73 protein-coding genes, 1 tRNA gene and 1 pseudogene (1 of these 75 only partly in view) are annotated in these 54,561 nt (G+C 37.8%); 44 read left to right on the forward strand and 31 right to left on the reverse strand.

The window, feature by feature from the left end; translation table 11 throughout:
• The first annotated feature begins 440 nt into the window (after positions 1–440).
• The gene (locus ME5_RS00005) at positions 441–2,411 is read left to right on the forward strand and encodes a peptidoglycan DD-metalloendopeptidase family protein (RefSeq protein ID WP_008037204.1); all 1,971 of its coding nucleotides are present in this window, start codon (positions 441–443) and stop codon (positions 2,409–2,411) included.
• Here the strand turns inward: ME5_RS00005 and ME5_RS00010 are convergent.
• The 3 genes from ME5_RS00010 to ME5_RS00020 all read right to left on the reverse strand — a co-directional run bounded on the left by ME5_RS00010 (position 2,408) and on the right by ME5_RS00020 (position 4,831).
• Entirely contained in the window at positions 2,408–3,781 is a 1,374-nt protein-coding gene (locus ME5_RS00010) for a sensor histidine kinase (protein WP_008037205.1), read from the reverse strand. The two genes, ME5_RS00005 and ME5_RS00010, sit on opposite strands and share 4 nt — an antisense overlap.
• A 285-nt stretch (positions 3,782–4,066) precedes the next feature.
• Positions 4,067–4,621 carry an RNA polymerase sigma factor gene (locus tag ME5_RS00015; RefSeq protein WP_008037206.1) on the reverse strand — a complete coding sequence of 185 codons (555 nt, stop codon included), beginning with the start codon at positions 4,619–4,621 and terminating at the stop codon, positions 4,067–4,069.
• A 3-nt stretch (positions 4,622–4,624) separates the two neighbouring features.
• Positions 4,625–4,831 carry a NepR family anti-sigma factor gene (locus ME5_RS00020; RefSeq protein WP_008037208.1) on the reverse strand — a complete coding sequence of 69 codons (207 nt, stop codon included), beginning with the start codon at positions 4,829–4,831 and terminating at the stop codon, positions 4,625–4,627.
• Between the two features lie 175 nt (positions 4,832–5,006).
• On the opposite strand from ME5_RS00020, the gene ME5_RS00025 reads away from it, so the two are divergent.
• The 4 genes from ME5_RS00025 (at position 5,007) to ME5_RS00040 (ending at position 8,167) form a co-directional block, all read left to right on the forward strand.
• A complete protein-coding gene (locus ME5_RS00025) occupies positions 5,007–5,801 on the forward strand; it encodes a response regulator (RefSeq protein WP_008037217.1) in 795 nt (264 codons plus the stop codon).
• 20 nt (positions 5,802–5,821) lie between these two features.
• Positions 5,822–6,838 carry a sensor histidine kinase gene (locus ME5_RS00030; RefSeq protein WP_008037219.1) on the forward strand — a complete coding sequence of 339 codons (1,017 nt, stop codon included), beginning with the start codon at positions 5,822–5,824 and terminating at the stop codon, positions 6,836–6,838.
• A gap of 200 nt (positions 6,839–7,038) precedes the next feature.
• Entirely contained in the window at positions 7,039–7,365 is a 327-nt protein-coding gene (locus ME5_RS00035) for a hypothetical protein (RefSeq protein WP_008037221.1), read from the forward strand.
• A 280-nt stretch (positions 7,366–7,645) separates the two neighbouring features.
• Entirely contained in the window at positions 7,646–8,167 is a 522-nt protein-coding gene (locus ME5_RS00040; protein ID WP_008037223.1) for an AI-2E family transporter, read from the forward strand.
• A 71-nt stretch (positions 8,168–8,238) separates the two neighbouring features.
• Here ME5_RS00040 and clpB read toward each other — a convergent pair whose 3' ends face one another.
• The 10 genes from clpB to ME5_RS10585 all read right to left on the reverse strand — a co-directional run bounded on the left by clpB (position 8,239) and on the right by ME5_RS10585 (position 17,052).
• Complete coding sequence (gene clpB, locus ME5_RS00045; RefSeq protein ID WP_008037225.1) at positions 8,239–10,842, reverse strand: ATP-dependent chaperone ClpB; 2,604 nt, start codon at positions 10,840–10,842, stop codon at positions 8,239–8,241.
• A 408-nt stretch (positions 10,843–11,250) separates the two neighbouring features.
• Complete coding sequence (gene yacG, locus ME5_RS00050) at positions 11,251–11,445, reverse strand: DNA gyrase inhibitor YacG (RefSeq protein ID WP_008037227.1); 195 nt, start codon at positions 11,443–11,445, stop codon at positions 11,251–11,253.
• Positions 11,442–12,095 (reverse strand): Maf family nucleotide pyrophosphatase, encoded by a 654-nt coding sequence (locus ME5_RS00055; RefSeq protein ID WP_008037230.1) that lies wholly within the window; start codon positions 12,093–12,095, stop codon positions 11,442–11,444. The genes yacG and ME5_RS00055 overlap by 4 nt, the downstream gene beginning before the upstream one ends.
• Positions 12,096–12,106: 11 nt before the next feature.
• On the reverse strand, positions 12,107–12,325 hold the full coding sequence (gene infA, locus ME5_RS00060) for a translation initiation factor IF-1 (RefSeq protein WP_008037232.1): 219 nt from the start codon (positions 12,323–12,325) through the stop codon (positions 12,107–12,109).
• 140 nt (positions 12,326–12,465) lie between these two features.
• A complete protein-coding gene (locus tag ME5_RS00065; RefSeq protein ID WP_008037234.1) occupies positions 12,466–12,909 on the reverse strand; it encodes an arsenate-mycothiol transferase ArsC in 444 nt (147 codons plus the stop codon).
• A 1-nt stretch (position 12,910) separates the two neighbouring features.
• A complete protein-coding gene (locus ME5_RS00070; protein ID WP_008037235.1) occupies positions 12,911–13,381 on the reverse strand; it encodes a UPF0262 family protein in 471 nt (156 codons plus the stop codon).
• A gap of 43 nt (positions 13,382–13,424) precedes the next feature.
• Positions 13,425–14,741 carry a histidinol dehydrogenase gene (gene hisD / locus ME5_RS00075; RefSeq protein ID WP_008037241.1) on the reverse strand — a complete coding sequence of 439 codons (1,317 nt, stop codon included), beginning with the start codon at positions 14,739–14,741 and terminating at the stop codon, positions 13,425–13,427.
• Positions 14,742–14,777: 36 nt separating this feature from the next.
• The gene (locus tag ME5_RS00080) at positions 14,778–15,221 is read right to left on the reverse strand and encodes a DUF2948 family protein (protein WP_008037242.1); all 444 of its coding nucleotides are present in this window, start codon (positions 15,219–15,221) and stop codon (positions 14,778–14,780) included.
• A gap of 256 nt (positions 15,222–15,477) precedes the next feature.
• Positions 15,478–16,767 (reverse strand): UDP-N-acetylglucosamine 1-carboxyvinyltransferase, encoded by a 1,290-nt coding sequence (murA, locus tag ME5_RS00085; protein ID WP_035000423.1) that lies wholly within the window; start codon positions 16,765–16,767, stop codon positions 15,478–15,480.
• Positions 16,768–16,902: 135 nt separating this feature from the next.
• Positions 16,903–17,052, reverse strand: coding sequence for a hypothetical protein (locus tag ME5_RS10585; protein WP_008037244.1), 150 nt, complete (start codon positions 17,050–17,052; stop codon positions 16,903–16,905).
• 189 nt (positions 17,053–17,241) lie between these two features.
• Here ME5_RS10585 and ME5_RS00090 point away from each other — a divergent pair.
• Positions 17,242–17,316, forward strand: a tRNA-Thr gene (locus ME5_RS00090).
• Positions 17,317–17,341: 25 nt separating this feature from the next.
• Here the strand turns inward: ME5_RS00090 and ME5_RS00095 are convergent.
• From ME5_RS00095 to ME5_RS00155, 13 genes are all read right to left on the reverse strand, one after another.
• Positions 17,342–18,370, reverse strand: a complete 1,029-nt coding sequence (locus tag ME5_RS00095; RefSeq protein ID WP_008037245.1) for a site-specific integrase — start codon at positions 18,368–18,370, stop codon at positions 17,342–17,344.
• A 156-nt stretch (positions 18,371–18,526) separates the two neighbouring features.
• Positions 18,527–18,892, reverse strand: a complete 366-nt coding sequence (locus ME5_RS00100) for an HNH endonuclease (RefSeq protein ID WP_008037246.1) — start codon at positions 18,890–18,892, stop codon at positions 18,527–18,529.
• Positions 18,892–19,095 (reverse strand): hypothetical protein, encoded by a 204-nt coding sequence (locus ME5_RS00105; protein WP_008037247.1) that lies wholly within the window; start codon positions 19,093–19,095, stop codon positions 18,892–18,894. Before ME5_RS00105 ends, ME5_RS00100 begins: the two co-directional genes overlap by 1 nt.
• Entirely contained in the window at positions 19,092–19,541 is a 450-nt protein-coding gene (locus ME5_RS00110; protein WP_008037249.1) for a hypothetical protein, read from the reverse strand. Before ME5_RS00110 ends, ME5_RS00105 begins: the two co-directional genes overlap by 4 nt.
• The gene (locus ME5_RS10825; RefSeq protein WP_280641506.1) at positions 19,538–19,660 is read right to left on the reverse strand and encodes a hypothetical protein; all 123 of its coding nucleotides are present in this window, start codon (positions 19,658–19,660) and stop codon (positions 19,538–19,540) included. Before ME5_RS10825 ends, ME5_RS00110 begins: the two co-directional genes overlap by 4 nt.
• Before the next feature lie 92 nt (positions 19,661–19,752).
• A complete protein-coding gene (gene ssb / locus ME5_RS00120) occupies positions 19,753–20,223 on the reverse strand; it encodes a single-stranded DNA-binding protein (protein ID WP_008037253.1) in 471 nt (156 codons plus the stop codon).
• A complete protein-coding gene (locus ME5_RS00125; RefSeq protein WP_008037255.1) occupies positions 20,223–20,852 on the reverse strand; it encodes a lambda exonuclease family protein in 630 nt (209 codons plus the stop codon). The genes ssb and ME5_RS00125 overlap by 1 nt, the downstream gene beginning before the upstream one ends.
• Positions 20,845–21,588, reverse strand: a complete 744-nt coding sequence (locus ME5_RS00130; protein WP_008037257.1) for an ERF family protein — start codon at positions 21,586–21,588, stop codon at positions 20,845–20,847. Before ME5_RS00130 ends, ME5_RS00125 begins: the two co-directional genes overlap by 8 nt.
• Before the next feature lie 5 nt (positions 21,589–21,593).
• On the reverse strand, positions 21,594–21,785 hold the full coding sequence (locus tag ME5_RS00135) for a hypothetical protein (protein ID WP_008037259.1): 192 nt from the start codon (positions 21,783–21,785) through the stop codon (positions 21,594–21,596).
• A 23-nt stretch (positions 21,786–21,808) separates the two neighbouring features.
• Complete coding sequence (locus ME5_RS00140; RefSeq protein WP_008037260.1) at positions 21,809–22,141, reverse strand: hypothetical protein; 333 nt, start codon at positions 22,139–22,141, stop codon at positions 21,809–21,811.
• Positions 22,142–22,648: 507 nt separating this feature from the next.
• Positions 22,649–23,587, reverse strand: coding sequence for a HaeIII family restriction endonuclease (locus tag ME5_RS00145; protein WP_039964344.1), 939 nt, complete (start codon positions 23,585–23,587; stop codon positions 22,649–22,651).
• Complete coding sequence (locus ME5_RS00150; RefSeq protein ID WP_008037264.1) at positions 23,556–24,743, reverse strand: DNA cytosine methyltransferase; 1,188 nt, start codon at positions 24,741–24,743, stop codon at positions 23,556–23,558. The genes ME5_RS00145 and ME5_RS00150 overlap by 32 nt, the downstream gene beginning before the upstream one ends.
• Positions 24,744–24,860: 117 nt before the next feature.
• Positions 24,861–25,517, reverse strand: a complete 657-nt coding sequence (locus tag ME5_RS00155; protein WP_008037265.1) for a LexA family transcriptional regulator — start codon at positions 25,515–25,517, stop codon at positions 24,861–24,863.
• A gap of 87 nt (positions 25,518–25,604) precedes the next feature.
• Here ME5_RS00155 and ME5_RS00160 point away from each other — a divergent pair, with 87 nt between their 5' ends.
• From ME5_RS00160 to ME5_RS00190, 6 genes are all read left to right on the forward strand, one after another.
• Positions 25,605–25,856: a hypothetical protein gene (locus ME5_RS00160; protein WP_008037266.1), complete on the forward strand. Its 252-nt coding sequence runs from the start codon at positions 25,605–25,607 to the stop codon at positions 25,854–25,856.
• Positions 25,857–26,548: 692 nt separating this feature from the next.
• Positions 26,549–26,890 (forward strand): hypothetical protein, encoded by a 342-nt coding sequence (locus tag ME5_RS00170; protein WP_245256461.1) that lies wholly within the window; start codon positions 26,549–26,551, stop codon positions 26,888–26,890.
• A complete protein-coding gene (locus ME5_RS00175) occupies positions 26,887–27,792 on the forward strand; it encodes a helix-turn-helix domain-containing protein (protein ID WP_008037270.1) in 906 nt (301 codons plus the stop codon). Before ME5_RS00170 ends, ME5_RS00175 begins: the two co-directional genes overlap by 4 nt.
• On the forward strand, positions 27,734–28,153 hold the full coding sequence (locus tag ME5_RS00180; RefSeq protein WP_008037271.1) for a hypothetical protein: 420 nt from the start codon (positions 27,734–27,736) through the stop codon (positions 28,151–28,153). The genes ME5_RS00175 and ME5_RS00180 overlap by 59 nt, the downstream gene beginning before the upstream one ends.
• Positions 28,150–28,404: a DUF2312 domain-containing protein gene (locus ME5_RS00185; protein WP_008037272.1), complete on the forward strand. Its 255-nt coding sequence runs from the start codon at positions 28,150–28,152 to the stop codon at positions 28,402–28,404. Before ME5_RS00180 ends, ME5_RS00185 begins: the two co-directional genes overlap by 4 nt.
• Positions 28,405–28,409: 5 nt before the next feature.
• Positions 28,410–28,709, forward strand: coding sequence for a hypothetical protein (locus ME5_RS00190; protein WP_008037273.1), 300 nt, complete (start codon positions 28,410–28,412; stop codon positions 28,707–28,709).
• A 5-nt stretch (positions 28,710–28,714) separates the two neighbouring features.
• On the opposite strand, the gene ME5_RS00195 is transcribed toward ME5_RS00190, so the two are convergent.
• A complete protein-coding gene (locus tag ME5_RS00195) occupies positions 28,715–29,110 on the reverse strand; it encodes a type II toxin-antitoxin system HicB family antitoxin (RefSeq protein ID WP_008037275.1) in 396 nt (131 codons plus the stop codon).
• A 38-nt stretch (positions 29,111–29,148) separates the two neighbouring features.
• Complete coding sequence (locus ME5_RS00200; RefSeq protein WP_008037277.1) at positions 29,149–29,331, reverse strand: type II toxin-antitoxin system HicA family toxin; 183 nt, start codon at positions 29,329–29,331, stop codon at positions 29,149–29,151.
• A 108-nt stretch (positions 29,332–29,439) separates the two neighbouring features.
• Between ME5_RS00200 and ME5_RS00205 the strand changes: the two genes are divergently transcribed.
• From ME5_RS00205 to ME5_RS10145, 3 genes are read left to right on the forward strand one after another with little or no spacing between them, the layout of a single operon-like run.
• On the forward strand, positions 29,440–29,730 hold the full coding sequence (locus ME5_RS00205) for a hypothetical protein (protein WP_008037279.1): 291 nt from the start codon (positions 29,440–29,442) through the stop codon (positions 29,728–29,730).
• Positions 29,723–30,082 carry a helix-turn-helix domain-containing protein gene (locus tag ME5_RS00210; RefSeq protein WP_008037281.1) on the forward strand — a complete coding sequence of 120 codons (360 nt, stop codon included), beginning with the start codon at positions 29,723–29,725 and terminating at the stop codon, positions 30,080–30,082. The genes ME5_RS00205 and ME5_RS00210 overlap by 8 nt, the downstream gene beginning before the upstream one ends.
• Positions 30,083–30,130: 48 nt before the next feature.
• Complete coding sequence (locus ME5_RS10145) at positions 30,131–30,757, forward strand: hypothetical protein (RefSeq protein ID WP_008037282.1); 627 nt, start codon at positions 30,131–30,133, stop codon at positions 30,755–30,757.
• Between the two features lie 94 nt (positions 30,758–30,851).
• On the opposite strand, the gene ME5_RS00220 is transcribed toward ME5_RS10145, so the two are convergent.
• Positions 30,852–31,061 (reverse strand): helix-turn-helix domain-containing protein, encoded by a 210-nt coding sequence (locus tag ME5_RS00220; RefSeq protein ID WP_008037285.1) that lies wholly within the window; start codon positions 31,059–31,061, stop codon positions 30,852–30,854.
• 206 nt (positions 31,062–31,267) lie between these two features.
• On the opposite strand from ME5_RS00220, the gene ME5_RS10225 reads away from it, so the two are divergent.
• The 4 genes from ME5_RS10225 (at position 31,268) to ME5_RS10150 (ending at position 33,338) form a co-directional block, all read left to right on the forward strand.
• Entirely contained in the window at positions 31,268–31,444 is a 177-nt protein-coding gene (locus ME5_RS10225) for an HNH endonuclease signature motif containing protein (protein ID WP_081489571.1), read from the forward strand.
• Positions 31,445–31,463: 19 nt separating this feature from the next.
• Positions 31,464–31,694: a glutaredoxin-like protein NrdH gene (nrdH, locus tag ME5_RS00230; RefSeq protein WP_008037286.1), complete on the forward strand. Its 231-nt coding sequence runs from the start codon at positions 31,464–31,466 to the stop codon at positions 31,692–31,694.
• Positions 31,695–31,840: 146 nt separating this feature from the next.
• Positions 31,841–32,725, forward strand: a complete 885-nt coding sequence (locus tag ME5_RS00235) for a DNA-processing protein DprA (RefSeq protein WP_008037288.1) — start codon at positions 31,841–31,843, stop codon at positions 32,723–32,725.
• Positions 32,718–33,338, forward strand: a complete 621-nt coding sequence (locus ME5_RS10150; protein WP_051016479.1) for a hypothetical protein — start codon at positions 32,718–32,720, stop codon at positions 33,336–33,338. The genes ME5_RS00235 and ME5_RS10150 overlap by 8 nt, the downstream gene beginning before the upstream one ends.
• Positions 33,339–33,466: 128 nt before the next feature.
• Here ME5_RS10150 and ME5_RS10155 read toward each other — a convergent pair whose 3' ends face one another.
• On the reverse strand, positions 33,467–33,976 hold the full coding sequence (locus tag ME5_RS10155) for a helix-turn-helix domain-containing protein (RefSeq protein ID WP_008037293.1): 510 nt from the start codon (positions 33,974–33,976) through the stop codon (positions 33,467–33,469).
• 32 nt (positions 33,977–34,008) lie between these two features.
• Here ME5_RS10155 and ME5_RS10705 point away from each other — a divergent pair.
• From ME5_RS10705 to ME5_RS10165, 13 genes and pseudogenes are all read left to right on the forward strand, one after another.
• Positions 34,009–34,320 (forward strand): annotated as a pseudogene (locus ME5_RS10705) (HNH endonuclease); the annotation flags it as partial.
• A 135-nt stretch (positions 34,321–34,455) separates the two neighbouring features.
• Positions 34,456–34,851 carry a hypothetical protein gene (locus ME5_RS10710; RefSeq protein ID WP_245256563.1) on the forward strand — a complete coding sequence of 132 codons (396 nt, stop codon included), beginning with the start codon at positions 34,456–34,458 and terminating at the stop codon, positions 34,849–34,851.
• Between the two features lie 344 nt (positions 34,852–35,195).
• The gene (locus tag ME5_RS00255; RefSeq protein ID WP_039964351.1) at positions 35,196–35,540 is read left to right on the forward strand and encodes a hypothetical protein; all 345 of its coding nucleotides are present in this window, start codon (positions 35,196–35,198) and stop codon (positions 35,538–35,540) included.
• Positions 35,540–37,222 (forward strand): terminase large subunit, encoded by a 1,683-nt coding sequence (locus tag ME5_RS00260; RefSeq protein WP_008037299.1) that lies wholly within the window; start codon positions 35,540–35,542, stop codon positions 37,220–37,222. The genes ME5_RS00255 and ME5_RS00260 overlap by 1 nt, the downstream gene beginning before the upstream one ends.
• Positions 37,219–38,472, forward strand: a complete 1,254-nt coding sequence (locus tag ME5_RS00265) for a phage portal protein (protein WP_245256462.1) — start codon at positions 37,219–37,221, stop codon at positions 38,470–38,472. Before ME5_RS00260 ends, ME5_RS00265 begins: the two co-directional genes overlap by 4 nt.
• Positions 38,469–39,134: an HK97 family phage prohead protease gene (locus tag ME5_RS00270; RefSeq protein ID WP_008037305.1), complete on the forward strand. Its 666-nt coding sequence runs from the start codon at positions 38,469–38,471 to the stop codon at positions 39,132–39,134. Before ME5_RS00265 ends, ME5_RS00270 begins: the two co-directional genes overlap by 4 nt.
• Positions 39,135–39,159: 25 nt before the next feature.
• A complete protein-coding gene (locus ME5_RS00275) occupies positions 39,160–40,392 on the forward strand; it encodes a phage major capsid protein (protein WP_008037312.1) in 1,233 nt (410 codons plus the stop codon).
• Between the two features lie 74 nt (positions 40,393–40,466).
• Complete coding sequence (locus tag ME5_RS00280) at positions 40,467–41,027, forward strand: head-tail connector protein (protein ID WP_008037317.1); 561 nt, start codon at positions 40,467–40,469, stop codon at positions 41,025–41,027.
• A complete protein-coding gene (locus ME5_RS00285; RefSeq protein ID WP_008037318.1) occupies positions 41,024–41,389 on the forward strand; it encodes a head-tail adaptor protein in 366 nt (121 codons plus the stop codon). Before ME5_RS00280 ends, ME5_RS00285 begins: the two co-directional genes overlap by 4 nt.
• 5 nt (positions 41,390–41,394) lie before the next feature.
• Positions 41,395–41,586 (forward strand): hypothetical protein, encoded by a 192-nt coding sequence (locus ME5_RS00290; RefSeq protein ID WP_008037320.1) that lies wholly within the window; start codon positions 41,395–41,397, stop codon positions 41,584–41,586.
• Positions 41,586–41,990: a DUF3168 domain-containing protein gene (locus ME5_RS00295; protein WP_008037327.1), complete on the forward strand. Its 405-nt coding sequence runs from the start codon at positions 41,586–41,588 to the stop codon at positions 41,988–41,990. The genes ME5_RS00290 and ME5_RS00295 overlap by 1 nt, the downstream gene beginning before the upstream one ends.
• Positions 41,991–42,082: 92 nt before the next feature.
• Positions 42,083–42,556, forward strand: coding sequence for a phage tail tube protein (locus ME5_RS00300; protein WP_008037330.1), 474 nt, complete (start codon positions 42,083–42,085; stop codon positions 42,554–42,556).
• A 10-nt stretch (positions 42,557–42,566) separates the two neighbouring features.
• Positions 42,567–43,157, forward strand: a complete 591-nt coding sequence (locus ME5_RS10165; protein WP_008037331.1) for a gene transfer agent family protein — start codon at positions 42,567–42,569, stop codon at positions 43,155–43,157.
• A gap of 23 nt (positions 43,158–43,180) precedes the next feature.
• On the opposite strand, the gene ME5_RS00310 is transcribed toward ME5_RS10165, so the two are convergent.
• The gene (locus ME5_RS00310) at positions 43,181–43,741 is read right to left on the reverse strand and encodes a hypothetical protein (RefSeq protein WP_008037333.1); all 561 of its coding nucleotides are present in this window, start codon (positions 43,739–43,741) and stop codon (positions 43,181–43,183) included.
• Positions 43,742–43,781: 40 nt separating this feature from the next.
• Here ME5_RS00310 and ME5_RS00315 point away from each other — a divergent pair, with 40 nt between their 5' ends.
• The 12 genes from ME5_RS00315 to ME5_RS10715 all read left to right on the forward strand — a co-directional run.
• Positions 43,782–44,120, forward strand: a complete 339-nt coding sequence (locus tag ME5_RS00315) for a GTA-gp10 family protein (RefSeq protein WP_008037335.1) — start codon at positions 43,782–43,784, stop codon at positions 44,118–44,120.
• Between the two features lie 2 nt (positions 44,121–44,122).
• Positions 44,123–44,539, forward strand: a complete 417-nt coding sequence (locus tag ME5_RS00320) for an HK97-gp10 family putative phage morphogenesis protein (RefSeq protein WP_008037337.1) — start codon at positions 44,123–44,125, stop codon at positions 44,537–44,539.
• Positions 44,526–47,120: a tape measure protein gene (locus ME5_RS00325; protein WP_008037339.1), complete on the forward strand. Its 2,595-nt coding sequence runs from the start codon at positions 44,526–44,528 to the stop codon at positions 47,118–47,120. The genes ME5_RS00320 and ME5_RS00325 overlap by 14 nt, the downstream gene beginning before the upstream one ends.
• A gap of 19 nt (positions 47,121–47,139) precedes the next feature.
• Positions 47,140–47,739: a hypothetical protein gene (locus ME5_RS10170; protein ID WP_008037341.1), complete on the forward strand. Its 600-nt coding sequence runs from the start codon at positions 47,140–47,142 to the stop codon at positions 47,737–47,739.
• Positions 47,736–48,311, forward strand: coding sequence for a DUF2163 domain-containing protein (locus ME5_RS00335; RefSeq protein WP_008037342.1), 576 nt, complete (start codon positions 47,736–47,738; stop codon positions 48,309–48,311). The genes ME5_RS10170 and ME5_RS00335 overlap by 4 nt, the downstream gene beginning before the upstream one ends.
• Before the next feature lie 63 nt (positions 48,312–48,374).
• A complete protein-coding gene (locus ME5_RS00340; RefSeq protein WP_008037343.1) occupies positions 48,375–49,139 on the forward strand; it encodes an outer membrane protein in 765 nt (254 codons plus the stop codon).
• A 64-nt stretch (positions 49,140–49,203) separates the two neighbouring features.
• Positions 49,204–49,617: a DUF6950 family protein gene (locus tag ME5_RS00345; protein ID WP_008037346.1), complete on the forward strand. Its 414-nt coding sequence runs from the start codon at positions 49,204–49,206 to the stop codon at positions 49,615–49,617.
• Positions 49,617–52,247 (forward strand): phage tail protein, encoded by a 2,631-nt coding sequence (locus ME5_RS10230; protein ID WP_008037352.1) that lies wholly within the window; start codon positions 49,617–49,619, stop codon positions 52,245–52,247. Before ME5_RS00345 ends, ME5_RS10230 begins: the two co-directional genes overlap by 1 nt.
• Positions 52,247–52,573: a hypothetical protein gene (locus ME5_RS00355; RefSeq protein WP_008037354.1), complete on the forward strand. Its 327-nt coding sequence runs from the start codon at positions 52,247–52,249 to the stop codon at positions 52,571–52,573. Before ME5_RS10230 ends, ME5_RS00355 begins: the two co-directional genes overlap by 1 nt.
• On the forward strand, positions 52,573–53,328 hold the full coding sequence (locus tag ME5_RS00360) for a hypothetical protein (protein WP_008037362.1): 756 nt from the start codon (positions 52,573–52,575) through the stop codon (positions 53,326–53,328). Before ME5_RS00355 ends, ME5_RS00360 begins: the two co-directional genes overlap by 1 nt.
• Before the next feature lie 61 nt (positions 53,329–53,389).
• Entirely contained in the window at positions 53,390–53,569 is a 180-nt protein-coding gene (locus tag ME5_RS00365; protein ID WP_008037363.1) for a hypothetical protein, read from the forward strand.
• Positions 53,556–54,561 carry the 5' portion of a phage tail protein gene (locus ME5_RS10715; protein WP_008037364.1) on the forward strand. It continues 38 nt past the right edge of the window, so 1,006 of the gene's 1,044 nt are visible here — the first part of the coding sequence; its start codon is at positions 53,556–53,558; its stop codon lies beyond the right edge, outside the window. Before ME5_RS00365 ends, ME5_RS10715 begins: the two co-directional genes overlap by 14 nt.

The raw sequence follows: 54,561 nt of genomic DNA on the forward strand, positions 1-54,561 counted from the left end.
AAAAAAATGCAAAAAAATAAACCTTTTTCTTAGTTTCTTATAAAAAAGCCATAAAACCATTACTTACCCAACACTTTTTCTTCAGATAATAACGAGAATATGACAATATATTGCGTTTGATGAAAAGTTTATAAAACTTACTCGTCAGATCTCAGTCTCTAATAGTGGTGGGTGACAGTTTATATTGCGCAATCATATAAAAAGAGATTATTTTTAGTATTGCCCTATTCCTATCATATTTTTCTCTTTTATATACGCTTTCAATAAGCCGTTATAGTAAAGTCCACTTTGCAACCTTTATAAGGATCTGGGTAAACAACGATTTTACTATTTTGTTTTGATATAATAATTTGTATATCTATAGCACAAAATCGAAGCCGCTTTTTAAACTTTCCTGTTTATTTAAACGCGCTTATATTTGAGTTTTTTTTGCGAGAATTATGAAAGAAAATCGACATCTGATTAAAGATCTTGGACAACAACCCGCGCTTGTTGAAAACGGCCGTCGCCAACCTGATCGACGTCAAATATCTGCACGTTGGCTGGCGGGAACAGTCTTAACGGGTCTAACATCTTGCACACTTATGGGCGTGGCACTCTTTGCTGCACTTGATGGGCGCGAGCAACTCTCTTTACCGCAACTGCAATTGGCTCAAATAGAAACACTTTCAATTGAAGCCAAAGAAAGCGATGAGGGCAAAGTTGATCGAATCGCTCAAACCTTGCCGCGTCAAACATTTGATGATCGTCGCCGCTTTGATTTATCTATCATGCAAAAAGACGGTGAAAGAGAAGTGATTCGTACCCAACCATTTGAATTGGTACGTATGGCTTTAGCTGAAGACAGACCCGAAAAATATAAATATCCCGCTTTTAATGCGCTTACAATTTTTGCGAATAAGACATCGAAAGAAGAAATTAAGCCCGAAACAAATTTACAAATTTATGGAGCAAAGATTGAGTCCGAAATTTCACTAAGAAATATTGATTTATCGCAAGACACAATAAAAAATCATGCATCCGACACTCTTTCTTCAGATGAAATTGAAAAAAGCATTCGTGCAAGCGGTTTATTATTAGATAATAATATTTTACGAGTTGCTGCCCTCAACTACATTGATCCTGAACAATTTAACAATTTACAAGGTTCAATCAATCTTTCTGATGTTCCAGATGTGCGCATTATCCAAGAAAATGTGAGCATTTCACCACGTATCGTAAACGAGGAGAGCTCCGAAGGATATTCGGAAGATCTCATTCCTTTTCGTAAAAAACAAACATTTATAGATGCACTCAATGACGCCAATTATAGTGGAGAAGATGTAATAAAAATATCTGAAGCTTTAAGCAAATTTAACGGTTCAGATGCATTAAATGCCGGAAATGTCTTACGCATTGGAATTGAATCCAAACCAAGCGGTGATCATCTTGTTCGTGCCAGCATATATAATGGTATGCATCATGAAATTTCCATTGCACTGAATGATCAAGGACATTTTGTGGAAAGTACTGAGCCAGAAATGTCACAAGCTTTAAAAACTGCTTTTGAGGGAGGCGTGCCTCTTACAAATGTTGCGGCATCGAAATTACTTAAAGTTTATGATGCGATTTACCGAGCTGTTTTAAGTTATGATATGCCCCAAGAAACGGCACAGCAACTTATCAATGTATTGGCAAATGACGTTGATTTACAAAGTACTGTTTCTTCGACCGATATGTTGGAAGTATTTTATGCTGTTCCAGATAAAGACAACAAAAAAGACGCTGAGCCCGAAATACGTTTTGTAAGTGCAACATTTGGCGATGTTACACGCAAATATTATCGCTTCCACTCTCAAGATGGCACTGTTGATTTTTATGATTCTGAAGGGCGCAGCTCTAAACAATTTCTTTTAAGAAAGCCTGTACCCAACGGACGATTTACTTCTCCATTCGGGCCACGTCGACATCCAGTTTTAGGTTATGTAAGGATGCATACAGGTGTTGATTGGGCCGCTCCACGCGGTTCGCCGATCATTGCAGCAGGTGATGGTATTATTACAAAGGCAAGTTATACAAGAGGTTATGGTAACCACACAGAAATTCGCCATGCCAATGGTTATGTCACGTCTTATTCGCACCAAAATGGTTTTGCAGCAAATATAAAACCTGGTGTTAAAGTACGCCAAGGTCAAATCATTGGCTATGTCGGATCAACGGGTCTTTCAACAGGCGCACATTGCCACTTTGAAGTTGTTGTAAATGGAACAAAAGTTGACCCGATGCGTATCCGTCTTCCAGACAATAAATCTCTTAAAGGTCAAGATCTTGTCGCTTTCAAACGAGATCGTGATAGCATTGATTCTTATATTAATGGGCAAGGAGATCAAAAGCTTGTATCTGTTGCCAGCGTGAATGATAAAGATTCTTAATGTGACGAAATAATATTGAGTTTGGGTAATGGAATAACTACGCGTGTTCCGCCTTTTGATGAATGGTTAAAAATTGGTTTTTCACCAAATTGCATGCATAATTGTTGAATAACGAGTTTCCCTAATCCATCATTTGGTTGGCTATTTGATATATCAAATCCTATTCCATCATCTTCCACAATAAGTGCTTTTTGACCTTTATGGTTGTCATCACTTAAATCTGAATTATTGACACATTGAATATCACCAAAAGAAATTTTAATTTTTCCTGTTTTTTGATTCGGAAAAGCATGTTTTATAGAATTGGTAAGCAATTCACCCAAAATGATTCCTAATGTCGTTGCATCTCGGGAAGATAAATGACAGTCTTCAAAATGTGTTTCAATTTGAACTTTTTCACGTAATTCCATAGGAAGTCCAAGCTCCACGTCATTAACGACAGATTGTAAAAACTCAGCCAATGGTGTGGTTTCCATATCATCACCCAAACGCAAACGACGATGTGCCGCAGATATGGTTTGTATGCGATCACGTGCCGCACTTAATGCAGAGCGAACTTCTGGATTTTCACTGCGATTAAATTGCAATCCTAAAAGGGAAGAGACGGTTGCTAAAGAATTCCCAATTCGGTGGCTGGCATCTTGAAGTAATATTTCAACGCGGAGACGCTCTCTTTCGGCATGATTGCGTGCAGCTTCTAATTCTTGCGTGCGCTCCCGAACTCTTTCTTCCAAAGCGATATTTTCACTATGCAATAAAAGTTGATAAGTTTTTAACTTTGTAATATCACGACGAAAACGATTGATCACAGCATAAGCAAGCACAAATGTACTGATAACAGAAACCATAGCCGCTAATGTTAATGCAGCGCGCAACTTTGCAATACCTGCACGGCGGTTTTCACGCGATTCATTGTCACCAGAGAAAAAAGACGTAATCAGTGTATTTAACCGATCAACATTTGGGTGATCATCATTGCTTTCAATCGGTATTTCTGACATATTTTTTTGAAGTGATATGCCTTTTGAATTTATTTTTTGTACTAAAAGATTTTGATTTAAATCAACTTCTTTTTTTAAAGCATCATACCACTTTTCCCAATCAGGATTTGTATGTGCAATCATAGAGATGTAATCCATGACATCATTTAATTTTTGTGAAATTATCTGAAATTGATCATAGTTTTGTCGGCTACCGTTTATCGAAAAAGTCCGTTCTAAACTATTCAGCTCTATAAGATGGATGAGCACCATATCAGACTGTTCACGTAACTGTGAACTCGTTGCAATCCTCGCAATTTCCCTATCAACCGCACTTGAAAGCAAAAAAATCAATACCGATGCAATTAAAACCAACAAAAGAGAAACCATGATTGCTGCTCTTCTCCATTTGGAGGTCGTTGTGTGTTGACGTACACTCTTTGATAAATCTACCGACTCACTCATCTTCTCCCCATCATCCAACATGTTTGCATTGCTTCGTTTGCAATGCTTCCATATGACTTGACCAATCTGTCACCATGTAGAGGCAATAAACATAACTTTTCTTTCGGTTAAGATATGGCGCTTATAAAAAAAGCAAGACTAAGATAAATTTAAATTTCTTTTCTCTAAAAGTAGAATGAAGGAAAAAATGTACAGCTAATCTGTTGTTATCTATTGATTAAATGAACGCAGTGTTGCCCCTGCTGAGTAAGAATCAGGGCCATAATCTGACTCACCATCAACTTTTAATATTTCTTGTAATCGATTGCGTGCACGACTGACACGACTTTTAATAGTACCAACAGCGCAATCACAAATCTCTGCTGCATCTTCATAAGAAAAACCGGAGGCACCAATCAAGATAATTGCTTCTTTTTGATCATCAGGCAACATGTCCAATGCCTTTTTAAAATCTTGCAAGTCAAGAGAGCCATATTGTGCTGGATGAATAGCCATATTTTCAGTAAAAATACCATCACTATCTTGGACTTCACGTCCCTTTTTACGCATTTGGCTATAAAATTCGTTGCGTAATATTGTAAACAGCCATGCTTTCATATTGGTTCCCAATTGAAAACTGTCTTGTTTTGCCCATGCTTTCATAATGGTATCTTGCACCAAATCATCGGCTTTATCATGCTTACCGCTTAAAGAAACTGCAAAAGCGCGCAAGGCAGGCAAAATAGATAAAAGTTCGCGTTTAAAATCTGTTTTTGCGTCACTCATCTTTTATGTGCCCTTCTCCTCATTATTGTGGTGAGCTTTTTCTGCTCGATCAAGCTTTTCCAGCAAATCAAGGAAACGGTCAGGTATTTCTTCTTCTTGGATTGCAGTGTAAAACTGCTTCAATTTTGATGCTATCTCGCTATGTGATCCAAGGATTTCATCATTCAAAGTGGGATCTTCAACGCGATTTTTATCATGGCTCTCATACATACTTAACCTCATAAAACTCATTTATTGATCCCGCAAAATTAACGCGCCTTTAACAAGAAATATAGTGCTAACAAGAAATATAGTGCTAAAAAAAAAGTTCCAAGGGGATGAAACTTTTTTAATCTTTCTACGTTATTGAGTAATTATACGCTTTCAGGGGCAGAAGGAGTTTTTTATGCCATTATCAACCCGTATCGCACCAAACTTACCTTATCTTAGACGTTTTGCCCGTGCGGTTACCGGATCGCAATCATCCGGAGATGCCTATGTAGCGGCGATGCTTGAAGCATTGATTGCAGATATCGGAATTTTCCCCGAATGTACAAACAATCGCATCAGTGTTTATAAATTATTTTGCCAACTTTTTGATCAAACAACACCGCAAATTGCAGAGCCATTACCACAATTCGATCTTGAACAAAAAACCAGAGCGAAGCTGTCTCATTTAATGCCACGTGCAAGACAAGCTTTTCTTCTTATCGCAGTTGAAGGTTTCAATGAACAAGAGGCCATGGAAATTCTTCAGCTTTCACTAAACGATTTTAGAGATCTTTTAAGTGAAGCTTCACGCGATATTTCCCAACAAGTAGCAACGCGTATTATGATTATTGAGGACGAACCGCTTATTGCCATGGATATAGAGCAGCTCGTTGAAAGTCTTGGGCATCAAGTTGTGGGCATTGCAAGAACACGTGATGAAGCGGTAAATCTCTATAAAAAACAGCGCCCCGGCATGATCCTTGCCGATATTCAACTGGCTGATAATAGCTCTGGCATTGATGCAGTTAATGATATTTTGGAAGCCGATGAAATTCCTGTCATTTTCATCACCGCATTTCCTGAGCGTCTTTTAACAGGTGAGCGTCCAGAGCCAACATTTCTTGTTACAAAGCCCTTTAATCCAGACATGGTAAAGGCACTTATTTCACAGGCACTCTTTTTCCAAGAAAATGCATCGAAAGTGGCTTAAGAAAGGCAAATAAGCGAAATATGGCTATAACGTCTCATTCTGCTCCTCTTATGGATAAAGCCCATGTTAGTGCCTTGATGCAAGCTATTCAGGGAGCAGAAATTTGCGTCCTTTATCAATCCGTTGATCTTATACACCGTTGGGCAGAAAATCTGCCTGATATTTTAAAAGAAAAGTGGTCAATAGGGTGCCGTGATAGTGACTTTTTATCAGTTGATCAGTCTGAGATGATAGAAACATTAAAGTTGCAAGTCTTAGCAACGGGCAAAAGACAAACACTTGAAGTTCGTTTTGAAGATAGTGCCCGACAAATTATCTGGTATAAATTTTCTATTGATTGTCACCGCGATGAGCATGGGGATATTATTGGTGTATTAACCACAGGCGTAAATGTATCTGAACTCAGACGACGAGAACAAGTTCTAAAAGTGCTTCTTCGCGAAGTTAGCCATAGATCAAAAAATCTTTTAGCCATTATCCAAAGTATTGCAGGACAAACAGCGCGTCATAGCGGAACAATTAAAGATTTTTTACTTAAATTTCGTGGACGTATTCAATCATTGTCCCACTCACAGGACCTTGTAACAGACTCAGACTGGCGCGGCGCACAATTTCATGAACTATTGCGTACGCAAATAGCTGGCTATTTTGACACAGATAATTGTCGATTTAGTGTAGAAGGCAAAGATCCCTATCTTTTTCCAAGTGCGGCTTTGCATATTGGTTTGGCGTTTCACGAGCTTATTGTCAATTCACTGTCTTACGGTGCTTTATCACAAGCCAATGGACGTGTCGTCGTTTCAAGTCAAGTCGAGTATAAGGAAAAAGAAACCCCCAATCTTATCATCTCATGGCTCGAAATTTTTGACAGTTTAAATGCGCCCACCAAAGAGCATAAAGCCAGTTTTGGCAGTGCTGTTTTAGAAAAAATAGTTCCCACATCTGTCAATGGCACGGCATCCTTAACATTCCGCGATAATGGACTTTATTACGAATTAACAATTCCAAATACGTATTTCGACATTTTCCCAGAATAAATATCTCACTATTATCTTTAGAAGACACTTAAATACTCATTTGCAACAAAACAGACGCTAGTGTCCTTTCATCATTAATGATTCAAATATTTTCATCATTCAGGGATAATATTTCTTACGGAACTATATTTTATAACAATGGTTTAGAACATAGAAGCACTACCAAAAACTTTTTTGTATACTAAACTAGGAATGTCATTATGAATTCATTGATTGCAATTATGCTACTTGTCACATGCAATGATGACTTTTCACTATGCGAAATGCCTAACGAAAAAGTGGATGTATATCCAAATCATGCGATCTGCGAGGACAGTATCAATAAACGCTTAAAGGATATGACATTCAAAGGTGAGCAAATTTTTGCTCAATGTGTAGCAACACAAGATTATGAGTTGAATAAGTATTTAACACTGTATTGGCATGTCAATAAAAGGGGTGATTTTAAAGTATCACTAAAAAGTAAAACTAAAAATGACACGCCCTTTATTGTATCAGCTGAAAATCTAAAAAAAACTGGTGCTTAAATTTTTCAATCTTATAACACACTCTGTACGTTTTCAAAAATGCATAGATTACATTAAAAATAAGCATAAAGCAAAATTAGAAGAAAAGATGAATGATGGTCGAATTGACCATGCACTCTTTTAATATGATGATCACATCAAAGATATGGCGTATTCATATGATGTATGACAATTAAAGATTGATTTACCATCTGATTTATAAACACACTTTTATTGATATTTTTATTGAAACACACCGCTGAAACACGTAAATGCGATCAAACCTTACTGGGAGATTGCCATGAATGACGACTATAATTCCAATTATAACCAAATGGGATATCAAGACGCTTATGATCCGCAAAATCCTTATGAAAAACCCTTAGATCCCGCTGTTGAAAGGGTAAGACGCAAATTGATGCGTTTAATGATTATATCCGTCTCAGTAACCATGCTACTCATTGTTGCGGTTCTCATTGCCGTTATCTATAAAGTTATAACCCCACAAACAGAAAAAAAAGCAAATGAAGTTACACCAATATCTGAATTAACCCCTGATATTAAGACAGAAATTCAAACATTGCCGCCAGAAATTCCTAAGTTTATTAATCGTACAATTGCACTGCCAGAAGGTACACGCATCTTATCACAAAGTCTTTCAGGCAATTTAATTGCTTTAGAAACATTAACACCCGAAGGTGGAACTGAGATGATCATTTATGACTATAAAAATGGTCATCTGATTGCTGGTATTACTTTGGGCACCTCTTCAAATGCAGAGCGCCCTATGGCTATGCCTGAAACACCATCGAATGAAAAATAATATAAAGTTTTATTATTTATTAATATGCATCTTATGAAAAAGCCCGCCTAAAGCGGGCTTTAATATGTTTTTCATTGTCCTTCATCAATAGGATGTTCTGGCGTTGGCTTAAAATTAAGCCGATCAGACCCGCGCGTGATTTTCACTGTCGATCCATCAAAAATATCACCAAGAAGGAGACGCTCTGCAAGGGGATCTTGGACTTCTTTTTGAATAACGCGTTTTAATGGTCTTGCACCATAGGCTGGATCATAACCTTTATCAGCCAAAAATTCTCGTGCATCGTCTTCTATCAACAAATGAATTTTGCGATCGGTGAGCAAATTTTGTAAACGCTTGAGCTGAACCTCAACAATTGCACCCATTTCTTTACGATGAAGGCGATGAAAAAGAATAATTTCATCCACGCGATTGAGAAACTCAGGTCGAAAGGCCGCCTTTACCACGGCCATCACGTCTTCACGTGCTTTATCTGCGTCATCGCCATCACCTAAAGCTGTTAAAAATTCTGAGCCAAGATTTGATGTCATGATGATCAATGTATTACGAAAATCTACCGTCCGCCCCTGACCATCTGTCAAACGTCCGTCATCAAGCACCTGCAATAAAACATTAAACACATCAGGATGTGCTTTTTCAATTTCATCAAACAAAACAACCTGATAAGGTCGCCGTCTTACAGCTTCTGTCAACGCGCCTCCTTCTTCATATCCAACATATCCTGGAGGTGCCCCAATTAAACGGGCAACAGAATGTTTTTCCATATATTCAGACATATCAAGACGCACCATAGCTGTTTCATCTTGAAAAAGAAATGAGGCAAGTGCTTTTGTCAATTCCGTTTTACCAACACCTGTTGGTCCTAAAAAGATAAAAGAACCAATGGGACGATTAGGATCTTGCAAACCTGCTCGGGCACGTCTTACAGCACGAGAGACAGCTTGAACGGCTTCTCCTTGACCAATCACGCGTTTTCCGATTTCGTCTTCCATGCGCAATAATTTTTCACGCTCACCCTCAAGCATCCGATCAACTGGAATGCCTGTCCAACGCGAAATAACTTGCGCAACATGATCAGGTGTCACAGTTTCCTCAACCATTGAACCTTGATTTTCTTGACTTTCAGCTTCGTCGAGTTGTTTTTCTAAATCAGGAATAATGCTATATGACAACTCACCAGCACGTTGAAACTCCCCTTGACGTTGCGCAACAGCTAATGCGTTGCGCGCATCATCAAGTTGTTTCTTTAAATCTGCAGCATGTCCAAGTTTTTGTTTTTCTGCTTGCCACTTTGCCGTGATCTCATTGGACTCTTCTTCCAACTCTACCAGTTCATTTTCAAGCTTTCCCAATCGATCTTTTGAGGCAGTATCAGTTTCTACTTTTAAAGCCTCACGTTCAATTTTTAACTGTAAAATACGTCGATCAATCTCATCCAGCTCCTCTGGTTTGGAATCAACTTGCATTCGAAGCCGTGAAGCCGCCTCATCAACAAGATCAATCGCTTTATCAGGCAAAAAACGATCGGTAATATAGCGATTAGACAATGTCGCAGCTGCGACAAGTGCTGAATCAGAAACACGAACTTTATGGTGCTGTTCATATTTTTCTTTAATGCCACGTAAAATAGAAATTGTATCTTCTACGCTTGGCTCATCAACAAAGACAGGCTGGAAACGACGTGCAAGCGCTGCATCTTTTTCAACATATTTGCGATATTCTTCTAAAGTCGTTGCACCAACACAATGCAGTTCGCCACGCGCCAATGCGGGTTTTAAAAGGTTTGATGCGTCCATCGCACCATCCGTTTTTCCTGCCCCAACCAAAGTATGCATTTCATCAATAAACAGAATAATCTCACCATTTGCAGATTGAACTTCTGTTAAAATTGCTTTCAAACGTTCTTCAAATTCGCCACGATATTTCGCTCCAGCAATCAATGCTCCCATATCAAGAGCTAAAAGTGCTTTATCGCGTAATGTTTCAGGAACATCCCCATTCACAATGCGTAATGCTAAACCTTCAATAATTGCAGTTTTACCTACTCCTGGTTCACCAATTAAAACGGGATTATTTTTTGTACGCCGTGACAAAACCTGAATCGTTCTGCGAATTTCTTCATCACGACCAATAACAGGGTCAAGTTTACCTTCTCGCGCATCTTGTGTTAAATCACGTGCATATTTTTTCAACGCATCATATTGTGCTTCTGCATTGGCAGAATCAGCTGTACGCCCTTTTCTCATATCGTTAATCACCTTATTCAAATCTGTAGACGCGACACCATTTTCAGATAAAATATCCGATGTCTTTGCTGACTTTTCCATAAGCAAAGCCTGCAATAAACGCTCAACAGTAACAAAACTGTCACCAGATTTTTCTGCCAATTCTTCTGCTTTTGTAAACACTTTTGCCAATGGCTGCGACATATAAAGCTGCCCATTTCCACCACTGACTTTTGGCAATGCTGATAAAGCCTCGTTTAAGCTTGTTTTCACAGCTTTTAAGTCGCCTCCTGCTTTTTCAAGCAAAGAAGCGCATAATCCATCATTATCATCCAGCAAGACCTTTAAAAGATGTTCAGGTAAAAATTGTTGATTATCTGCGGATAATGCATAATTTTGTGCTGACTGTAAAAAACCTTGCACCCGTTCTGTATATTTTTCCAAATTCATCATTGTCTCCTTTATACCTATAACCCGTACTGGCATTATAAGATTACAGTGACTGGCTCCCAATTTGGCAAGCCATTCTGTCTTTTTGATATGGGATAATCAAAACCAACCGACAAGGTCTTACTTGATGAAAGTTAAGCAAAAATAACAAGTTCTTATGCACAAAGGTGTGATGATTTTAATGAAAAAAGTAAAATTTTAAAATTTTATATCGATTATAAACGAAATACTGATCAATTGTGGTAAACATTAAAATTGGAGAAATTTTTAAATAAATTTTCAAAGAATGATATCTTGAGCACATAAATGAAAAGCACAATTGAGTTTTGTGTTATTTTATTATTTCAATATGAGATGAAGTTTGTATATGAAAATAAAATAGGTTTTCAATAACCAATTGGTGTAAATTCAATCTTCCTCATCTGCTTGATCAAGAGATTTTCCAGGCAAAATATAAGAACCAGATAGCCATCTATTAAGATCCACTGCACGACAACGAGCTGAACAAAATGGGTAAAATTCACGCTTTGAGTCCTTACCACATTCAGGACATGGGTGCGGCGGTCGCAAAGGCGTTATCTTATCATCACTTTTATTCGTCATGACAAATCTTTTTCACTCCAATGAGCAAAAACAGGATAGTTTTGGCTTTTTAAAAGTTCCATTGTTTCTGCAAGAGGAAGACCAACAACGTTAGAATAAGAGCCAACCAATTGAATGACAAAACATCCCGCGCGCCCTTGTATGGCGTAACCACCAGCTTTTCCCTGCCATTCATCAGAGGCAAGATATGTATCTATCATTTTTGTAGTTAAGCGTGAAAAACGCACACGTGTTTCAACCAATTTGACTTTTTTTTTGCCTTTTGCATTCATGAGACAAATTGCTGTATGAACCTTATGGGCTCGCCCTGATAAAAGGCGTAAACACGCGCGTGCTTCTGCCATATCAATCGGTTTGGGCAAGATACGTCGCCCAACAGAAACAACCGTGTCGGCAGCCAAAACCAGCGCATCAGAAAATTGCGATAAGGAATGAATAGACTGCGCGCTTGCTTGAGCTTTTTCAATTGCTAAGCGTTTTGCCAAAAATCGTGAATTTTCAGCTTTCTTGGGTGTTTCATCAATATGGGCAGGATGCAGATGATCTGGCGTGATGCCAATTTGATCCAACAACATTAAACGCCTTGGTGAAGCAGAAGCCAAAACAAGTTTTACAGTTGCTGTTGCACGATCATCTGGCATAAAAGACATCTAGTTTAACGCTATTTATAGCGATAGGTGATCCGACCTTTTGTCAGATCATAAGGTGTCATTTCAACCATAACTTTGTCACCCGCAAGAACGCGAATACGATTTTTACGCATGCGACCTGCGGTATGCGCAATAATTTCATGCTCATTATCCAGTTTAACGCGAAACATTGCATTGGGCAATAATTCCGTAATGATACCAGAAAATTCCAAAACTTCTTCTTTGGCCATAAATTACCTATATATTGATTGCTTCATTAAGTACAGTGATGACAAACACAATGTTTGACTTTCCATTTGGCGCGGAACCTAGCGCATTCAAGCGCATTTGTGAACAACCGAATTTGTCAAATGTATAATTTTATGCTTTATTATTTTTTAAATCGTTCATTTATCCGTTTTTTCAAGGTTTCACGCACATCACGATAGGCATTTAAGATGTGTTCACGTGATCCTGTGGCAAGAGACGGATCTGGTATGGGCCAATATTCAACATTGACCCAATAACTGCGCATTTCTTCCAATACGGCATTATGAGCTTGTGGTGTCAAAGTCACAACCAGATCAAAAAAACCATCTGATAATTCTTTTAAAATACGCGGATGATGCGGACTGGTTGAAAGACCATCTTCTTTAATAACAAAATCCACGAAAAAATCACGTTTACCTTTCATCAAACCAGCAGAAGACGTATAAAGATCAGGGAAAATTTTTCGTGTTAAAGCTTCTGCAAGAGGTGAACGAATGGTATTCATACTACACACAAATAAAACAGATCTTGGCAGTTTTTGATGAAACCGATGATTTTCTGTCATTTTAATCCTTCCTATGAAGAACGCAAAGCAGTGTAAAAAGACGACGGGCCGTTTTAAAATCAAACTCAATTTTGCCTTTTAGTCGATCCAGTAAAATTTGAGCCGCATCATTGTGCAAACTTCGTCTTCCCATATCAATGGCTTCAATTTTTAACGGTATTTCTGAACGAATAGCATCATAATATCCATCACAAACAAAAAAATAATCACGCACGATGCGACGCAGTGGTGTTAATGACAAAATATGTTTTGTAACCCATTCACCATCTTGTCTATAAATGTCAAAAACCAGTCTTTTTTCAATGACGGAAAGCCTTAATTTATAGGGCCCATCATGATCATCCCCTACAGGTTTAAAACGATTTTTTTCTATTAAATCAAAAATAGCAACCGCGCGCTCATGTTCAATTTCTGGAGTTGAGCGACCAATCGTTTCATCCAATTCAATATCGACAAGACGTGCGTTTTCCACTTTTCATCCTTTAACCAAAGGCATTATGAACATGACTGTTACATCAATCGACTTTATTGTCTTGGTGGGACTGATTCAGTCTTAAAGAAACAGAACGTCCATGTGCTTGCAAACCTTCTGCCTGAGCAAGTTCTATCGCAGCAGGTCCGAGTTTGAATAATTGGTCTGAATTAAGCTTTAAAAGTGAGCTGCGTTTCATATAATCAAGAACAGAAAGTCCTGAAGAAAAGCGCGCTGAACGTGCGGTGGGCAAAACGTGGTTTGATCCTCCCACATAATCACCTATAGCTTCAGGTGTATAACTGCCAATAAAGATAGCGCCAGCATTACGAATATACGCTAAAAACGCTTCCGCATCTTCAACGGCAAGTTCCAAATGTTCCGGAGCAATCCGATTAACAAGAGCTATACCCTCATCAAACCTATCCACCAAAATCACAGCACCAAAATTTTCCCAGCTTTTTTGTGCAATTTCGGCGCGTTTTAAAGTTTTCAACTGGGCATCAACCGCCTGACAAACATCTTTAGCAAAGCTTTCATTATCAGTAAGAAGAATCGATTGCGCAGACTCATCATGTTCTGCTTGTGCTAAAAGATCAGCAGCAATCCAATCAGGATTATTGTTTTTATCAGCAACCACCAAAATTTCTGATGGCCCCGCAATCATATCAATGCCAACAGTACCAAAAACCTGCCGCTTTGCAGCTGCAACATAAGCATTTCCCGGCCCAACAATTTTCACAACAGGCGCAATTGTTTTTGTACCATAAGCCAATGCAGCGATAGCTTGTGCGCCCCCAACACGATATATTTCATCTACACCAGCAAGCTTTGCCGCAGCCAAAACCAATGGATTGATGTGACCATCAGGCGTTGGCACAACCATTACAATACGTTCAACACCCGCCACTTTTGCAGGGATTGCATTCATTAATACAGAGCTTGGATAATTTGCAGTCCCACCCGGAACATATAGACCAACAGATTCGACTGCATTCCATCTCCAACCCAGTTCAACACCAAGAGGATCAACAAAAGATTCATCTTTTGGCAGTTGTTTTTTATGATAAGTGACAATGCGTTCGTGAGCAATCTTCAAGGCTGAAAATGTTTTTTCACAAACCTCACTCATTGCCTGATCAAGAATATTTTTATCAATGCGCAGAGTATTTTTATCTAATAAAATACGATCAAACTTTGCTGTATAATCAATAAGAGCATCATCACCTTTAGCTCGGATATGGGCAATGATATCACGCACAGCAGAATCAACATTTTGCGATTGCTCACGTTTTGATTGAAGGAAATTTTGAAATTTTTCTTCAAAATCATCTGATGATTGTCGCAAATATTGAACCATTATTGTGCCTATAAAACGTGATGTGTAAATATTTGACTATTGATGTTTAGGATGAGAGTGCGCCGCCCATGACGCACTAAGGTCACTTAACTGTGCTTCAATATATTCAACCTCAAGACGAATAGCCGCTTCACCTGAAAATATTAAGGTCACGATACCGGCAGGTGCTTGAGTCATTTGAAACTGGATTGTTAAAAGTGATAAAATATTATCTGGTTTTTCACGATCTATTCCGCGTGTGCTCATTTTTAAAACACGATCAAAATGCAAGGCGCAGTGGCGTCTTTCTGGAGCTTTTGGTCGCGAAAATAAGCCGCCTTTTTTTTGTTTTTCCCAAACAAAACGATTAAACAAGCCAATAAAACGTTTTTCATTCTCTTGCCAATCAATATTGCTTACTTTTACAAGAGCATCTTGTAAATGTGCAGATAAGATTTCTAAATCATCACTATCCATTGCCATTAATTTTAAAAGCGGCATATTTTGAATTCCATCTCTTCATTTAATGCTCTATCATCTACAAAGATGCTTAAGAGATCAAGCCTAAATGCACACGCAATTGAAATCGTCATTTTGCTTCATTCTTATCAGTTAAATCGGTTTAATTTTTAACACGTCTAAAGCGTCAATGGCACCTACAAACATATAGACTAGTTTCACTCTAGGCCCAAAACCTATGAACATGCACATGTTAGGATCGCGCGTGACCTACAAATCCAAATATAGTTGAAATTAATCAACCGTGAATACGTTCAATATTTGCGCCACAATTTGAAAGTTTTTCTTCCAATCGTTCAAAACCACGATCAAGATGATAAACACGATTAACTATTGTTTCTCCTTGTGCAGCAAGTCCAGCAATGACCAAAGATACCGAAGCACGCAGATCTGTTGCCATAACTTGTGCCCCTTGCAAATAATCACTGCCTGTAACAGTGGCCGTCTGTCCTGAAAGGGATATATCAGCACCTAATCTTGCCAATTCTTGCACATGCATAAAACGATTTTCAAAAATCTTTTCTGTAATGTGCGATGTCCCTTTGGCACGTGTCATTAACCCCATAAATTGAGCTTGCAAATCGGTTGGAAAACCAGGAAAAGGCTGTGTTTCAATATTCACGGGTTGAATATCATGACCATTACGAGCAACAAGGATGCCCTGATCTGTCTCTTCAATGTCAAGACCTGTTTGTTGGAGCGTTGTTAAAACAGTCCGCAAAGAATTGGCATCACCATTTTGCAATAAAACTTTGCCGCCTGTCATTGCAACAGCCATGGCGTAAGTGCCCGCTTCAATGCGGTCGGCAATAACTTTTACATGTGCTCCTGAAAGAGAACTCACCCCTTCAATTTCAAGTGTAGATGTACCTGCACCATAAATTTTTGCACCCATAGCATTAAGACAGTCAATAAGATTGGTAACTTCAGGCTCACACGCCGCATTGTGAAGAACTGTATGGCCTTTAGCAAGACTGGCCGCCATCACCATAACATGCGTTCCACCAACAGTGACTTTAGGAAAATGATAATCCGCGCCTTTTAAACCTTTTGGTGCACGAGCATAAGCATAGCCATTTTCAATACTTAATTCACTGCCCAAAGCTTCAAGCCCATGCAATATAAAATCAACAGGCCGGGTGCCAATGGCACAACCACCGGGAAGGGAAACACAAGCCTCACCCATGCGTGCCAAAAGCGGACCAATCACCCAAAAACTTGCCCGCATTTTGGACACAAGCTCATAAGGTGCGCGCGTTGTTGCAATGGTGCGCGCATTAAAATGCACGGTGCGGGAATAAGAGCTTTCTTGATGAAGACGGCGTCCATTAACAGAAAAATCAACCCCATGATTGCTTAATATACGAATGAGTTGTTCAACATCGGCAAGATGAGGAACATTCTCCAATGTCAGTGTTTCTTCAGTTAAAAGCGATGCGATCATTAAGGGAAGAGCAGCATTTTTGGCACCCGAAATCGGGATAACACCATTTAACCGTTTTCCTCCAATAATTTTTATCCGATCCACTTTTTTTGCCTTTCCAAAATTCTTGTCTTCAGCATTTTCGCGATTCGAGTTTTTAAAACGTTTCAACGATGATACAATGGACAACAATAACTCGCCAATAAAACTGCACTTTTAAACACTATATGACTATAATCTTTAAAGAGATTTGGTGTTTTTAGACACGTCTTCTTGTGTTTCTTTATTTTTATTACGCTCACGCGCTTGAGATTTTCGTTGCAAAAGATTGGCGCGCAATTGCTTAGCTAATCTTTCATTTCGGCGTTTTTGAGCCGTTGTGTCAGCCATTATTGGCCTCCTTCCACAATCAATAGACGTTTATTTGCCTTTCACAAATCATAAAAATCGTCATATCATCGTCACAAATAAATAGCCAGTTAAATACGCGTATCGTTATTTTTCTTCTCATACAAACGTTTGCATCTTGCCTAATGGCGCGCAATATGGCAGAACGCCGCCCGATAGCTGTTTTTTTAAGCTGCGGTAGCTCAGTGGTAGAGCACTCCCTTGGTAAGGGAGAGGTCGAGAGTTCAATCCTCTCTCGCAGCACCATAAAAATCAATTATTTAGCTATATACTAAGAAGTTCTCTTTAGGTTCATTGAACCTCTACCAACTTCATGAAGATCTATTTCCAAAGCACTTGCAGCGTTGCGCAAATAGTCTGGTGAAAAGCGGGCGTAAACTTTCTCTGTAATGCTTGTACTAGAATGACCAAGATATTGGGCTATTTCACTCATACTAATTCCAGCCTCAGCCATCCATACAGCGGCGGTATGTCGGAATACATGAGGTGACACATCCTCCACACAGGCATTCTTAGCGGTAGTAGCTATACCCTTTTTTATGCTCAACACCCGCTTACAATTCCATTCAATAACATAATCGCTTAAAGCCGCTTGTTTTGCCTCATATAGTGCAGCAAATAGCGTATTATTTACTGGAACAACGGCACGACCTTTACGTCTGCCATTGTCATTTGGATTACACAAAACAATCCGACGCCTCTCAAAATCAACTCTATCCCATGTCAATTCTAATAAAGCAGATATACGCGCGGCTGTAGCAAGCATCAAATGGATTGCCAATTTGATATGCGGCATCGTGGCATTTTCAAGCAATTGTAATGCTTCTTCATGTGTCAAATAACGATCTTTAGGCGCTGGTGCCTTTGGTAGCTCTATAAATGGGGCTTTTTCAATTATGCCATGCTTTGAAGCCCAGTTTAAAACTATGCGCAAATGGTTAAGCTCAGTGTGGATTGTCCCATCTGATTTGCCCTGTTTGCGTCTTTTTTCAATATAAGCGCGGGAATCAGACAAAACCAGAGATGATGCATAACGTCCAGAAAAATGTTGCTCTAAAGCTTTCCACGACCATTGCATATTATTGGCAATAACGCGTCCTACTTTTTCTTTTCTATATGAAGAAAACAGTCCATCAATTAAATCATTATTTGTTCGCGTTAGCTCCGCATAGATTGCGGGAGCAATCTTTTCAGCTTCATGCCGGTCACTAGTGTTGAGACTGTATCGTTTGCGCTTTCCTCCATATTCGAAGGTAAGAGCCAGTTTTCCCCGTAATTTTGTAATTGTCCATTCTGGCATTGCTCAAACCTCTCGATAGCGTCCCATTTAATCCGCAGCAACTTACCACCAAGGCGGAACCCTGCCAATTTATTTTGCTTGTACAGATTGTATATGTGCTTTTCTGAGCATTGCCAGCGTTTTGCAAGCATTTTAGGAGTGTAAATATCTCCCATATCATTCACCTCTCACATATTGTGCGGCAATGCCTCCACGACGTGGTGGGAGCGTCTTTGTTAATCTCTTTGGTTCTTTAGGGCGTTTGGGCATGGGGGTCTTGCTTGTTAATGTTCCCGTTGCTTTATCCTTTGCCCTGTCTGCTTTTCTAATTGAAAGAACGTCTTTCTTAGTCTTTTCATTATGACAAACATGACAAAGAAATTGTCCATTAGCCATCGTTGGCTCTCCGCCATAAGCAGCAGGTAAAATGTGATCAACTTCACCCTCACCTTGTTTCAATACCGCCTTACACTTTTCACATTTACCATTTGCACGATCACGTATGGCGTTTTTAAGCTTTCTGCTAAATTCCTTACGAACCATTATAATTCACCTTTAAGAGCTAATGTCATAAGGTGCTTATTCTCAATTGCGCCAACCATGCGCCGCCTTTGTTTTTTATAAACTTTATCACGTTCTTTATTGGCTTCTATCTCTGCCTTAAATTCTTCAAGGCTGTTGAATGGGTGACTTTTTTCTTTTGAGCCAATAACTAAGAGTAAGAAAAATCGCTTCAAAAGTTTCATGCTGCTTTCTCCCACTTTAAATCATCGGGATTTGTTAAAATGTAACCGCGTCCAGTAAAGTCGCGATAAATGTTGTCTAAAAATTGCGTGTATTGCTTAACTGTCATTAAGCGAGTGACTGAAAAATCAAATGGCACTTTCATTAATCGTGACTTTGCTTCATATGGCATAGGCATGATAATTGCGTCATATTCAGCTTTGAAAGCTTCATTCTCATTGCGTAAAATCGGAACACCATATTCAAGCTTAAACATGGCTCTCACATCTTCACTTGGCTCACCTAATTGCGGTGCAAGGTCATTAACCCACTGTCTTTGCAAACGGTTTTGATGCGTTGACCTGTGCTTGCCATTAGTGATTGTAACAGTGACTGCTCCCTTTTGATTTTCAAGAAACCTGATAAGATTTTTACGGTCACTTTCGCTTCGGATAATACGCGTTGTCATAGTACCACCTTTGAAAAAACTTTACGGCCTTCTGTCTTACTCCAAACACCAAAATGAGGCTCACCACCATACTGTCTTTTCCCGCCATGAGGCATACTTGCATAATAAGGTGCGACCATAATTCTACCTTCACTTGAAACTAAGAAGTGAGGTTGGCTAGGAACAATTCTCCATACTTCGCCAGTTGAATTAACGTTCATCTTATTGTCTCCTAAAATGGAACATCTGAATCATCAAGATCACGGCTATATCCGTTGCTCTGCTCTGCATATTGGTTGCCAATAGTTGTGCTTGTTTGCTGTGATTGTGCCGAGCGTTCGTCATTGCCGACCTTGCTATCAAGCATTTGTAGTTCACCACGGTACTTTTGCAAAACCACTTCTGTCGTATAACGATCATTGCCATTTTGATCTTGCCATTTGCGTGTTTGCAATTGACCTTCAATATATATTTTGGCACCTTTTTTTACATATTGTTCAACAACTTTAACCAGAGTATCATTGAAGATGACAATATTATGCCATTCTGTGCGCTCCCGACGTTCACCCGTATTGCGATCTTTCCAACTTTCAGATGTCGCAATACGCAGACTTGCAACCTGATCTCCTGAATTCATACGGCGAATTTCAGGATCTGCACCCAAATTACCAATTAAGATCACTTTGTTTACACTACCAGCCATTATGCGGCCTCCATATATTGCGTCTTGAGCTTCGCGCAGGTCTCATTCATTTCATCTATAAATTTTGTGACTTCATTTGTTATTTCACTGATAAGATCATCATCGCGGTTGATACGTTTTATAAAAATAACCATTTCTTCTGGAAAACGTGGGTCATAAGAAACAAAATCACACCACTTTCGACCTGTACAAGCCATTTGCCATTGCATCTGTAAAAGATATTTTCTGTTGATTTTACTGTTTAATAAGGTGTCGAGATGCGTTGCAGAATTTGGGCATTTTATTTCTAAAAGACCATCATGTGCGATCAATCCATCTGGTGATGCACCTGCTTGTGTGATAACTGGGTGATTGATAAAAGCAATTTCATCAACTTCATTTCCAGAATAAAAAGAATAAGCATTGCGCGCCTGTTCCTCTGTATCTGTTCCCCATTGCATGGCTTGGCTTATGTAAGTTTGTTCAATGCTATGTGTGACATTTTGAAGAACCAATTCAGCCATGTAGTTTGCGCGGCTGGTTGAATAACCGCTTTTTATTTTTGCTATAACATCATGAATTCTAGAAGCCGTTACTTTACCACGTCTCAATTGAAACCATTCAGGCGATCTTTGGATGATTTCAACCATGGGCTTGAGCCTTTTGAGTGATGCTCTTATTGATGGCTTTTAAAGCCTGCTCAAATTTATTTGCTGGTATATTAGCAACTGCATCAACGCCTAAATAAGCACAGAACTTGGCTTTATCGATCTCATTACGGTCAAGCGCTTCATTTAGTTTTGTAAACTGATCTTGATTGATACGATTATTATCATGAACTGATTGTGCATCATCATCTTCCGATGCCGCCAATCCAAGTGCCGCTTTAAGCGTATAACGTTCCAGATACGTAACCGTTGAACCAATGGCTTGAATACTGTTTTTATTGCCAGTATTATCATTATGAGCGGATAAACTATTTTCTTCACTATAGCCGCTTTCGTGCGATACAATACACGTTACCTTAACAACAGCACCTTCTTGAGCCGTTTTAAAACGATAGGATAAACCGTATTTTTTTAAAATCGGTTTTATCGTCTTGGCAATTTCAGCCAAATCCTCATGCATATATTGCGTTGAATTGTTTCCATTTTTATTTGTAAAGCCAATTTTTTTATTTTTTTTGATCGACGGTATTTCACCCATGGCTTTAGCCATTGCTATGTCGAATTGTCTGCGCGCTTGCATACTGTCATAACGTTCTTGTGCGTCCATAAGCTTTGTAATAATTTCGACACTGGCATTATTGGCAACAGCATTTGCCACAATTTCCATTAAACCAGATTGGTGTGTTTTTTCTTCTGACACTTGCAAAGCTTGTGACATCGCTTTTATCCTAATTTTGTTTGTTCATCGATGAGAAAGCACAAATACTCTTTGGCTTGTTCTGGCGTATCAAATGTTGAAAGACAGTAACCAATTGTGTCGTTACATTTTTCTCTTAACCAACCTGTCTTACGCACCCGTGTGAGACTATTAAGATCGTTGATCGCTTGATTTAAATGATAAGAATTGTTCATCATAAAACTCTCCAAAAGAGCCGCATTTAAGCAACTCTCTTAAAATAACCATCTGGGTCATTAGAGCCGCGACCTTCGTAAACAAAAGAACCGTCTTCATTTATCGCTTCATTTTGAAAAGCATCTGATTGTTCTAAATATTCTTTGGCTCTTAAAAACACGGTAAGATCAAAAGGCGTGTCGCTATTTGCAGAATAGCAAATCTCAAAACCTTCAAAATCATCTGCATAAATGCAATCAATTTCAGCAAATGGCTCGCCATTATCTAATCCTACGCTAAATTCAACTTTTCCGTCCAATTCAGAGATTTGACGACCATTATCGTTAAAAAGTGGAATACTATAATAAATATATGCCATTTGCTTTACTCCATTATCCTCTGCCAGATCAGCCTGCGCGTCTTCGTGGCGTTGATGATGATGTAAATTTAGTTGTATATTTCCAACTTGTCAACAATAATGTTGGAAATATACAACTAATAAATCCAACTTTTTTATAAATTATTATATTAAGCTTGTTGATAAACACGAATCACACGCTGGTTTACCGCGCGTTTTAAAAGGGATTCACAATTGGAATATTGAGATAATGACTAAACGACAGTAAAACAGCAAGAAAGCCTATATATTTTATGGCTTGCAAGGTAGCGATCTTATTATAAAGGCAATAAAAAACCCCGTATGAAACGGAACTAATATTAAGCAAATAATTAAATGTTCTTGTCTCATGCGGGTAACCCAAAAGTTTATAAAATATATGGCGTTAAAGACATCATAAGGGATTAAAAATACTTGGTCGGTATTTGAGTGAAGGATCAGACAATAAAAAACTGTGCCGAAGGGAGGACTTATATATTTAACTTCCTATTACTTAATATCAAACGTTTGCTGATAAACTTCATTTACAGGCAAACCAATAGCATTAATATCAAACTTCAATGAGGGTTCAATCTTGCTACTTGCACTATGTATTCTAAAGTTAACGCTATATCCGTGATTAAACACAACTGTTTTTGAATACTGACCGCCATTTTTGTTATTGATTGCATTGATGCTGTCTGGATATTTTGTTCTTTTTGTCGCTAATGTTTTGTTGAAGTTGAAGCCTTGTATTATTACTCGCTTTTGCCCTTCACAAATCACCTTATAAAAATCATGCTTACCAACTAAATAGGCTATGATCGATTTACAAACTTCTGCTTCTTTTGCTTTGCTTTGCTTACATAGCTTGTCAATTTCCTCCGCCCATGCATCTAAGATGGGCCAGTAATATTCATTTGCTTTGTCAACAACGTCTGACCATAGCATGGTTTTATTCGAGATTCTTCTTAGTGTTGCTAATTTATCGAATAGCGGTTTTACTCTATTCCAATAATCAACACTGCATCCATTATCATCTAAACCCCAAACCTTTATAAAATTACATTTACCTGAAAGCCTCGAATGTTTCAGCGCTTGATGATTGTGTTTACATGAAACTCCTAATACTTTACTGCCTACATATAACAATACATCTCTTACATCACCATGTTTGCCTGCGCTATCTGTATTGAACACTATTCTCTTGTCATTACTTGAGGAGATAAGCATGTTTTCTTTTTCAAGAATATGCGTTACGGCAATATCAGCAGCCTTGTTGAATGATTTTTTGGTTTTTTCATTCATTTTTCCGTAAGAAACTTCAGCAATTTTAGAAAAATGACTTTGAGAGAGTAAAGCTCCCGTTTGACTTTGCATTGAGCAACCTACAGCCCATTCAAAGGCTCTCCCAAATTCAGTCTGTGTTGGCTGTTTCGATGTTGTCATTTCTGCTTAAATCTTTTTTAATGGTTTTAGCTATCCAATAAGCCAATTTAATAGGTACAGCATTTCCTATCATTTTGTAAGCATTGCGCATATTTGTGTATACGAATTCATAATCATCTGGGAATGTTTGTATTCTTGCGCACTCACGAATAGTTAATCGCCTGTATTTATTTTCAAAGCCTTTAGCGAACTCGTACAAGTCTTGCCCTTCAACCTTCACCATTTTAGGGGCTTGCGGATGGAATGGAATGTGTCTCTCAGTTGCTAAAATAGTGTAAGACTGTTCTTCCCAAGATCGAACACGATTGCGTGACATGAATATTGGCGAATAACCACTATCCAGCAACTCGTGGTTTTTAACCTTTTTGGTAGCTCCAATTTTTAAGTTAGCCAAGTCGCCAATAGCATCACGCAATGTTGGTTTATTTCTAAGTATCTCTGGGAATTTAAAAGTTTTATTCAATGCATGATGGTAGCCTACGATAAATACACGATTCCTATCTTGAGGCACGCCATAATCGCTGGCTTTTAATAACTTCCAGCTAACGGCATAGCCCTCATTTTCAAATAATTTTATTATTCGTTTAAATGATTCAGTATTACGCGAATGAATGAAACCGTGGACATTTTCTGCAACAAAAAAAATAGGCTTAGTGCGTTTAATTACGCGCAAATATTCAAAAATTAATTTACCTCTTGGGTCATCAATGCCGCGTCTTGCACCTGCTTCTGACCATGATTGACAAGGCGGACCGCCAATAACACCTGTAATATTTTCTGGTAAATCTGTATCTGGGATGTCACAAATAGAACGACTGTCAAACTTAGCTTTTGGGAAGTATTTTTGATATGAAGGCGATATTGTTTTATCATATTCATTCGCCCAAACAGTTTTAAATCCAGCCTTTTCAAACCCAATATCCATACCACCAGCACCAGCAAATAATGAGACTAGTGACAACCGTTTTTTAATATTTTTTTTTATAGGATTAACCGTTGCTTTTTTTTTACCTAATGCGTCTGCCGCATCTTCCATTGTTGATTTTAATGCATTCGTTATGGCAGTACTTGGTTTTAGCAAATGAGCGGATCTTAACTCATGAGATGAATCAAAGCTACTTCTTTCTGCTATTTTATTAATTTTACAAGTCATCATCTGATACTGTGCTATTTTTCACTTCATTTGTGGCGTAAAAAATTAACTAGGTCAATATAATTTTATTCAGTAATGATTATTAATCTCACATATCAATAACAGAACGCTTTACACGACCTATATTGCATCACCAGACATAACTATATAATGCACCGACACAACACGCTCATGTGGAAATATTAGCTCCTTTTGTGGGTTAAATTGTTCAAGTACCAGTTCATTAGCGTTATGTTTGCAAAATCTTTTTACAAAAGCGTGTGGAGGTGAGTTTTCATCAATCATCACTTGCGCAACAACAAAATCGCCTTTTTTTGTTCTTCTTGTAGGGTCAACATAAACGACTTCACCATCAAAATACCGTGGTGACATTGAATCGCCACTTACAACCACACCATATGAACCTGCAACGGCTTGCAACTGTGGAGGGCAAAGAATATCATAAAGTCTATTGCCATTTAAAACAAACTCCCCATCAATGCCACCAACGGCTTGTCCATATACTGGTATTTTCTTTGTTTGATCAAAATCTACAGAACCTATAATTCTTGCGTTTGACTGCGGTAATTTATTTAAACCGCCCACCAACAAATCAGAAACGTTTAATTCAAGAGCCTTAGCTAAGAGTGGCAACTTATCTTGTCGAAATGTTTTTTTTCTATCCTCAAGATAATCACGTATATAACCACGCTCTAAGCCAACTTTTATGGCCGCTTCTATTGGGCTTATCTCAAGCTCATTTAATCTAGTTTTTATTATATTTTTTAAGTTGTCCATGTTTTTATAATAAAATAATTTCAAATAATTCCAAAGTTGTAAATATCCTATTGAAAAGTTGTACGTTTCCAACTATTGTATCCAATTATGGAAACACAACTTGCACATAACCTTTTAAATCTTGGTATCAAGTTTTCTAAAATTCAGAAAATTGAATTGTCTACGATTGGCAAAAATTGCGCATCTGATGGGCGTTTTTTCGTTCGCATCAAAGCTGGAAAAACTTTTACAGCTCGTAAATATGACGATGTTGTTTATTGGTTTTCTGAAAATTGGCCAAAGACTGAACCTTGGCCAACTGAAATTCTCCGACCTTCCAAAAGAGAGGATGCGGCATGAAGCGGTATGCAATTTTAACATTGGCGTCTTTCGGGTTTTCTTTTCTATTCACAACTCTGTTGGTTACAGTCGGTGATAAAGAAAACGCAGCCCATGTTATGACTGGCAGTTTTTTTTGTATCCCAAGTACCATTGCCATCATGTATTTTATGGAGGAATTTTAATGCCTCCCATTACCCTTCGGCAATGTCTGCCAAATGTTAAAGCAGCTGTCCATTTTTTAAAGCGGCGGTTGAGCAATAGTAATCTCTGCAATTTTGATCTTTCTAAAAAAGGAAGATTGACATGAGTATTTCTATCACACGGGGCGTGTTACAGCGCGATCTTAATACTTCAAAGTTTCGCCCGTGTTTACGGCAATGGCTGGCTTTGAATAAATGTAGCTTTATTAAATTACAGGTAGGCTGCGACTTAAATACTATAAACACAGCCATTGCCAATTTATTTAAATTTCCACGCGGATTTTCTCTCACTTTGACGCGTGGAAGGGGGGCTGATTGTGGCTTCGTCACCATTTTTCAGCCCCTTTCGTTTTTCTCGGACATTATTCAACACCCTAAACAAAATACGTCCGAGCGGTTCAAACTCTTCAACTTTAATGTGTCGTTTATCAAACTCCTTTCTTGTCATGTGTGTAACAGTATCAAGGAGTTTTTGACGTGGGCGACAAAATTCATGACGTGGGCGACAAAATGAGTAAAGCGTATGTTTCCTATGCCAGTGAAATGGCAACAATCATTATTAAGAGCGAATTTAAAGGTGCTGGCGACACAATAGAAGCCGCAGCATATCGCGCTGAACGCAAATATAAAGCACCTGCCAGCATTTTAATGCGGTTGCGCCATAGGGCATCTGAAATGAAAGATATGAAGGTTTCAAGCTGGTTTGCAGTTTTTGAAGCCTATCAACGCGCCTGTGTAAAGGCAGAACGAAAATACGAAGCTATGAGGGCAGAAAATGAAACTAATCCGCTTTTGGTTAGCGTATCTGATTTTGTGGCTGGGCGGGAAGCTGAAAAGGAAAAAATAAAATGAGTTTTCAAGCTATGGCATGGGCAATAAAACAAAAGGTTGGTAATGCTACAGGCAAAGCCATTCTCTTGATGCTTGCCAATTATGCAGATGAAAAGGGTGGTTGCTTTCCAAGTCAAACGACGTTGGCCGATGAATGCGAATGTTCAATTCGCGCGATAAGCAATTGGCTGTCTAAGTTTGAAAGTATGGGAATTATTATTCGTGAAATAAGACACGGGCAACGTGGCTATAGAACATCAGATTTTATTCAACTTGATATAAATAACCTACATGCACCTCGTTCACGTGAAAATGGTTCACGTGAATATCGTTCCGAGCCTACATGCACCTCGTTCCAGTCCAACATGCACGAGGTGCAGAGCAATAACCTATCAGATAACCTATCAGATAACCAGTCAGTGAATAACGTGCGCGCGAAAACTGAACTTTCTCAAAAGCAAATTTTTGAAAAAGAGTTTTCAGAAAAATTTTGGACAACATATCCAAACAAGACAGGAAAACCAAAAGCCTTGGCATCTTTCGCCAAAGCTAGAAAAAAAGCTTCACTCGAAGAAATTATGCAGGGGTTACATAGGTATATCGAGGCCAAGCCAATTGGTCGCCAATGGCTAAACCCTACAACATTTCTTAATCAAGAACGCTGGACTGATGAACCAGCTATTGTATCGGAGAAAATTCATGCAAGCACTTACGCAGACAACCGATCAGCAGGTCAAAAAGTCGCCGATGAAATGCGAAAACTCGCGTCTCGCTACAACTCTCGACAAGCTCAACACGCTTTTGACAGGGGAATATCCGACAAGGTTCAAGAAAGGTATGAAACCGACCCCTTCACAGATCGAGATGATCAAAAAAACGCTCAAAGAGGCTCAACAATTACTCTTATTGCCAGCAACGGTTGATGAAATTGCAGAACAATTTTCACTGCTTTCTGGAGCCATGAGATTACCAAAAGACATGGATAGTAACAGCACAGCAAAAGCTTACATGATCGCACTTGAAGGGTATTCAAGCTTTGCCGTTCGTAAGTCGGTTGTCGACATAATCAAGGGCAAAGCAAAGGGATTTAATCGAACATTTATGCCATCTGCACCTGAATTATCACTGTATTGTGAAAGCCTTGAGCAGAGTGAGCATCTTAAAATCAAAACGGTTGAGCGGATTATAAATGCTCCTGAAGAAGAGGCTTTGATTGAAATTATTTCAGATGAAAAACATCAACAACTTTTAAAAGCATTTAAGAGCATTGGAGAAGCAGCATGACTATAGACGGCTTAACAATGGAAACATCAGTCGCTCAATTACGTTCTTTCATTGAACGTATTGAACGTTTGGAAGAAGAAAAGAAAACGATTTCTGATGATATAAAAGACGTCTATGCTGAAATGAAAGGCACAGGTTTTGATGATAAAGCCATTAGAACAATTATTCGTTTAAGAAAAAAAGATGCTCATAAGCTTCAAGAGGAAGAAGCCATAATCCAACTTTACAAAGATGTTTTGGGTATGGAGTGAATGAGATGATGAACCCATTTAATCGTAAAAAGCAAAAACGTATTAAAACCGCTAATTTGGTACATGGATATGAACCTTGCGGAGATACGCATGTTTATGAAAAAATATGGCATCTCATTGAATTTGAAGATGGGACACGTGATACTGATGTTGATCTTTGTGGCATTCACACAATGATGGACTCGATTGATTTTTCTATACCCTCTCGCGTGAAAATCTGGAAACGTGGACAACCCATTGCAAAAAGTCTTTTGATGAACCTGCATAAGCTTGATTGTGAATTAGAAAAGGTCATCAAAACATGAAAAGTTTATGTCTCAATTTCATGCTTCGCTGCATTGGCCAAAAAAGCAGACCGAGAAAGCCCACGTGTTTTTGCGGCGTTATCTATTGCATTGAGAAGTCCTCGCTCAAAAGTAACATTTGCACGAACAACCTCTGTGTCATTAACGATCAAGGGAACGCTAATAAGAAAAGCACCTTCTGCCAAAGATTGTTTAATCTCTGTACGAGATACCAAAGTATCATAGCTTGTTGGTTGAGGATATTTATCGACATCTTCAAAATAAAGTTGGAGAGCTTCTATCGCTTTTGCGACAATATCTTTTTCTTCATCAGCAGCAGAAAAAACGCATGGAAAATCTGGAAATTCAATACCAAATGCAGAACCTTCATCTTTTCTTACAATTGCATAATAACGAAACATATGACATTCTTTCTATTAAAAACAAATAAGCTTGCTGATTATATCCAACCAGCTTGTTTTGCTATGGCTTTTGCCGTTCCAAGAGGCAAATCCTTTTTAGGATGGGGAACAATAACGACGCGTCCATCCTTGCGAAATTTGTTATGGCTTCCACGAACGCTTATCAATTCAAAACCATCTGCCTTTAATTTTTTAATGATTTTTGTACTATTACGTTCCATATCAAAACCTTTTTCATGTGTATATATATACACAAATAAAACAAAATTGTCAATTTCTTTTGTGCATAATAGTGCGAATTTTGGCAAAAGGTGCAAAGGTCATTCAAAATGAGAAGAGCTGCCAAACGCGACCTATCAGAAAAAGGCATCGTCTCTCTTTTAAGACAGTTTCATATGTCTGTTTATAGATTAGACCAGCCTGTTGATCTTCTTGTTGGGTATAGAGGTCAAACCTATCTGATTGAATGTAAAAGCGGTCATAAAGGCTATGCAAAAGCTCTCAATGACAATCAAGCACGTTTTGCAGATGAATGGCGTGGAAATCCAGTCGTAACTCTTCACGACACAATAGATGCTTATGATTGGGCTAAATCAATTATGGGATATCACGATGTTTGATTATGATAGAGCTACCAAAGAACAACTGGTTGATCGTATTTTTCAACTAGAGGTAATTTTAGAAGAAAACAACCGAGAAAGACGAGAGATTAATTTAATCAATCATTTCAATATCACAAAACAGCAAGCCATTATTTTATGTGCTTTGTTAAAACGGGAAATTGTAAGAAGTGAATATATTTTAGCACTTTTAGACCATGAGTTTAACCCAACGAACAATCTTGTGTCTGTTCAAATTAATAATATTAAAAAAAGAACGGGTTTAAAAATAAATAATATCTATGGGATTGGTTATTCACTTAATGCAGAAGACACACAAAGAGTTAAAGCGATAGCAATGTCCAGTGATTGAAGTTTGAAAAAAGGGGCATGGAAAGAAGATTAAGAAAGGCTTGATACTATGGTTGAAGTGATCAAAAAGAAAGCGCGTTCAAAGGCTGAAAAGCTCAGATTAAAGCGTAATAAAGGTAGACCTGCAATGGCTGATGCTGATCGAGAAAAAAACGGTCGTTTAAGTCGCCGAAAAGCTTCGATTAATCGTCGTAAACTTGAGACAGAAAAGGAAATAAAATCAGTTGTAATAGCTGCACGTGAACGAATGGGTATTCCAATGTCCTATTTGAATACAGCAGAATCTGGAAATGCGCTTGGTCGTATTATGATTATGTTTCCTGACATTATAAAAAGATACCACTATCTTGCAGGATTGCGTTTTGGTGAAGCGTTTGCAAGGTATTACTATCTTGTGGGCATACCTTTTCCATCGGCTCGATCAGCTGATCTATTAAATGTTCATGGACGAAATGATTATGAAAACATTGATGCAGTGAGAAAAGCGACAGATCATGTAATGATATTAGAACAGATCATTGGCATGGTAGATATTAGCGGTTTGCCTATTAAAAAGGTAATGAAACAAGTCTGCATTGAGGATGTAGATCAGAACATGAATTATTCTCATATGGTTCAATTTTTACGTAAAGGACTTGATGCACTCGTTGATTACTATCAAATAGATAGAAATTAAATGGCAATTATTGTCAGATTTGACATGCCATTTATTTTTTGTCATGATCAATAAAATTCGCGAATAGGTGTAGGCAGGGTTTACGCTCTGCTTTTTATTTTTCACCCCATGGTTTTAAATTATGAGCGATTGCAGTGCACGAAAGGGCAACGGTGAGAGGAATAATAACTTCACGCCCATCTTCACGGCGGACACCTTTATCATAGTTTTCAATAGTTGCTTTGGATAAGCCAAGAACATCAGCAGCTTTTGCTTGTGTGAAGCCCATTTGTTTACGCCAATGCTTGAAATCTTCTGGTTTCATGTTATGTTCCTATTAATTTGTGAGTATATGTTTTGCCAAAGCTTCCAATACTCAAACATCAGTTATCTGTTATAAAGCCATTAATTGGTTCATACCCTAATGATAAAAAAGAATGGCTTAAGCTACGTGACAAAACAGTCACATGGCGTAAATGGTATTATTCTAGAAGATGGCGTAAACTAAGATGGCAGGTGTTAAAGGACAGTATGTTTACATGTGCCATATGCGCAAAGCTAGAACATAATACAAGCCAGCTCGTCTGTGACCATATAAAGCCGCATAGAGGCAATGAAGCAATGTTTTGGGATATAACCAACATGCAATGCTTATGCAAACATTGTCACGATAGCGTTAAGCAACAAATAGAAAAAAGAATGCAATGACGATAAGGGCAACTGTAAAATGGTTATAGTCTATTCAAAACCCAATTATGTTCAGTGCACAGCCACTAAAAATATGCTCGATAAAGCAAAGATTATCTATCAAGTCATAGACATCACAAAGAATGAGCAAGCCTATTCATTCGTTCAAAGCCTTGGCTATAAGCAAGTGCCTGTCGTCACAATAGGCGATATACATTGGTCTGGTTTCCAGCCTGATATGCTTAAAAAGCACATTACAGACCAAAAATAAATTCAATCAACAAGTCAATGGCAATGGGAGGGGGGATATCAAAAATAGCCAGTTGGTATGTGCAAAAAATGCACTAACGACTTTACTTTATGCAAAAATTTATAATAAAGATTGTCTTAGATATAAATTAAATATAAATTAAATTAATGAATTATGCACTAGACATATTTAACGCTTATAAAGCAATCTCCCCTCGCATAGAAATGGGGGCGTATGAGGCTATGTGGCTTGAAAAAGGTGCAAGTTTTAAATCAATAGCACAAAAATTTTTAAATGATAAGAAGGCAATGCCTTCTGATCTTGTATCAGAAAGTGAAGCGGAAAAATGTGCAAAAGAAGTTATTCAGCGATTTTATGATGCTGGTATTAATAAATTTGGCATTCGTATCAATAAAGCTGGTGATTACCCTACAAAACTAAGAGATGCAGTTCATCCGATTGAATTACTTTATTATCAAGGAGATTGGGAACTAACAGAAGCTAAATCGTTTGCAATTGTTGGTAGTCGTGACGCTTCTGAATTGGGACAAAGACGAGCTGCTCATATCGCAAAAGAACTTGTACAAGAGAATTATATAGTTGTTTCAGGTTTGGCAAAAGGAATAGATACAGCAGCTCACAAATCAGCAATTAATAATGGAGGGCATACGATTGCTGTTATCGGAACTCCGTTAAATAGCAATTATCCTAAAGAGAATAGTGATCTACAAAAAAATATTGCTAATAATCACCTATTAATTTCTCAAGTACCTGTTTTGCGTTACTCTAAACAAGGGCCACAACAAAATCGTTTATTTTTCCCTGAGCGCAATGCAACAATGAGTGCACTAACAATTGGGACAATTATTGTTGAAGCTGGTCAAACATCTGGATCACTAACTCAAGCTAGAGCTGCTCTAAAACAAGGAAGAAAATTATTTATTTTAAATTCTTGTTTTGAACGAACTGATATAACTTGGCCAAGATATTACGAAGAAAGAGGCGCTATAAGAGTTCATACCATGGATGATATTTGGGGGAATATTGACTAACTTATTAAGGCTTACCCGAATAGATGACTTAACACGTGGAGATCATTATTTTTTAGATGCAAATGATGATTGTTATTTTATTTGGGAATATAAAAGAGGGGCTGGGTTTCGTGGTAAAGCTAATAGCCTAATTTATAATTTAAAAAAGAAGCCATCACAAACAAAAAATCAAGCAATTCTTAATCATAAACTTAATGCAATTACAGAATGTTCAAAAACTTTATCTGAAATATTAAATCCTGATTTTATAGCTATAGCAACATTTGTTCCTATACCATGCTCTAAGCATACAAGTGATCCTGAATACGACCATAGGATGGAACAAATTTGTCGCAGTATTAATGGGGCTAACGACGTTAGATGTCTAGTCTCACAAAATAAAACAACTAAAGCTTCACATAATTCTGAACAAGGAAATAGAATAAGCATTGAAGAACTAATGGAAGTTTATGAAATCGATCAGAGTTTAATTTCTCCCACTCCTACTACTATAGTTATAGTCGATGATGTTCTTACTACTGGAACTCACTTTAAAGCTATGAAAAAAATACTTTCACAACAATTTCCTCAAGCAAGAATATTAGGTTTTTTTATTACGCGTCGAGTCATATAGGAACAAGACGGTTATAATGTTAATGTGCTTTTAAATTCATTAACTTAACATCATTTATTCCGCCGCCATTCCCAAGGTATAGTAAACTGACCTTGCCAAATGCCAACTTTAAAACGAGATGCTTGTTTTTATGATATATTTTCTTTAACCTTATCTAGAAAATCGCAAAAAAGAGACATAAACCGTTCTTGATCTTTATTATTTGCGGCTTCTATTAGCGGCTCACAAAGTTCGGCATAGTTTTTACTATTATTATGTAATTCAAGTTTCACATCATGGCCATACAAGTCATCAAACGTATTGCTATGCAATCTCTTTATTTTAGTACATATGCGATCTAAATTAATATTTTCATTCAGAAAGTTTTGTTCTACCATATTCAAATAAATATCCCCAGACATTAGCCTTAAGCGTCGGTCCATAACGCGTTCATATTGTGGGTATGGTATTAAGTTTTGTTGAATGGCCGAGCAAGCAAGTGCAATAGACTTTGGAATTGAAACTTCACGACCATCTTCATATCGTGTACCGCGCTCATAATTGCCAAGTGTCTGTATGGATATATCAAGAGCCTCAGCTGCTTGTTTTTGTGTAAAGCCCATTTCTTTACGCCAACGCTTGAAATCTTCTGGTTTCATGTTATGTTCCTATTAATTTGTGAGTATATGTTTTGCCAAAGCTTCCAATACTCAAACATCAATTATCTGTTATAAAGCCGTTAATAGGTTCGTACCCTAATGATAAAAAGGAATGGCTTAAGCTACGTGACAAAACAATCACATGGCGCAAATGGTATTACTCAAGAAGATGGCGTAAACTAAGATGGCAAATATTAAAAGAGGCACATTTCACATGTGCTATTTGTCAATCAATAGAGCATGATACAAGTAAACTGGTTTGTGATCATATAAAACCTCACAAAGGGAATGAAAAACTCTTTTACGATTTGTCTAACCTTCAATGCTTATGCAAACACTGTCATGATAGTATTAAACAACGTGAAGAGAAGCGATGGCTTAAAGGCACTATATTCTATCCAGAATATTTACAGCCTTCTTTGATACCTTTGACAATAATGTGCGGTGCGCCTGCCTCTGGGAAAAGTAAATATATAGCCATGAACAAAGGAGCCAAGGATATTGTTATTGATCTTGATGAAATCGTCGCATCGATATCGGGGGTACCGTCACACGATTGGAGCCGTAAAAAGTATGCTGAAAAAGCGTTTTCAAAGCGCAACCAGATGCTTTCAAGCTTATCAATGGATAAAGTACATAGGAACTATGATCACGCATGGTTTATTGTTTCAGAGCCAGAAGCATTTAGACGTTCTTGGTGGGAAATGAAGCTAAACCCAGAAATGATTATTGTTCTTGAAACGAGTGAACAGCAATGTCTTAAAAACGCTGATCTTGATAGTGATAGAAACAGGCAAGAAACAGCCCTTGCAATTAATAAGTGGTGGAATAATTACACGCCGAGAAATGGCGATGTGATTTTTAGACAGACTTAATTCAATTGAAAACAGCAACTGGATAAAGTCAATTGATGTTGATGGATATCTATACGATAGATGCGAAAGCTTCAAGGTAGTGCAATAGACTATAAGCACTTCACCAGCCTATCATCTCATCAAATATCTTGAGGAAACACCCAAGTGATAGACATCAAATTAATCGAGCCGCTCAATAACGTTCTGTGATGATTTAAGGGGTAATATAAACGGGGGGGCGGTCGAAAGTTTAAAATCTTTTGTTTGCGTCAACCGGCATGGGGGTCATTTGCATTTTTTTTAACAACGTATGATTATAAAATCAAAAAAATCTTTGAATTTTTATTTCACAAAACAAATAGTTAATGGGATTTAATCAAATGGCACGTGGTGGTTATCGTATAGGGGCTGGAAGACCTAAAGGACAGGCTTCCGTCAAAATAGATAAAAAGGACATAAAAACAATAAAGAAAAGTGCCAAATTATCCAAAAAGTCACCTCTTGAATATATGTTGGACGTTATGAATGATGAGAGTGTTGAAGAGAATAGACGCGATAAAATGGCTATTGCGGCAGCACCTTATGTGCATGAAAGAGCTATAGATAAAAAACTTGGCAAAAAAGAACAAAAAAAAGAAAACGCAAAAACCGCCGTTAATATTTTTACACAACGCCGCACAAGACCAAAGCTTGCAATTAATAATAGCTGATGACTTGGGATACATCACTTCCTGATTGGGAAGATAAAATTATAAAGGGAGACAGCATAATCCCTGTTAAACCTATTTTTAAAGATCAAGCAGAACATGCACTGTCAATCTTTAAAAATTTAAAAATGGTTGACGTTCTTGGTAAGCCGACATTTGGTGAAGCATGTGCAGATTGGGTATTTGATTTTGTTGGTGCGATTTTCGGTGCTTATGATGAAAATCAAGGACGACAGCTGATTGAAGAATTTTTTCTTTTGATTAGCAAAAAGAACGGTAAATCGACAATAGCCGCAGGCATTATGATGACGGCATTGTTGCTTAATGATCGGGATTCCGCTGAACTTTTATTACTGGCACCAACAAAAGAGGTTGCTGACAACGCTTATAAACCAGCCAGTGACATGATTAAGAATGATCCGAATTTGGAACTCATTCTTGAAGCAAAAGATCATTTAAAAGAAATACGCCATATTGAAACAGGAGCTGTTCTTAAAGTTGTTGCAGCAGATAGCAAAACAGTATCAGGCAAAAAAGCATCTTTTGTATTGGTTGATGAACTTTGGCTTTTTGGCAATATGGCAAATGCCGATACAATGCTTCAAGAAGCAACAGGAGGTCTCGTTTCACGTCCAGAGGGTTTTGTTATTTATCTATCGACACAGTCGGATAAACCACCTGCTGGAGTATTTAAAACCAAGCTTGATTATTATCGCGATTTGCGTGATAGTAAAATCGTCAATAAAACAAGAATGGGGGTTCTATACGAGTTTCCTAAAAAATATATTGATCATAATTTATATTTGGAACCTGATAATTTTTATATAACAAATCCTAACATCGGACGTTCTGTTCAAAAAGAATGGATTTCAAATAAACTAAGTGAAATAACCGATGAAGATAGCCGCATCACATTTTATGCAAAACACTTGAATATTGAAATTGGCCAAAACCTTCGATCAAATCGTTGGTCTGGTGCAGAATTTTGGATAAGACAAACGGATGAAACGCTTAATTATGAAAGTTTATTAGAGCGTTCAGAGGTTGTTGTTGTTGGTATTGATGGCGGCGGTCTTGATGATTTATTTGGCTTATCGCTTTTGGGTAGAGATAAAACCAATAAACATTGGCTTTCTTGGTCGCATGCTTGGGCGCATGAAAGTGTTTTAGAGCGTAGAAAATCCATCGCAAGTTTATTAAAAGATTTTAAGAATGATGGTGATTTAACCATTGTGAATGATAGTCTTGCGGATATTTCATCGATTATTGAAATCATTTCAGATGTCAAAAATCGAGGTTTGTTAGCGTCTGTCTCTGTTGATCCTGCTGGTATTGGTGAATTGATAGAAGCTTTAGCTGAAATTGATGTCACACCAGAGAATAATCAGGTTATTGGCGCACCTCAAGGATATATGATGATGAATGCAATCAAAACCGCAGAGCGCAAAGTCGCGAGTGGAACATTTTGGCATGCCAAAAGTGCATTAATGAATTGGTGTGTAAGCAATATAAAAATTGAACCAACAGCGACAGCCATAAGAGCAACAAAACAAACGGCTGGTGATGCGAAGATTGATCCAGTCATGGCGATGTTTGATGCAGTCACCGTAATGAGCCGCAATCCAGAAGCTAAAAATAGCGGTACAATTGAACAATATTTTGCAAGCCTTGGGGGCAAAGCGTGAATATCTTTAAAAAAATGCGCGATGCCTTTTTTACAAGTCCTCGCCGCCAAGTTATTGACGATAGTGCGCTATCATATGCAGGTATAACAAGTCATTCAGGTGAAGTTGTCAATGAAAACTCATTGTTGGGCTTATCGACGGCATGGCGTTGCATATCTTTGCTTTCTGGGACGGTGGCTTCATTGCCGATTAATATATACAAAGAAGACAGCGAAGGCGTACCAAGATTATTTAAAGAGCATCCTTTATATTTTATTCTTAAACGTGAACCCAATTATGATCAAACAGCTTTTGATTTTTGGCATTTTCTTGAATCTTCAATAGAAATGCGCGGCAATGCCTATGCAAGAATAACGAGAAATGGTGCAAAACATATTTCTTCATTAATTCCAATTCATCCTTCTTTTATCAGTGTCACGCGACAGCCTGATGGTGCTTTAAAATATCGTTGGAGTGAGAACGGAATTTATTATGAAGGCGGCAGTGAAAATATTTTTCATATTCGCGGCTTTGGAGGTGATCCTCTTGGTGGTTTATCTCCTTTATCTGTTGGAAGAAATGTTTTTGGAAACGCATTAGCGGCTGATAATTCATCAAGCGATATGTTTAAAAACGGTCTTAAACCAACGGGCGTTTTAACGTTTTCAGAATGGCTTAATGAAGAACAAAGAAAAATCGCAGAAGAAAATCTTTCTAAAAAAATAGGCATTGGGAATGGTGGTATGCCACTGATTTTAGAAGGTGGAACGTCATGGCAACAAATCACTCTTTCGCCAGAAGATGCCCAAATGTTGCAAAGCCGATCGTTTTCGGTAGAGGAAATTTGCCGCATTTTTGGTGTGCCGCCGCACATGGTTGGACATACAGAAAACTCCACAAGCTGGGGAACAGGATTAGAGCAGCAAACTCTTGCATTTTTGCAATTTACTTTACGCGAGAGGCTTAAACGCATTGAGCAAGCCATAAATAAGCAGCTTTTGACACGCTTAGAGCGCCAGAATGGAGTTTATGTTTCTTTTAATCTTGAAAGTCTTCTTCGTGCAGATAGTCAAGGACGGGCGCATTTTTATCAGGTGATGACGCTGATAGGTGCAATGACGATAAACGAGGTCAGGCGTCTTGAAAATATGCCACCTGTCGATGGTGGTGATACGCCAAGAATACAAATGCAAAATGTTCCGATTGATCAGGTCGATAATGAAACCATTCGTGCGTTTGCTGAACAAATTCAGCAGGAGAATAACCTATGAAAACCAAAGAAATTAACTTTCAAGTTAAAAATTTATCAGAAAATGGAACGTTTCAAGGATACGGTTCTATTTTTGATAATATTGATAGTTATGGTGAAGTTGTAAAAAATGGTGCATTTTCACAAAGCTTAAAAAAACATCAGGAAAAAGGAACGAATGTTGTCATGCTTTGGCAACACAACAGAGAAGAGCCGATTGGTGTTTGGAGCGAACTTCAAGAAGATCAAAAAGGCTTAATTGGTAAAGGTCATATAAATCTTGATGTTCAAAAAGGGCGTGAAGCTTATTCCTTAATGAAACAAGGCGCATTAACGGGTCTATCGATAGGTTATCAAGAACTCAAAGCCCATAATGATAATAATGTTCGTTTACTAACAGAACTTGATCTTTATGAAATATCTCCTGTCACTTTTGCGGCAAACAGTGAAGCACGCATTGAAAGTTTAAAATCAAAAAGATTTGAAGATTTCGCGCAAAATTTGCGTGATGGCAAACCAATGCCAATAAAAGATTTTGAGGATATCTTGCGTGAGGCAGGAATTCCAAAAAGCATGGCCACACAAATTGCCTCTGTTGGCTATGCAAAAGCTATTCGGAGCGAGTCTGATAGCAATAAGGCAAATGAAGCGACTGCGTTTTTAAACGCACTATGTGTCGATTAACATTTCAAATTTAAGGATTCGCAAAATGACGGATATTGAAACAAAAAGTGCAGAAACACTTGCACGTGAAGTCAAAGAAAGCTTTGATAAAAAACTTGATGCTGTCAAAGAGATTGCAGAAAAAGCAATTTACAGTGTTGAAGGTTTAACAAAGTCAGAAAAGGAAAAAGCTGATGAACAGCTTACTTTGATGAATGAGGCAAAATCGCGTTTAGATGAGATTGAGCAAAAATTGGCACGTTCACCTTCTCAAGAAATGTCTCAAAAAAGTTTAGGTGAACAGTTTGTTGAGAATGAAGAATTTAAAGCAATGGCAGCATCACCGAATATGAAATCAACATATTCTATGTCTGTTAAAGCTGATATTACAAGCGTTAATGATGGTAATGCTGGGTCTGCTGGTGCTGCAATCGCACCTAATCGATTATCAGGTATTCAAACGCTTCCACAACAGCGTTTGACCATCAGAAATCTTTTGTCAGCAGGACGCACAAATTCTCCTCTTATTCAATATGTTCAAGAAACTGGTTTTACCAATTCTACAGCACCTGTCAAAGAGGGTGAGCTAAAACCACAATCTGATATAAAACTTGCTGATAAAGACGTTGGAACGAAAGTTATCGCGCATTGGATGCGTGCTACAAAACAGATTTTGTCTGATTTTCCACAACTTCGATCTTTTATAGATGAACGCTTGATTTATGGTTTAAAGCTCGTTGAAGAAAAACAGCTTTTAAATGGTGATGGCACGGGCGAAAACCTTCATGGTATCATTCCGCAAGCAACTCAATATAACGCGCCACAAGGATTAACATCACCGACACCTGTAACAGGTATTGATGTTTTGCGTATTGCCATGCTTCAAGCAGCACTTGCAGAATATCCAGCAACTGGTCATGTTCTTAACCCAATCGATTGGACGAGTATTGAACTCTTAAAGGATACGCAAGGTCGCTATATTATTGGCAATCCACAAGGCACGTTAAATCCAACATTGTGGAGTTTGCCAGTTGTGACGACACAAGCCATTGAGGTCAATAAGTTTTTGACGGGTGCTTTTGCACTTGGAGCGCAAATTTTTGATCAATGGAATAGTCGTATTGAGGTTGGTTTCCAAAATGATGACTTTACAAGAAACAAAGTAACAATTTTGGGGGAAGAACGGCTTGCTCTTGCGGTTTATCGACCAGAAGCATTTGTTTATGGTTCTATTACACCAACACAAAGTGAAGCGTCCAGTATAAATAAAAAATCCTAATAGTGATTAAAGGGGGCTTTTAGCTCCCTTTTTTAAATTTTATGAAATCTATCTTAAAATCAAAAGGAAATACTATGCTTTTGCCCGTGATTTTAGAAAAGCCTACAACTTTAGCGGTTTCTCTTGAAGACACAAAAAAGCATCTTGATGTTTTTGGTTTTAATGATGATGACAACCAAATTACGGATATTATACAAGCTGCGACACAAAATTTAGAAAAAACACTGAATCTTACTTTAAATAAAACCAAGTTTTTTCAATATTTCAAGACATTCGAAAATGTTTTAAGATTATCTATTTTTCCAATTATCAACATTGAAAAAATAACGTATCGAAACGAAAATAACGAAGAACAAACACTTGATAAGAACAGTTATCAACTCATCGAAACGATTAATGGAAGTTATGTTTGTGTAAAAGGACATCGTCCAAAGACAAACAATGAAATCGATGCCATTAAAATCTTTTTTTACGGTGGTTATGAAGGTGATGATATTCCACCATCATTAAAAGCAGCAATGCTGCTTCACATTGGTTCCCTTTACGAACATCGAGAAGATTTATCAAACACAAAACCAATATCAACAGATGCTTACAACGCACTGATATGGCCTTATCGGAGACCTAAAGTATGAGGCTTCATGAAGATTTTGGTTTTTTTAAACGAGAAAAAATTGATGATGGTATGGGCAATTTTTATGGCAAATGGGTCATGAAGTTTAGGACAAAAGCAGCCATTACATATCGCCAAGGCAGTGAGACGGTACAAGCTTCACGTTTAGAGGGCAAACAGCCAGCTTTTTTAAGTATAAGGCGCTTTTCATCAGCCGAGGATATTACGACAGATTGGTGTTGTTGCAATATGCGTGACACAGAATTTGATCAAAAAACAGGAAACTTTAAAGGCGCGGTTTATAATATTCGCGCGATTAATTTAGAACCTTCCAATCGTCAATATTATCGACTGACTTTAGAAGGTGGCGTTGCGATAGGATAATAACAATGTGGATTAAAATTATAACTCCTTTTGAATGGCGACCAACGATCAATCAGATTTATAGTTACAAAGTTGGTTATTCTTATAATGTAACGAAATCATGTGCAGAACAAGCCATTAAAGCGCGTGCGGCAAAAGCAATTAAAGCACCAAGCCGCCAACAAAAACACTCTATCAATAAAATTGTTGATCAATAATGAAATCGTTAACGAATGAACTGCAATATAAAATAGTGCAAATATTGCGTAATGATAAAGATGTTCAATCATTTGTTGATAAAAGAATTTTTGATCAAGTACCAGAAGACGCTTCTTTTCCTTATATTTCTATTGGATCATTTGACATTACAACGACACCTTATGATTGTTTTGAAATTGAGGATGTGAGTATTCAAATCGATGTTTGGTCGCGAAGTGTTGGTTTTGTAGAAATGCGCGAAATCTCACATGCTGTACGTCATTGTTTACACAATAAGGATTTTGAATTGCCAAATAATGCGGCAATCCTTTTTATACATCAAATAAGTCGTGAATTGCGCGATCCTGATGGTCTGACTTCACATGCTGCATTAACCTTCAATGCAGTGGTTCAAATCAGATAATTTTCTTCTCTACAGTCTTTAAAAAAGCGTGGAGTGCCTATTCTTTGAAACCCTTGGGCAAGGTTTAAATCTTAAAATAAGGAGCCTTTTTCATGGCACAAGCAACCGTAATTAAGGGAGGCAAGGTACGTGTATTCATTGGAAATACAGCAAATCCAATTGTTTATAGCAATCCTTGTGGCTTCACTTCACGTTCCGTTTCAACGACAAAAGGTTTGGAAGAGGTCAATATTCCAGACTGTGATGACCCTGATAAAATTGATTGGGTAGGTCGTGGAGCTACAAGTTTATCCATGTCTGTGACGGGAGAAGGTGTTTTAGCAGAAGAAAGTGCAGAAACATGGCTTAATGCTATTGAAAGCACAGATTCCGTTCCGGTAAAAATTGAATGGGAGTTTCCTGCAAAAACAATTACATGGACTGGTAAAATGCAGGCAGAAACATTTGAAATTACTGCTGCCAATGGACAAGTTGTTACATCCAATGTTTCCCTTCAATCAGATGGTGAAATGGTAAGAGTGGTTACCCCTGTAAACGGTGGTGGCGGCTCTGGAGAAACGGAATAAAATACATAAAATGGCGAATAGAAGCGGCAAAACTATTCTTAATTTTGGTGAAAATCGATATGTCTTTAAAATTGGTTATGGTCAAATAAAAGACATTCAAGATAGTGTTGATGCTGGCCCATTTTTTATCTTAGATAGTTTTTTAAACGGTGAATATAGGATAGATTATATCCGTGAAGTTATTCGTTACGGATTGGTCGGTGGTGGCATTCATGAAATTGAAGCTTTAAAAATAGTTGAATGTTATGTGGAAGATATCGACAATTATTCTTTGCATAATAATGCTCTTATTGCCTCTGTTATTCTTTCTTCTGCCATACAAGGCGCACCAGAAGAGGATAAATCTATAAAAAGAAATGCAAGGGGCGATGGTTCTAATGAACCGCCCCTTTCAAATGGTAAAATACGATTTTCAAGCGTTTATGGCGCTGGTGCTGTTATTGGATTTACACCAATGCAGATTGATCAAATGTCAATTTGGGAATTTAATGCAGCCATTGAAGGTTATATTGCAGCCAATTCTGCGAGTGATAAAAGTGGAACAAAGCTTACCGCGGAAGAGGCAGAAGAACTTGCAGCGGATATATTGGCAATTAGTTAGTTTTTATTAATAATTTTAAAAGCCTAATTCATTTGTAAATTTGTACCGCGCCACATGTCTTCTTCTGGAAGATATTTCATTAAAATAGTATAACTTGATTGAATACGCCCTCCAAAACTATTTGTTGCTGAAACATATCCAAAAACAGAGAATTGACAATTTTTTCTTTTGTCAACATGATAATTATTTGGAAATTTAGCGGAGCTTGGGTCTTTTAAAGAACGTTTTACAAAGGCCTTAGACTTTATGTATGCGAAATCCTTATCATTGCACCATTTATCAGCTCTTTTTTTAAGCATATTTTCCTTTTCTTCTTTTGCTTTTTTTACAAGAAAGACTTCTCTTTTTTCATTCGTCCAATCATCTGCATTAATTATTCCAGCTTCTTTGGCGTTTCTTTTATCCGAAGCGTTTAAAAAACCTTCTGAAATAGCAGTTTTATCTGCTTCGCGACTACCCATTATCGCCATAACAAAACCAGCAATGATAAATATAAAAAAAAGCTTTCTATGACCTTTAATAAAAAGAAAGACAATTGCCAAAAGGCAGCAAATAAAAAAAGCAAATATATAGTAAATTTCCATAAAAAATCCTAATCTTTTAATTATAGAGTGATAAAGAAGTATGTCCAAAGAAATGTCAATAATAGAAAGCTTTGGAGATAAAGACTATATCTTCAAACTGAATTATAAAACGATGATAATCGTCCAAAATGAAATTGATGCTGGTCCATTGGTTATTTTAAAATCTATTCTCAATGGCACTTTTAAAGTTGAACATATTTCAACAATTTTACAATGGGCGCTTGTCGGTGGCGGTCTTACAGCAAATGAAGCTTTAAAACTTGTTAAAATATACGTTCAAGATATGCCGATTAATGATAATCTTGAATTGGCGATGAAAATTATGTCAGCCGCTATTTATGGGCGTGAAGAAAATAGCAAATCCAATGAAAAGTCTTGATTATGCGTTATGTTATTGGATTGGAAAACATAGAAAAACGTCTTGAATTAATAAAAAAAGCGGCAAAAGAGAAAACAGCCCCTGTTATATTAGAAAGTGCCAATAAGATTGCCGACGATGCAAGATCACTCGTTCCAAATGATACAGGAAATTTAAAAGACAGTATACGTGTTGAACATGGTGATACACCTTTACAATATTTCGTGAAGGCTGGTGGTGAAGCCACAACACGACAAATTAGAAATGGTACAGATGCCACTTATGATTATGCTGCGGCCGTTGAATATGGAACCACAAAAAATGACGCTCAACCTTTTTTTTGGCCAGCCTACCGTCTGAATAAAAAGAAAGTCAGAGCGCGCATAAGAAGAAAAATATCAACTGAAATTCGGAAGGCATGGAAAAATGTCACAGACTGATGATGCAAGATTAGCGGTTTTGCTTGAAGCGCGTCTTAATGATTTTGAACGTTCTTTAAATCGTGCGCAAAAGACATTTGCTAGTCGTGCATCTTCGATGGAGAAAACAGCAGAACGTACAAGAAAAAAGATAGAAGGCACGTTTTCTGGTCTAGGAAATAATTTATTATCCACTGTATCAAGATTTGCGTTACCTATTATTGGCATCGGTTCTATCGCTGGACTTACAAAATATGCAGATACTTGGAGTGATTTAAACGCGCGACTTGCAAATAGTACAGGTTCAACAGAAGCGGCTGCAGCAACAATGCAACGTTTAAGTGATGTTGCTGATCGCACCTATTCAAGTCTTGAAACAACTGTCAATAGTTTCATTGAAAATTCACGCGCTTTAAAAGATTTAGGACTTAATACAAAGCAACAGCTTGATTATACGGAAGCTTTAAATAACGCGCTTGTTGTTAGTGCGGCAAGAGGTGAACGAGCAAGAGCCGTACAAAACGCACTTTCAAAAGCAATGGCGGCAGGACGTCTATCAGGTCAAAATTTAAATACTGTGATACAATCTGGCGGTCGTGTTGCAGAAGTCCTTGCAGATGAAATGGGGGTAACAGTTTCTCAACTTGCTGTATTAGGTCGGCAAGGAAAAATTACTGGCGACGTTATTTTTTCTGCACTGATAAAAAACATGGCAAAGTTGAGGGAAGAAGCTGAAAATATGCCTTCAACCATTGAGGATGGCTTCCAAAGACTTGGAAATGCACTGTTAAAATTTGTTGGTAGTCTTGATCAAGCAACAGGTATTACGGGTGCTGTTGCAAATGGGCTTATCTTTATTAGTGAAAATATGGGCGCTATTGCGACGGGGGCGGCCGCTGCCGCTGTTGTTTTATTAAGTACGAATACAGCCTATATTTCAAGTCTTAAAAGAGTTATTGCAACTCAAGTCGCCGCTATTGCTACTAATCCCTATCTCTTAATTGCCGCAGCAATAGGCACAGCTGTTACGGCTTTGGTTGCTTTTTCAGATGAAATTAAACCTATAAAAGGTGAAATGGGAACATTAAGCGATTATTCAGCAGTGATTTGGGATGACATTAAAACACAAGTTGGTGAGGCGTGGAAAGTTATTTCAGATTTGACACATAAATTAATAGATATGATTACACAAGGTTTAGAAGGAATGGGACTTTCTTGGGAAGATGTTATGAAAGGTATTAAAAAATATTATAATACAATAATCGGTTTATTTCTTGGAATGGCCAAGGGATTTATAACAACATTTACAAAACTTCCTCAAGCGATAGCTGATGGTGTTATCTCATCAATGAACCGCATGATACAGTTGGTTGAAGATGGTTTAAATTCAATTATTCGCGCGACCAATAAAGCCATAAGTGCAATTAACAATATATCTGGTGTTGTTGGTGTGGAAGTTGGGGTAATTGCCGAAATAAACTTACAAAAATTAGAAAATCGATTTGCAGGTGCAGGGAGAAGAGCTGCGGAAGCCTATCAAGATGCTTTTAATCAACTTAACCGTGATTTTATTGGTGACTCTGATTGGATAGATCATACTAGAAGAAGAGCAAATGAAAGGGCAGAAGCAAGAAATAAAAAATTAGAAGAGGAACAAGCCAAGGCTTCCCTATCTAAAAATTCATCTGGTGGTCAATCGACTATAAGTGATTTAGACAAAGAGATTGCAAAAATCAAAGAACACACAAAAGCTTTGCAAGATCAAGCTAAAATACAGGCGCAAATTGACCCATTAGCAAATGACTATGAATATACATTAACCAAGCTTACAACCATACAACAACTTTATAATGCAGCAACCAAAGCAGGCTTAACAGTAACGCCAGAAATGGCACAAAGCTTTGAGGTTTTAGCAGAAAAAGCAGCTCAAGCTGAAGTGGAAGTTAATAAGATTAAAGCAGCTCAAGATGAGCTTGTTAAAAAAATAGCCGAAGTCAAAGATATTTCACGAGATATGACAAGAACATTTATTGATGGAATGATTGACGGTAAATCGGCTACAGAAGCTTTGGGTGATGCTGTTTTAAGACTTGGACAACGATTGCTTGATGCTGGTTTGGATAGTATTTTTGACACCATTTTTCAATCGGCAGGCGGTAGAAAAGGTGGTGGTTTTCTTTCAGGCATTCTGGGCTTTGATAAAGGTGGCTATACTGGTGACGGTGGCAAATATCAACCTGCAGGAATTGTTCATAAGGGTGAAGTCGTTTGGTCGCAAAGCGATGTTAAAAAATGGGGTGGTGCAAGAGCTGTTGATGCGATGCGCCGTGGTTATGCTCATGGAGGAATAGCAGGAATGCCTTCAAGAATGGCTATTCCAAATATTCCGTCACCTTCATTTTTAAGAACAATGAGCCAAGACACACAAAGAGCGATAAAGGTTGATGTAACGCCCTCGCCTTATTTCGATGTCAAGGTAAGTGAAATATCAGATCAACGCATTCGATCAGCCGCACCAACAATTATTAATCAATCTGTGTCGCAATCTGATCGAAAATTTGCACAAAATTATCAAGATTCTTTAGACAGAAGTATTTTATAAAGTTGCGGATTTATTTGATATGATAACATTACCAAAAATTGATTATAGTTTTAGTCATTTTGAAATACAAAGATATGTGTCGCAATCTCAAAGTAATAGCGGACTGATAAATATTTATGAATATTCAGACCCTCGTTGGAAAGTAACTCTGACAACACGACCATTAAGATATTCAGATGGACAAATGATTGATGCTTGGTTCCAATCTTTGCGAGGTGGCGTAAAACCTGTTCTTTTGAGTTCACCGCATTATTGCCAACCGCGCGCACATATTGGCAATAATGGTGCAGAAAAACAAAATGGCACCTTGATTGCAATTGAAAATAAAACCAAACTTACAATTGGGGGTAGCAACTCTTCACTACAACTATCAGCTGGTGATTATGTTTCATTTTCATACAACACTACGCATGCATTAGGAATGGTTTTAGATGCATCAAGAAATAACGCAAATATTATTGTAAATATCGAACCATCTTTACCTGATTATATAAAAACTGGTGCGACAGTTTATTTTGATCGTGCGGAAATTTTAACGCGTCCGATATGGGAAGATTATGAAAAATGGACATGGGAAAATCGGAGTGTTACTTTTAGTTTTATGGAGAGTTGGAAATGAGATCACTTAGCCAACGAACCATAGACTTATTAAACCAAGGAAGAATGAAAGGTGCAGAACTTTTACGATTTGATTTTGCAAGTGGTACTTATGGTTTTTGGACTGGAAAATCAGAATTTGAATATAATGGATTAAATTATTTGCCAGGTGGCATATTGTCTATAAGCTCAATTCCAGGACAATGGGGTTATAATGCTCAAGGACTGACGATTGAGTTGGCATCAAGCCCAAATGATGGCTTAACACCTGAAGTTCTAGCGACGATGGATAATGAAATTTGGCATCAGCGTCCTGTAACTATTTATGAAGCTTTTTTTGATCCCGACAGTTATGAATTACTATTTGTTGAACCTCTTTATCGCGGTCTTTTAGATACATTAGAGTTTCAAGATGGTTCAGAAACAAAACTTATTGCGACATGCGAAAGCCGCGCCTTAGACAATAGCCGTGAAGGCTATAGAATGCGCTCAATGAACGATCAACATCTTATTAATTCTGGTGATAATTTTTATTCTTTTGCAGAGTCGACAGGCAAAACCGTTGTTCCATGGGGGCAAAACAGACAAGCTTAATATGACTTGACTTTCATTACATTGTAAGCTTTTCATAAGAAAATTTTTTTGAGGGAAAATTTCATGCGCCGCATTCTTTTTGGATCTATTGCCAGTTTTCTTATTTCTAGTCCAACATTTGCTGATGAGAATTATTCATGGGCTGGTTTTTATATTGGTGGTCAAGCTGGATGGATGCAAAATGATGTGAAATATAGTCAAAACGCACCTTTTGCCCTCAATATATTAAATGATTACACAGGTGAAAGATATGCAGAATATACACCTCTGCCTATGAATAATGAGAAAAAGAATAGTTTTTCTGGTGGTGTTTATGCTGGATATAATTTTATGCTTAGTAAGCATTTTTTATTAGGAGCAGAGGCCGATATAGCATTATATAATTATAAAAATAATGATAATTTATACATAGATAATATATATCCTTATAATTATAGTCTTAAAAAATTCTATCTTTATGAAGAAAAAGTAAAATTATCACGTTCAGTCTCTTTAAGAGCGCGTATTGGATACGCCTCTAGTCGGTTTTTAACCTTTGCAACTGCTGGTATATCATCAGGAACAGCAGACTATAATATACATATTGACGGCGCTCAAACTTCTAAAGAGGTATATGCGTCAAATAGAAAATCAATGACAGGCTACACTGTTGGTGGTGGTGTAGAATATGCATTAACAGATCATATTCTTTTGCGTTCTGAATACCGTTACACAGACTATGGTCGAAAAGGAATTAAAATTGATGGCGATCAATTTATAACTCCTGCTGAATTTAAAATTGCTCACAAAGCGCACGATGTGCGTCTTGGTATCGCCTATAAGTTTTAAAATAGATTTATCATTAAAAACATAAGAGAGCATTGGCTCTTTTTTTTTTTACAAAGGATATATTATGCGTTTATGGAACCGAGCCGATGGCTGGGCGGTGGCGCTTGGCTGTGTTGTAGAAAAACACAATGAATTGCCTTTTCAATATGGCGTTTCCGATTGTGGTCAATTTGCGGCTGATGCAATTGAAGCAGTTATAGGCAAAGATATATTAAAGCCTTATCGCCTTTACAGAACAAAAATCGGTGCCGCGAGGGTTCTTAGAAAATCAGGCTTTTTAAATCTTGGTGCACTTTTTGCCAAACATTTTAAAGAGGGTAGCCTTTCTCTCGCAATGCGCGGTGATATTGGTGTTGTCGATTATCAAGGCGAATTATGTGCAGGTGTTTTTACAGGTACAGGATTTGCCTGCAAAGGTGAAAATGGCATTATATTTGCTGATTATAGCCAGATAGAACGTGTTTTTGAGGTAGGATAATGGCTTTTATTGCACCTATTATTGGCGCGGTTGCTTCTGCCTTTGCTGGTATCAGTTCTTTTATCGGAAGTCTCGGTTGGGTTGGAAAGCTAGGCATCGGTATTGGCCTGCAACTTATTGGAAATTCCATTAAAAAGAAAAAAAAGAAAGGAACGGTACAAAGACAAGCAGAAATAAGCGGAACACGTTTAAATGTGTCATATGGTGGTGCGCAACAGCGTGAAATCGGTGTTGGTTTATTTGCAACCGCTGGGCAAGAAATTTTCACTTGTGCTTTTGGTGAAGCCAATAAAACTCTTGCAAGAGTTATTCAACTTTCAGATTTTCCAATTACTGGCGTTACTAGAATTTTAATTGAAGATGAATGGTGTTTTTTAAATGGTGATAATCAGTCTGAACGCGGTTATACGATAACAGGAAAATATAACGCTTTTATCCGTGTTAAAATATTTAATGGACTGCAAAATCTTGCCGATAATTATCTTATTCAAAGCTCTGGTGGACAATGGACAAGTGGTCATGTTGGCACAGGTTTAAGTTATGCCATTATTTATATTGATTTTGACCAAAATGAAATGACCAATCCGCCTCAAATGCTTTTTGAGTGCCAAGGGCGGTGTTATGATCCAAGGTTTGATAGCACATATGGCGGTAATGGTTCACAAAGATTTTATGATGTTTCGACATGGCGATATTCTGATAATCCTATTGTGCAAGCATATAATTATGAACGTGGTTTTTATCTCAATAATGAGCTGATTGTTGGCAAAGGGATGCCCGTTTCTGACCTTCCTATCTTAAAATGGGTGGAAGCGATGAATTTATGCGATGAGTTGGTTGCCAATAATGAAAAGCTTTATCGATCGGGTATGATTTTCGTTGCTGGCAATGGTGTCAAACATACTGATAATCTTGAACCTATTATGAATGCCTGTGCTGGCGCCTTAGTAGAGCGTGTGGACGGTGATGTTCCTTTGGTTGGTGTTACACAGCCAATTGTTGCAACACTGACGGATAAAGATTTAATCACACAATCATCTTTAATTTATCGTCCTAAAAGAACACGTTCAGAATTACGCAATACAATAACGGGAAGTTATAACGAGCCAGAAAAAGGATGGGAATCTGTTTCTTATCTCACACAAAGTGATGTCAATGCTATAGCGGCGGATGGAGAAAGGCGCGCAGAGCAGATTGATTTTAGTGCTGTTTTTAATGCTAACCAAGCAGCAAGGCTTGCATTATCAGGATTAAAAGAAAATCGCTATCAAAAAAGTTATACGATGGTTGTCCAACCAAGTTGGATAATATTGGAAATTGGCGATTGGATACGGTTTAATCATCGACGTTATGGTTCTGGAATTTATCGTGTGGTCGGCAGAACATTAGCCGCACATGATGAAAATGGTGCAAGAAATGTGACGCTCAACCTACAAGAGGTTGGCGCTGGAATGTATGATGAAAATGTCATTGTGCCAGAATTACCAACGAATAAACCAGCACCACAGCCAGTATATCAAAACTTTCCAGATCAATTCAGCGTTTTTGCTTCTCAAGCACGTTCCGAAAATGAACAAAGAAAAATCCCTGTTTTTGATCTTTCTTGGCGTATGCCGACCGATGTGACGGTTACAGGTATAAAGATTGAATATTGGCAAACAACCGATCCAATCAATAAGCTTACGCATATTCTTTTAGGTACACAAACAGCTGTTCGGCTTGCAGGTTTTGCACCACTTACAAAATATAGTTTTCGTGCTACGGTTATCCCAGACCCTGCTAGACCAACCTTATGGTCACAAGAAGTGATTGTAGAATCTGCCGATGAAGAATTTGAAATTGATACCGAAGAAATTGCAAATATTGTTTCTGTTGGCAATGAATGGGGATTTGCCAATTTAAATGCAACCCAAGATCGGCTTGATTATCTTGCTTCAATTGTTGCTGATGGCGCGGCTTCTGGTTTTTTAAAAAGTAAAGAAATACGTCGCGACATTAGTGTTCAAATCGAGCAAAATGATGCCTCTTATCGTGAGCAAATCACAGTTGCAATTGATGAAAATAAAGCCCTTGCATCAAGAATTGAAGTGGTTGAGGTCACCGTTAATGAAAATCTCGCACAAGCGTTTCAAGAACTCCGCGCTGAAATTGATGAAGCTGGTAGGGTTACAGCAGAATCTATCACGGCATTAAATACACAGGTTGGTGAACTTTCAAGCAATGTCACAATGCGCGCGCAATCCGTAACAAGTGCAGAAGAAAATTGGGCGAGATTTGTTTTACAATTAAGAACAAGCGATCAAGATGTATGGCGCAATGCATCTTTAATTATGGAAACCAATCAATCAAGAGGTAGGTTTTTCTTTGCTGCTGATGATTTTTATTTCACAAGTCCGAATGGTCGTTATCAACCCGTATCAATCGTTAATGGTGTTTTGCGCTCTAATGCGGCTGATATTGGAACGGTAACGGCAGGTTCTATTAATATCAATAACCGATTTCGGGTCGATAGAAATGGCACGATTGAAATTGTTGGGGCATCGGGCGTTCAACGACTTGTTATCACCAATAGCCGCATTGAAGTTTTTGATAATAATAACCGCTTACGCGTACAATTAGGGATATGGTAATGGCACAAGGTTTGAGAATTTGGGATGAACATGGCAATTTAACCGTTGATTCAGATTTTCGTATGTCGCGAACATTAGGTCAAATTTATATTAATCAAATAAACGATGGAATAATTAATGTTCCTCAATTTAATCAAGGAACACCTTGGTTTTATGCCGTGGTTGATTGGTCAAATATATTTTATGATAATAGCGCAAGTGATCGCCAAGAAAATACCATAACAATATCAAGTGATAATTATAATATTCAATGGATATGGTATCATCCAAGACTAGATAAACGAGGATATTATCGAGCCGCTTGGGTTATTTACGGAGTGTATTAATGGCTGCTGGTGTAAGAATTTTTAATGATGCTAACACTATTCAAATTGATGATAGCTATCAAAATTTAGTTATGATTAAATCAGGTGAATTGATTACCGATTGGAGGGGTATGGCAGAACTTCACATAGAGCATGATGGGCCTTTAATTTTAGCAACAAGTTGTTCTAATGGTTCTTCATGTTCAGTCCAAGACAGAACTGGGCTAACTTGGCATTATTTGATAGGTTCTGCACCTGCAAATGCTTATGTCAAATGGTATGCGTTTTCCAATCCATTAAATCCTCAATTTAATTTTGGTCTTCGTGTATTTGATGCCAATGGTAGAATTACATTTGATTCAAATCAAAAACCTTTGGTTATTTCGTATTTTTTTAGTATAGATACACCTCTGTTAGATCAAATTTCTTTAAATGATATTGATGGTTTGCCTAAAGAAGATGAAGTCGCAAGACCTCAAAATATTTACGTTCCTTTAAGACAAGGTCGAACTTACACAGCTTTTCCTATTAAATATGTTGGTGCTGTTTCTGTCGTTTATCAAAGTAGAACGGCTAGCGGTGGTAAAAAAATATCTTATGATCACTATTGTTATATGCCTTTTACGAGTGTTGGAGGCATAACTTTTGTACCTATTAAAGAGGTGACAAATAGTCCTTCTAGAATACCAGAAATGAGACCATTTTATAGACCTAGAGGAAGTCCATGGCGGGATAGAGTTCAACAATATTGGGTCATTGACGTAACAGGTTATTAATTCATCGAAACATTGCATTTGTCATTCTGCTAATAATCGTATTTGCGGAGAAAGGAAAATTATGTCTGAAAAAATTGATATATCCCACGCTGTTGCCTTTGCAGAAGCCACTGCAGAATCTGACTTTTGGAGAAAACGCGCGCTTATTAACGCCGCCTTACGTGATAAAGCCGAGCAGCAAATAGCAGATATGCAAAAAGAAATTGCTAAGTTGAAAGGCAATAAAAATGACAATAAATGAATGGGTGCCTATGGATACGGATGACTATACTGTTGGTACAGTCACGCTTACCGCAGGGTCATCTGATATTGTTTTTAATAATGCTTTTAATGGTGCAGAAGCTTCATTTTATGCAGGCGACAGTATTTATATACCAACGGTAGGAAAATGGCTTTTATTGGCTTCAATAGGCAGTCGAACAATAGGCACATTGCTTTATCCATGCCCTTCAGACTGCGCAGGAACATTTAACCTTCGTTTGCGACCACTTGCGCGTAATGCAAGACAAGCAGGATTGGCGACTTTGGTCTTGCGCAATTTGCAAACGGGAAACTTACCAAGCCTTGCTGATGTAAAAGCTGAAAAAGGGCAAATTTTACAGGCAGGAGAGGTTCAAGGCGAATGGAATGCGGTTAATTTTGATGTTTTAACATATATGAAAAAAGAAATCTATGATCCGAATGAAGTCGCATCCGATGCATTTTCAATGGGTAATATGGTTGAAACAGACACAGCAAAAATTTTAAGCTCTAGCGAAAGAGAAATTTTAAACAATTTAGAACAAACATTAAATCGTTTACGCATACCAGTTGGTCTTGAATCTTATATAGATTCTGAACTTCCACCAGATGGTTGGTTGGCGGCTAATGGGAATAGATATAATATATCCGCTTATCCTGATCTCGCAAAATTTTGTGGTGTAAAATACGGTGGAGATGGAATAACAACCTTCGCAGTGCCAGACCGTCGTGGTCTTTTTATACGTGGGTGGGATAATGGAAGAGGCATTGATACAGGTCGTCAGTTGGGTAGTGATCAAGGTGATGCAATAAGAAACATTACTGGTTCGGTTAATGATGATTCTATGGGGTATTTAGGACGAGGGTCAGGTGCCATTAACTCTCATAATAAAGCAAATACAAGTCCAGGTGGTACTTGGTCAACATCGGGTCGTCAATTTGGTTTTTCATTTGATGCATCACGCGTAGTACCAACAGCGCCTGAAAATCGTC

This window comes from Bartonella tamiae Th239, from assembly GCF_000278275.1.
Lineage (GTDB): Bacteria > Pseudomonadota > Alphaproteobacteria > Rhizobiales > Rhizobiaceae > Bartonella > Bartonella tamiae.

What these genes read in the sequence shown, in the direction of transcription:
- ME5_RS00190 (WP_008037273.1), top strand. Translation starts at nt 28,410, where the DNA reads ATGATGAACCCATTTAATCGTAAAAAGCAAAAACGTATTAAAACCGCT.
- ME5_RS00005 (WP_008037204.1), top strand. Translation starts at nt 441, where the DNA reads ATGAAAGAAAATCGACATCTGATTAAAGATCTTGGACAACAACCCGCG.
- ME5_RS00125 (WP_008037255.1), bottom strand. Translation starts at nt 20,852, where the DNA reads ATGGTTGAAATCATCCAAAGATCGCCTGAATGGTTTCAATTGAGACGT.
- ME5_RS00010 (WP_008037205.1), bottom strand. Translation starts at nt 3,781, where the DNA reads ATGGTTTCTCTTTTGTTGGTTTTAATTGCATCGGTATTGATTTTTTTG.
- ME5_RS00175 (WP_008037270.1), top strand. Translation starts at nt 26,887, where the DNA reads ATGAGTTTTCAAGCTATGGCATGGGCAATAAAACAAAAGGTTGGTAAT.
- ME5_RS00260 (WP_008037299.1), top strand. Translation starts at nt 35,540, where the DNA reads ATGACTTGGGATACATCACTTCCTGATTGGGAAGATAAAATTATAAAG.
- ME5_RS00310 (WP_008037333.1), bottom strand. Translation starts at nt 43,741, where the DNA reads ATGGAAATTTACTATATATTTGCTTTTTTTATTTGCTGCCTTTTGGCA.
- nrdH (WP_008037286.1), top strand. Translation starts at nt 31,464, where the DNA reads ATGGTTATAGTCTATTCAAAACCCAATTATGTTCAGTGCACAGCCACT.
- ME5_RS00080 (WP_008037242.1), bottom strand. Translation starts at nt 15,221, where the DNA reads ATGCCGCTTTTAAAATTAATGGCAATGGATAGTGATGATTTAGAAATC.
- ME5_RS10710 (WP_245256563.1), top strand. Translation starts at nt 34,456, where the DNA reads ATGAACAAAGGAGCCAAGGATATTGTTATTGATCTTGATGAAATCGTC.
- ME5_RS00180 (WP_008037271.1), top strand. Translation starts at nt 27,734, where the DNA reads ATGATCAAAAAAACGCTCAAAGAGGCTCAACAATTACTCTTATTGCCA.
- ME5_RS00200 (WP_008037277.1), bottom strand. Translation starts at nt 29,331, where the DNA reads ATGGAACGTAATAGTACAAAAATCATTAAAAAATTAAAGGCAGATGGT.
- ME5_RS00365 (WP_008037363.1), top strand. Translation starts at nt 53,390, where the DNA reads ATGTCTGAAAAAATTGATATATCCCACGCTGTTGCCTTTGCAGAAGCC.
- ME5_RS00355 (WP_008037354.1), top strand. Translation starts at nt 52,247, where the DNA reads ATGGCACAAGGTTTGAGAATTTGGGATGAACATGGCAATTTAACCGTT.
- ME5_RS00110 (WP_008037249.1), bottom strand. Translation starts at nt 19,541, where the DNA reads ATGACAACGCGTATTATCCGAAGCGAAAGTGACCGTAAAAATCTTATC.
- ME5_RS00235 (WP_008037288.1), top strand. Translation starts at nt 31,841, where the DNA reads ATGAATTATGCACTAGACATATTTAACGCTTATAAAGCAATCTCCCCT.
- ME5_RS00335 (WP_008037342.1), top strand. Translation starts at nt 47,736, where the DNA reads ATGAGATCACTTAGCCAACGAACCATAGACTTATTAAACCAAGGAAGA.
- ME5_RS10225 (WP_081489571.1), top strand. Translation starts at nt 31,268, where the DNA reads ATGTTTACATGTGCCATATGCGCAAAGCTAGAACATAATACAAGCCAG.
- yacG (WP_008037227.1), bottom strand. Translation starts at nt 11,445, where the DNA reads ATGACGAATAAAAGTGATGATAAGATAACGCCTTTGCGACCGCCGCAC.
- ME5_RS10585 (WP_008037244.1), bottom strand. Translation starts at nt 17,052, where the DNA reads ATGGCTGACACAACGGCTCAAAAACGCCGAAATGAAAGATTAGCTAAG.
- ME5_RS00325 (WP_008037339.1), top strand. Translation starts at nt 44,526, where the DNA reads ATGTCACAGACTGATGATGCAAGATTAGCGGTTTTGCTTGAAGCGCGT.
- ME5_RS00015 (WP_008037206.1), bottom strand. Translation starts at nt 4,621, where the DNA reads ATGAGTGACGCAAAAACAGATTTTAAACGCGAACTTTTATCTATTTTG.
- ME5_RS00150 (WP_008037264.1), bottom strand. Translation starts at nt 24,743, where the DNA reads ATGATGACTTGTAAAATTAATAAAATAGCAGAAAGAAGTAGCTTTGAT.
- ME5_RS00295 (WP_008037327.1), top strand. Translation starts at nt 41,586, where the DNA reads ATGAAATCGTTAACGAATGAACTGCAATATAAAATAGTGCAAATATTG.
- ssb (WP_008037253.1), bottom strand. Translation starts at nt 20,223, where the DNA reads ATGGCTGGTAGTGTAAACAAAGTGATCTTAATTGGTAATTTGGGTGCA.
- ME5_RS00170 (WP_245256461.1), top strand. Translation starts at nt 26,549, where the DNA reads ATGAGTAAAGCGTATGTTTCCTATGCCAGTGAAATGGCAACAATCATT.
- ME5_RS00105 (WP_008037247.1), bottom strand. Translation starts at nt 19,095, where the DNA reads ATGAAACTTTTGAAGCGATTTTTCTTACTCTTAGTTATTGGCTCAAAA.
- ME5_RS00185 (WP_008037272.1), top strand. Translation starts at nt 28,150, where the DNA reads ATGACTATAGACGGCTTAACAATGGAAACATCAGTCGCTCAATTACGT.
- infA (WP_008037232.1), bottom strand. Translation starts at nt 12,325, where the DNA reads ATGGCCAAAGAAGAAGTTTTGGAATTTTCTGGTATCATTACGGAATTA.
- ME5_RS00040 (WP_008037223.1), top strand. Translation starts at nt 7,646, where the DNA reads ATGAATGACGACTATAATTCCAATTATAACCAAATGGGATATCAAGAC.
- ME5_RS00145 (WP_039964344.1), bottom strand. Translation starts at nt 23,587, where the DNA reads ATGACAACATCGAAACAGCCAACACAGACTGAATTTGGGAGAGCCTTT.
- ME5_RS00360 (WP_008037362.1), top strand. Translation starts at nt 52,573, where the DNA reads ATGGCTGCTGGTGTAAGAATTTTTAATGATGCTAACACTATTCAAATT.
- ME5_RS00280 (WP_008037317.1), top strand. Translation starts at nt 40,467, where the DNA reads ATGCTTTTGCCCGTGATTTTAGAAAAGCCTACAACTTTAGCGGTTTCT.
- ME5_RS00315 (WP_008037335.1), top strand. Translation starts at nt 43,782, where the DNA reads ATGTCCAAAGAAATGTCAATAATAGAAAGCTTTGGAGATAAAGACTAT.
- ME5_RS10170 (WP_008037341.1), top strand. Translation starts at nt 47,140, where the DNA reads ATGATAACATTACCAAAAATTGATTATAGTTTTAGTCATTTTGAAATA.
- ME5_RS00030 (WP_008037219.1), top strand. Translation starts at nt 5,822, where the DNA reads ATGGCTATAACGTCTCATTCTGCTCCTCTTATGGATAAAGCCCATGTT.
- ME5_RS00135 (WP_008037259.1), bottom strand. Translation starts at nt 21,785, where the DNA reads ATGATGAACAATTCTTATCATTTAAATCAAGCGATCAACGATCTTAAT.
- ME5_RS00340 (WP_008037343.1), top strand. Translation starts at nt 48,375, where the DNA reads ATGCGCCGCATTCTTTTTGGATCTATTGCCAGTTTTCTTATTTCTAGT.
- hisD (WP_008037241.1), bottom strand. Translation starts at nt 14,741, where the DNA reads ATGGTTCAATATTTGCGACAATCATCAGATGATTTTGAAGAAAAATTT.
- ME5_RS10155 (WP_008037293.1), bottom strand. Translation starts at nt 33,976, where the DNA reads ATGAAACCAGAAGATTTCAAGCGTTGGCGTAAAGAAATGGGCTTTACA.
- ME5_RS00270 (WP_008037305.1), top strand. Translation starts at nt 38,469, where the DNA reads ATGAAAACCAAAGAAATTAACTTTCAAGTTAAAAATTTATCAGAAAAT.
- ME5_RS00155 (WP_008037265.1), bottom strand. Translation starts at nt 25,517, where the DNA reads ATGGACAACTTAAAAAATATAATAAAAACTAGATTAAATGAGCTTGAG.
- ME5_RS00220 (WP_008037285.1), bottom strand. Translation starts at nt 31,061, where the DNA reads ATGAAACCAGAAGATTTCAAGCATTGGCGTAAACAAATGGGCTTCACA.
- ME5_RS10230 (WP_008037352.1), top strand. Translation starts at nt 49,617, where the DNA reads ATGGCTTTTATTGCACCTATTATTGGCGCGGTTGCTTCTGCCTTTGCT.
- ME5_RS00140 (WP_008037260.1), bottom strand. Translation starts at nt 22,141, where the DNA reads ATGGCATATATTTATTATAGTATTCCACTTTTTAACGATAATGGTCGT.
- ME5_RS00055 (WP_008037230.1), bottom strand. Translation starts at nt 12,095, where the DNA reads ATGTCTTTTATGCCAGATGATCGTGCAACAGCAACTGTAAAACTTGTT.
- clpB (WP_008037225.1), bottom strand. Translation starts at nt 10,842, where the DNA reads ATGAATTTGGAAAAATATACAGAACGGGTGCAAGGTTTTTTACAGTCA.
- ME5_RS00255 (WP_039964351.1), top strand. Translation starts at nt 35,196, where the DNA reads ATGGGATTTAATCAAATGGCACGTGGTGGTTATCGTATAGGGGCTGGA.
- ME5_RS10165 (WP_008037331.1), top strand. Translation starts at nt 42,567, where the DNA reads ATGGCGAATAGAAGCGGCAAAACTATTCTTAATTTTGGTGAAAATCGA.
- ME5_RS00290 (WP_008037320.1), top strand. Translation starts at nt 41,395, where the DNA reads ATGTGGATTAAAATTATAACTCCTTTTGAATGGCGACCAACGATCAAT.
- ME5_RS00025 (WP_008037217.1), top strand. Translation starts at nt 5,007, where the DNA reads ATGCCATTATCAACCCGTATCGCACCAAACTTACCTTATCTTAGACGT.
- ME5_RS00130 (WP_008037257.1), bottom strand. Translation starts at nt 21,588, where the DNA reads ATGTCACAAGCTTTGCAAGTGTCAGAAGAAAAAACACACCAATCTGGT.
- ME5_RS00195 (WP_008037275.1), bottom strand. Translation starts at nt 29,110, where the DNA reads ATGTTTCGTTATTATGCAATTGTAAGAAAAGATGAAGGTTCTGCATTT.
- ME5_RS00100 (WP_008037246.1), bottom strand. Translation starts at nt 18,892, where the DNA reads ATGGTTCGTAAGGAATTTAGCAGAAAGCTTAAAAACGCCATACGTGAT.
- ME5_RS00300 (WP_008037330.1), top strand. Translation starts at nt 42,083, where the DNA reads ATGGCACAAGCAACCGTAATTAAGGGAGGCAAGGTACGTGTATTCATT.
- ME5_RS00275 (WP_008037312.1), top strand. Translation starts at nt 39,160, where the DNA reads ATGACGGATATTGAAACAAAAAGTGCAGAAACACTTGCACGTGAAGTC.
- ME5_RS10145 (WP_008037282.1), top strand. Translation starts at nt 30,131, where the DNA reads ATGGTTGAAGTGATCAAAAAGAAAGCGCGTTCAAAGGCTGAAAAGCTC.
- ME5_RS00160 (WP_008037266.1), top strand. Translation starts at nt 25,605, where the DNA reads ATGGAAACACAACTTGCACATAACCTTTTAAATCTTGGTATCAAGTTT.
- ME5_RS00065 (WP_008037234.1), bottom strand. Translation starts at nt 12,909, where the DNA reads ATGACAGAAAATCATCGGTTTCATCAAAAACTGCCAAGATCTGTTTTA.
- ME5_RS00020 (WP_008037208.1), bottom strand. Translation starts at nt 4,831, where the DNA reads ATGTATGAGAGCCATGATAAAAATCGCGTTGAAGATCCCACTTTGAAT.
- ME5_RS00035 (WP_008037221.1), top strand. Translation starts at nt 7,039, where the DNA reads ATGAATTCATTGATTGCAATTATGCTACTTGTCACATGCAATGATGAC.
- ME5_RS00320 (WP_008037337.1), top strand. Translation starts at nt 44,123, where the DNA reads ATGCGTTATGTTATTGGATTGGAAAACATAGAAAAACGTCTTGAATTA.
- ME5_RS00210 (WP_008037281.1), top strand. Translation starts at nt 29,723, where the DNA reads ATGTTTGATTATGATAGAGCTACCAAAGAACAACTGGTTGATCGTATT.
- ME5_RS00345 (WP_008037346.1), top strand. Translation starts at nt 49,204, where the DNA reads ATGCGTTTATGGAACCGAGCCGATGGCTGGGCGGTGGCGCTTGGCTGT.
- ME5_RS00095 (WP_008037245.1), bottom strand. Translation starts at nt 18,370, where the DNA reads ATGCCAGAATGGACAATTACAAAATTACGGGGAAAACTGGCTCTTACC.
- ME5_RS00285 (WP_008037318.1), top strand. Translation starts at nt 41,024, where the DNA reads ATGAGGCTTCATGAAGATTTTGGTTTTTTTAAACGAGAAAAAATTGAT.
- ME5_RS00205 (WP_008037279.1), top strand. Translation starts at nt 29,440, where the DNA reads ATGAGAAGAGCTGCCAAACGCGACCTATCAGAAAAAGGCATCGTCTCT.
- ME5_RS10825 (WP_280641506.1), bottom strand. Translation starts at nt 19,660, where the DNA reads ATGGTCGCACCTTATTATGCAAGTATGCCTCATGGCGGGAAAAGACAG.